The sequence below is a fragment of the Sphingomonas phyllosphaerae genome, from assembly GCF_029623345.1.
Lineage (GTDB): Bacteria > Pseudomonadota > Alphaproteobacteria > Sphingomonadales > Sphingomonadaceae > Sphingomonas > Sphingomonas phyllosphaerae_C.
In genome coordinates this window covers 115067-172133 of sequence record NZ_JAPYKH010000007.1, presented here as the reverse complement: position 1 = coordinate 172133, position 57067 = coordinate 115067, and the positions used below count along the sequence as shown (strand labels likewise).

47 protein-coding genes (1 of these 47 only partly in view) are annotated in these 57067 nt (G+C 68.3%); 28 read left to right on the top strand and 19 right to left on the bottom strand.

Annotated features, from left to right (window positions below; translation table 11 throughout):
* Positions 1–257: the beginning of an NAD(P)/FAD-dependent oxidoreductase gene (locus tag QBJ89_RS09405; protein WP_277980256.1), read on the bottom strand. The gene continues 943 nt to the left of window position 1, outside the view; only the first 257 of its 1200 coding nucleotides appear in the window; it begins with the start codon at positions 255–257; the stop codon falls past the left edge of the window.
* Positions 258–262: 5 nt separating this feature from the next.
* Positions 263–1192 carry a dihydrodipicolinate synthase family protein gene (locus tag QBJ89_RS09400; protein ID WP_277980255.1) on the bottom strand — a complete coding sequence of 310 codons (930 nt, stop codon included), beginning with the start codon at positions 1190–1192 and terminating at the stop codon, positions 263–265.
* 129 nt (positions 1193–1321) lie between these two features.
* Between QBJ89_RS09400 and QBJ89_RS09395 the strand changes: the two genes are divergently transcribed.
* The 4 genes from QBJ89_RS09395 (at position 1322) to QBJ89_RS09380 (ending at position 5520) form a co-directional block, all read left to right on the top strand.
* On the top strand, positions 1322–2260 hold the full coding sequence (locus tag QBJ89_RS09395; RefSeq protein ID WP_277980254.1) for a LysR family transcriptional regulator: 939 nt from the start codon (positions 1322–1324) through the stop codon (positions 2258–2260).
* A 64-nt stretch (positions 2261–2324) separates the two neighbouring features.
* Positions 2325–2549: a DUF3311 domain-containing protein gene (locus QBJ89_RS09390; protein ID WP_277980253.1), complete on the top strand. Its 225-nt coding sequence runs from the start codon at positions 2325–2327 to the stop codon at positions 2547–2549.
* Positions 2546–3994, top strand: coding sequence for a sodium:solute symporter family protein (locus QBJ89_RS09385; protein ID WP_277980252.1), 1449 nt, complete (start codon positions 2546–2548; stop codon positions 3992–3994). Before QBJ89_RS09390 ends, QBJ89_RS09385 begins: the two co-directional genes overlap by 4 nt.
* Entirely contained in the window at positions 3991–5520 is a 1530-nt protein-coding gene (locus QBJ89_RS09380; RefSeq protein ID WP_277980251.1) for a carboxylesterase/lipase family protein, read from the top strand. The genes QBJ89_RS09385 and QBJ89_RS09380 overlap by 4 nt, the downstream gene beginning before the upstream one ends.
* A 9-nt stretch (positions 5521–5529) precedes the next feature.
* On the opposite strand, the gene QBJ89_RS09375 is transcribed toward QBJ89_RS09380, so the two are convergent.
* From QBJ89_RS09375 to QBJ89_RS09365, 3 genes are read right to left on the bottom strand one after another with little or no spacing between them, the layout of a single operon-like run.
* Positions 5530–5916: an acyl-CoA thioesterase gene (locus tag QBJ89_RS09375; RefSeq protein ID WP_277980250.1), complete on the bottom strand. Its 387-nt coding sequence runs from the start codon at positions 5914–5916 to the stop codon at positions 5530–5532.
* Entirely contained in the window at positions 5913–6407 is a 495-nt protein-coding gene (locus QBJ89_RS09370; RefSeq protein WP_277980249.1) for a MarR family winged helix-turn-helix transcriptional regulator, read from the bottom strand. The genes QBJ89_RS09375 and QBJ89_RS09370 overlap by 4 nt, the downstream gene beginning before the upstream one ends.
* Positions 6404–6871, bottom strand: a complete 468-nt coding sequence (locus QBJ89_RS09365) for a MarR family winged helix-turn-helix transcriptional regulator (RefSeq protein WP_277980248.1) — start codon at positions 6869–6871, stop codon at positions 6404–6406. The genes QBJ89_RS09370 and QBJ89_RS09365 overlap by 4 nt, the downstream gene beginning before the upstream one ends.
* 135 nt (positions 6872–7006) lie before the next feature.
* Between QBJ89_RS09365 and QBJ89_RS09360 the strand changes: the two genes are divergently transcribed.
* The 10 genes from QBJ89_RS09360 to QBJ89_RS09315 all read left to right on the top strand — a co-directional run bounded on the left by QBJ89_RS09360 (position 7007) and on the right by QBJ89_RS09315 (position 20021).
* On the top strand, positions 7007–7786 hold the full coding sequence (locus QBJ89_RS09360) for a cyclase family protein (protein ID WP_277980247.1): 780 nt from the start codon (positions 7007–7009) through the stop codon (positions 7784–7786).
* A 4-nt stretch (positions 7787–7790) separates the two neighbouring features.
* Positions 7791–9932, top strand: coding sequence for an indolepyruvate ferredoxin oxidoreductase subunit alpha (locus QBJ89_RS09355; protein WP_277980246.1), 2142 nt, complete (start codon positions 7791–7793; stop codon positions 9930–9932).
* Positions 9932–11425, top strand: coding sequence for an indolepyruvate oxidoreductase subunit beta family protein (locus QBJ89_RS09350; RefSeq protein ID WP_277980245.1), 1494 nt, complete (start codon positions 9932–9934; stop codon positions 11423–11425). The genes QBJ89_RS09355 and QBJ89_RS09350 overlap by 1 nt, the downstream gene beginning before the upstream one ends.
* 75 nt (positions 11426–11500) lie before the next feature.
* Positions 11501–13819 (top strand): bifunctional salicylyl-CoA 5-hydroxylase/oxidoreductase, encoded by a 2319-nt coding sequence (locus tag QBJ89_RS09345; RefSeq protein WP_277980244.1) that lies wholly within the window; start codon positions 11501–11503, stop codon positions 13817–13819.
* Positions 13816–14574, top strand: coding sequence for an SDR family NAD(P)-dependent oxidoreductase (locus tag QBJ89_RS09340; protein ID WP_277980243.1), 759 nt, complete (start codon positions 13816–13818; stop codon positions 14572–14574). The genes QBJ89_RS09345 and QBJ89_RS09340 overlap by 4 nt, the downstream gene beginning before the upstream one ends.
* A gap of 10 nt (positions 14575–14584) precedes the next feature.
* Positions 14585–15403, top strand: coding sequence for an enoyl-CoA hydratase family protein (locus QBJ89_RS09335; protein WP_277980242.1), 819 nt, complete (start codon positions 14585–14587; stop codon positions 15401–15403).
* 1 nt (position 15404) lies between these two features.
* A complete protein-coding gene (locus tag QBJ89_RS09330; RefSeq protein ID WP_277980241.1) occupies positions 15405–16589 on the top strand; it encodes an acyl-CoA dehydrogenase family protein in 1185 nt (394 codons plus the stop codon).
* Positions 16586–16984: a RidA family protein gene (locus QBJ89_RS09325; protein ID WP_277980240.1), complete on the top strand. Its 399-nt coding sequence runs from the start codon at positions 16586–16588 to the stop codon at positions 16982–16984. Before QBJ89_RS09330 ends, QBJ89_RS09325 begins: the two co-directional genes overlap by 4 nt.
* Before the next feature lie 27 nt (positions 16985–17011).
* Positions 17012–18196, top strand: a complete 1185-nt coding sequence (locus QBJ89_RS09320; RefSeq protein ID WP_277980239.1) for an acyl-CoA dehydrogenase — start codon at positions 17012–17014, stop codon at positions 18194–18196.
* A gap of 55 nt (positions 18197–18251) precedes the next feature.
* Positions 18252–20021 carry a M14 family metallopeptidase gene (locus QBJ89_RS09315; RefSeq protein ID WP_277980238.1) on the top strand — a complete coding sequence of 590 codons (1770 nt, stop codon included), beginning with the start codon at positions 18252–18254 and terminating at the stop codon, positions 20019–20021.
* Between the two features lie 110 nt (positions 20022–20131).
* Here the strand turns inward: QBJ89_RS09315 and QBJ89_RS09310 are convergent, their stop codons facing one another.
* On the bottom strand, positions 20132–21847 hold the full coding sequence (locus QBJ89_RS09310; protein ID WP_277980237.1) for a hydantoinase B/oxoprolinase family protein: 1716 nt from the start codon (positions 21845–21847) through the stop codon (positions 20132–20134).
* Positions 21844–23883, bottom strand: a complete 2040-nt coding sequence (locus QBJ89_RS09305; RefSeq protein WP_277980236.1) for a hydantoinase/oxoprolinase family protein — start codon at positions 23881–23883, stop codon at positions 21844–21846. Before QBJ89_RS09305 ends, QBJ89_RS09310 begins: the two co-directional genes overlap by 4 nt.
* 140 nt (positions 23884–24023) lie before the next feature.
* Between QBJ89_RS09305 and QBJ89_RS09300 the strand changes: the two genes are divergently transcribed.
* From QBJ89_RS09300 to QBJ89_RS09290, 3 genes are read left to right on the top strand one after another with little or no spacing between them, the layout of a single operon-like run.
* On the top strand, positions 24024–24866 hold the full coding sequence (locus QBJ89_RS09300; RefSeq protein WP_277980235.1) for an alpha/beta hydrolase: 843 nt from the start codon (positions 24024–24026) through the stop codon (positions 24864–24866).
* 19 nt (positions 24867–24885) lie between these two features.
* On the top strand, positions 24886–26226 hold the full coding sequence (locus QBJ89_RS09295) for a cytosine permease (RefSeq protein ID WP_277980234.1): 1341 nt from the start codon (positions 24886–24888) through the stop codon (positions 26224–26226).
* Entirely contained in the window at positions 26223–26588 is a 366-nt protein-coding gene (locus QBJ89_RS09290; protein ID WP_277980233.1) for a nuclear transport factor 2 family protein, read from the top strand. The genes QBJ89_RS09295 and QBJ89_RS09290 overlap by 4 nt, the downstream gene beginning before the upstream one ends.
* Before the next feature lie 37 nt (positions 26589–26625).
* Here QBJ89_RS09290 and QBJ89_RS09285 read toward each other — a convergent pair whose 3' ends face one another.
* The 5 genes from QBJ89_RS09285 to QBJ89_RS09265 all read right to left on the bottom strand — a co-directional run bounded on the left by QBJ89_RS09285 (position 26626) and on the right by QBJ89_RS09265 (position 35589).
* Positions 26626–27537 (bottom strand): sugar phosphate isomerase/epimerase family protein, encoded by a 912-nt coding sequence (locus QBJ89_RS09285; RefSeq protein ID WP_277980232.1) that lies wholly within the window; start codon positions 27535–27537, stop codon positions 26626–26628.
* Between the two features lie 82 nt (positions 27538–27619).
* Positions 27620–29722: a TonB-dependent receptor gene (locus QBJ89_RS09280; RefSeq protein ID WP_277980231.1), complete on the bottom strand. Its 2103-nt coding sequence runs from the start codon at positions 29720–29722 to the stop codon at positions 27620–27622.
* A gap of 538 nt (positions 29723–30260) precedes the next feature.
* On the bottom strand, positions 30261–31565 hold the full coding sequence (locus QBJ89_RS09275) for a M20/M25/M40 family metallo-hydrolase (protein ID WP_277980230.1): 1305 nt from the start codon (positions 31563–31565) through the stop codon (positions 30261–30263).
* Between the two features lie 47 nt (positions 31566–31612).
* Positions 31613–33148, bottom strand: coding sequence for a M81 family metallopeptidase (locus tag QBJ89_RS09270; RefSeq protein WP_277980229.1), 1536 nt, complete (start codon positions 33146–33148; stop codon positions 31613–31615).
* Between the two features lie 41 nt (positions 33149–33189).
* On the bottom strand, positions 33190–35589 hold the full coding sequence (locus tag QBJ89_RS09265) for a TonB-dependent receptor (RefSeq protein ID WP_277980228.1): 2400 nt from the start codon (positions 35587–35589) through the stop codon (positions 33190–33192).
* Between the two features lie 769 nt (positions 35590–36358).
* Here QBJ89_RS09265 and QBJ89_RS09260 point away from each other — a divergent pair.
* The gene (locus QBJ89_RS09260) at positions 36359–37942 is read left to right on the top strand and encodes a Na+/H+ antiporter (RefSeq protein WP_277980227.1); all 1584 of its coding nucleotides are present in this window, start codon (positions 36359–36361) and stop codon (positions 37940–37942) included.
* A gap of 118 nt (positions 37943–38060) precedes the next feature.
* On the opposite strand, the gene QBJ89_RS09255 is transcribed toward QBJ89_RS09260, so the two are convergent.
* Together QBJ89_RS09255 and QBJ89_RS09250 are read right to left on the bottom strand one after the other, a co-directional pair.
* The gene (locus QBJ89_RS09255) at positions 38061–38414 is read right to left on the bottom strand and encodes an ArsR/SmtB family transcription factor (RefSeq protein WP_277980226.1); all 354 of its coding nucleotides are present in this window, start codon (positions 38412–38414) and stop codon (positions 38061–38063) included.
* 1 nt (position 38415) lies between these two features.
* A complete protein-coding gene (locus QBJ89_RS09250; RefSeq protein WP_277980225.1) occupies positions 38416–38889 on the bottom strand; it encodes an SRPBCC domain-containing protein in 474 nt (157 codons plus the stop codon).
* Between the two features lie 212 nt (positions 38890–39101).
* On the opposite strand from QBJ89_RS09250, the gene QBJ89_RS09245 reads away from it, so the two are divergent.
* Together QBJ89_RS09245 and QBJ89_RS09240 are read left to right on the top strand one after the other, a co-directional pair.
* On the top strand, positions 39102–39677 hold the full coding sequence (locus tag QBJ89_RS09245) for a YdeI/OmpD-associated family protein (protein ID WP_277980224.1): 576 nt from the start codon (positions 39102–39104) through the stop codon (positions 39675–39677).
* 381 nt (positions 39678–40058) lie between these two features.
* Positions 40059–42161: a putative bifunctional diguanylate cyclase/phosphodiesterase gene (locus QBJ89_RS09240; RefSeq protein WP_277980223.1), complete on the top strand. Its 2103-nt coding sequence runs from the start codon at positions 40059–40061 to the stop codon at positions 42159–42161.
* A gap of 9 nt (positions 42162–42170) precedes the next feature.
* On the opposite strand, the gene QBJ89_RS09235 is transcribed toward QBJ89_RS09240, so the two are convergent.
* From QBJ89_RS09235 to QBJ89_RS09220, 4 genes are all read right to left on the bottom strand, one after another.
* Positions 42171–42308 (bottom strand): hypothetical protein, encoded by a 138-nt coding sequence (locus tag QBJ89_RS09235; RefSeq protein WP_277980222.1) that lies wholly within the window; start codon positions 42306–42308, stop codon positions 42171–42173.
* 400 nt (positions 42309–42708) lie between these two features.
* Positions 42709–43251: a phosphatase PAP2 family protein gene (locus QBJ89_RS09230; protein WP_277980221.1), complete on the bottom strand. Its 543-nt coding sequence runs from the start codon at positions 43249–43251 to the stop codon at positions 42709–42711.
* Positions 43248–46418, bottom strand: coding sequence for an efflux RND transporter permease subunit (locus tag QBJ89_RS09225; RefSeq protein WP_277980220.1), 3171 nt, complete (start codon positions 46416–46418; stop codon positions 43248–43250). The genes QBJ89_RS09230 and QBJ89_RS09225 overlap by 4 nt, the downstream gene beginning before the upstream one ends.
* Positions 46415–47599 (bottom strand): TolC family protein, encoded by a 1185-nt coding sequence (locus QBJ89_RS09220; protein ID WP_277980219.1) that lies wholly within the window; start codon positions 47597–47599, stop codon positions 46415–46417. The genes QBJ89_RS09225 and QBJ89_RS09220 overlap by 4 nt, the downstream gene beginning before the upstream one ends.
* Before the next feature lie 196 nt (positions 47600–47795).
* Here QBJ89_RS09220 and QBJ89_RS09215 point away from each other — a divergent pair, with 196 nt between their 5' ends.
* The 8 genes from QBJ89_RS09215 to QBJ89_RS09180 all read left to right on the top strand — a co-directional run bounded on the left by QBJ89_RS09215 (position 47796) and on the right by QBJ89_RS09180 (position 55459).
* Complete coding sequence (locus tag QBJ89_RS09215) at positions 47796–48473, top strand: response regulator transcription factor (protein ID WP_277980218.1); 678 nt, start codon at positions 47796–47798, stop codon at positions 48471–48473.
* Positions 48474–48489: 16 nt separating this feature from the next.
* On the top strand, positions 48490–49812 hold the full coding sequence (locus QBJ89_RS09210) for a sensor histidine kinase (RefSeq protein ID WP_277980217.1): 1323 nt from the start codon (positions 48490–48492) through the stop codon (positions 49810–49812).
* A gap of 95 nt (positions 49813–49907) precedes the next feature.
* Positions 49908–50564 carry a Dps family protein gene (locus tag QBJ89_RS09205; protein ID WP_277980216.1) on the top strand — a complete coding sequence of 219 codons (657 nt, stop codon included), beginning with the start codon at positions 49908–49910 and terminating at the stop codon, positions 50562–50564.
* A 40-nt stretch (positions 50565–50604) separates the two neighbouring features.
* Entirely contained in the window at positions 50605–51093 is a 489-nt protein-coding gene (locus tag QBJ89_RS09200; protein WP_277980215.1) for a DUF3833 family protein, read from the top strand.
* Between the two features lie 740 nt (positions 51094–51833).
* The gene (locus tag QBJ89_RS09195) at positions 51834–52202 is read left to right on the top strand and encodes a phosphonate transporter (protein WP_277980214.1); all 369 of its coding nucleotides are present in this window, start codon (positions 51834–51836) and stop codon (positions 52200–52202) included.
* A gap of 10 nt (positions 52203–52212) precedes the next feature.
* On the top strand, positions 52213–53502 hold the full coding sequence (locus QBJ89_RS09190) for a sensor domain-containing diguanylate cyclase (RefSeq protein WP_277980213.1): 1290 nt from the start codon (positions 52213–52215) through the stop codon (positions 53500–53502).
* Between the two features lie 23 nt (positions 53503–53525).
* Complete coding sequence (locus QBJ89_RS09185; protein ID WP_277980212.1) at positions 53526–54659, top strand: AMP-binding protein; 1134 nt, start codon at positions 53526–53528, stop codon at positions 54657–54659.
* A 107-nt stretch (positions 54660–54766) separates the two neighbouring features.
* Positions 54767–55459 carry an EAL domain-containing protein gene (locus QBJ89_RS09180; protein WP_277980311.1) on the top strand — a complete coding sequence of 231 codons (693 nt, stop codon included), beginning with the start codon at positions 54767–54769 and terminating at the stop codon, positions 55457–55459.
* Between the two features lie 84 nt (positions 55460–55543).
* Here the strand turns inward: QBJ89_RS09180 and QBJ89_RS09175 are convergent, their stop codons facing one another.
* Positions 55544–56770, bottom strand: a complete 1227-nt coding sequence (locus tag QBJ89_RS09175; RefSeq protein ID WP_277980211.1) for a histidine-type phosphatase — start codon at positions 56768–56770, stop codon at positions 55544–55546.
* Between the last annotated feature and the right edge of the window lie 297 nt (positions 56771–57067).

Genomic DNA, 57067 nt, shown 5'->3' with positions numbered 1-57067 from the left:
GGCAGGTCGCGCCACTCGGCGATGGCGAGGCGGCTCAGCGCGACGGTGCGCGCCGCCTGATCCGCCAGCGCTTCGCCGTGTTCCAGGAAGCGCCGCTCGATCTGGAAGTGCAGCGACCCGGCGTTCTGCCCCGACGCGCCGGCATTCAGCTCGCCACGCTCGACCAGCAGCACGTCGGTGCCCGCGCGTGCGAGGTGCCACGCCGCCGCGCACCCGATCAGCCCGCCACCGATGATCAGCACGTCGGCGGCATCCATGCGCGTCAGGCCTTGCCGAGCGCCGCCAGCGTCGCGCCGATGCGCTCGCGCGCCTCCGCCGATACGTCGAGCAACGGCGGGCGGACTCCGCCCAGGGGCATGCCGCGCGCGGCGAACGCCGCTTTGAGGATGGCCGGCCCCGAGCCGAAGCGCCCGACCAGCTCGGGCGTGTACCAGTCGGTCAGCACGCGGCGGTCGTTGCGCCCGCACGCGCGCGCGCCCTCCACGTCCCCCGCCCACAAAAGGTTGTAGAAATCCGGGTGGTCGCGGCCGAGCACCGCGCCGGCGCCCATCGTGCCGTCGCCGCCGCGCGCCTGGAGCAGCGCCAGGCCATGCTCGTCCATGGAAAAGCCGAACACGCGCACCTTCTCCGACAGCGCGAAGAAGGTCTCCACGAAGCGCGCCAGGTTGCTCGTCGACTGTTTGATCGCCACCACTCCGTCGAGGTCTGCGAGTCGCTCCAGCAGCGCGACCGACATATCGATACCGGTGCCCGGCGGCCAGTTGTAGACGCAGATCGGCAGCGGCGAGGCATCGCTCACCGCCTTGTAGAAGCCGAGGATCTCATCCTCGCGCGGGCGGATGTACGGCGGCGGCGTTACCAGGATGCCGTCGAAGCCGGCGGCGTGTGCGTGGCGGGCGAACTCCACTACCTCGTTGGGGGTGAACCAGGTGCAGCCCGCGATCAGCGGCAGCTTGCCGCGCATCTGCGCGCCCGCCGCGTCGAACAAGGCCTTGCGCTCCTGCGGCGACAGGCTGGTCCACTCGCCCGTCGTACCCGCGAGCACCAGCCCGTGCATGCCTTCGGCGTGGAGCCACTCGAGATAGCCGCCGAGCGCGCGCGTATCGAGCGCCAGCTCGGCGTCGAAAGGGGTGACGATCGCGGGGATATAGCCTCGCCAGCCGACCCGCGCCCGCTTCCCGGTGTCTGCCATCACGCATCGCTCCCCTGTGACTGGGAGCCAGATGTCATCGTGCCGCCCGCTCGTGCAATCGCCGCGACGCGGTGTTTTCATTGCGTCTCGCGCAACAAGGCGCCAGCATCATGTCGAAAGGAGCGTGGCATGGCAGACCTGGGCCTGCGGTATCTGTTCGAGGCGGCGCAGGCCGGAACGATGCGCGCCGCGAGCGACAAGCTCGACATCGCGGTCTCGTCGATCAGCCGGCAGATCGCGCAGCTCGAGGAGGAATATGCGCTGCCGCTGATCGAGCGCGGGCGCCGCGCGATCCGGCTGACCGAGGCGGGGCGCGTCGCGGTGGAACATTATCACGCGCAGCTCGCGCAGGAGGAGACGTTCCGCACGCGTCTGGGCGACCTGCGCGGCGTCCGCTCCGGGCACGTGCAGATCGCGGTGGGCGAGGGTTTCCTCGGCCAGTCGCTCACCAGCCTGTTCGACGAGTTCCAGCAGCGCTTCCCCGCGGTGCGCCTGACGATCCTGACCCCCTCGACGGCCGAGATCGTCAGCATGGTGCTTGAGGACGAGGCGCACGTCGGCCTGATCTTCCAGCCGCCGATGGAAGCGAAGATCCGCCTGCGCGGCTCGGCGCGGCAGCCGCTCAAGGTGATCGTCGCGCCGGACCACCCGCTGGCGGAGCGGCGCGGCGTCGAGCTGCGCGACCTGCAGGGCCATGCGCTGTGCCTCGCCCCGAAGCAGTTCCGATTGCGCCAGATCCTCAGTCTTGCCGAGGCGTCGCAGCGGCTCTTCCTGGAACCGGTCATGACGAGCAGCTCGATCCAGATGATGCGCGCCGCGGCGCTGTCGGGCCATTACGCCACCGTGCTGCCGTCGATCTCGGTGCTGGCCGAGCTGCGCGAGGGATCGCTGCGCGCGGTGCCGCTGCACGACGAGGGGGTGGAGGAGACCGCGATCGGCCTGATCACGCGCAGCGGCCGCCAGCTCGAGGGGGCGCCGCTCAAGATGCTCGGCGTGCTCGAGCGGCAGCTGCGGCAGTGGACCGACGACGAGGCGGACGCGACCGACGTTGCGTCCAGCACGACATGAGCGCGCACCCATCGCAATGGCGGTGTGGCTAGCCTGGCGGCTCCCCGGAACGGAGCGTAGCGCCATGGACGAAACCGACAGCCCGCCCGCGGGAGGCCTGCACCGCCGCCACCTGCCGCTCCTGCTACCCTTCCTGTGGCAGGTCGGCGGCGTGCCCTGGGCCAACGGCGTGGCGTGGCGGCCGTGGCACATGCCGTTCCTGCTGCTGTGGGAGCTAGCCGGCGTGGTCATCGCCAGCCTCGCCATCGCCCTGGTCTACCGGCTCGACGCCGCGGCGGCGCCGCGATGATCGCCGCGGCGGTGACGGTGGGCGTGGTGACGGCGACGATGCTGGGCACCGTCGCTTATGGCCGGATGCAGGCGCGCGCGCGCACGATCAGCGAGTGGGCGATCGGCGGGCGCAGTCTCGGATTGCTCGTCTTCTGGTTCCTCAACGCGGGCGAGATCTACACCACCTTTGCGGTGCTCGGCATTTCGGGCTATGCCTGGGCGCACGGCGCGCCGGCGACGCTGGCGCTGTGCTCGGTCTCGCTCGCCGCCGCGATCGGCTATTGGCTGACGCCGCGGATCTGGCGCAGCGGGCGCGCCAGCGGGCTGATGACCCAGGCCGACTTCTTCGCGCACCATTATCGCTCGCGCTGGCTCGGCATCCTTGTCGCGCTGGTCGGGATCGCCGCGCTGGTGATCTACGTCCAGATCCAGATCACCGCGCTGGGGCTGGTGCTGCGCGTGACGCTGGGCGACGTCGACGGCGCCACCGCCGCCGCGCTCGCCGCGGCGGCGATGCTGCTGTTCGTCTTCTTCGCCGGTCTGCGCTCGGCCGCCTTCGCCGCGGGGGTCAAGGACGTGCTGATGGTGCTGCTGGTCGGTGGCCTCGCGCTCACCGTCGCGCGCGAAGTCGGCGCGAGCTCGATCGCGGACCTGTTCCGCCGCGCCGAGGCACTGGCACCCGCCGCCGCGACGCTGCCCGGGCGCGACCCCGCCGCCGGGCTCGGCGTCACCTGGCTGATGACCACCGCGATCAGCGTCGCGGTCGGCACCTATATCTTCCCCCACATGTTCCAGCTCTGCTACGCCGCCGATGCCGCCAAGACGCTGCGCCGCAACGCCATCTTCCAGCCGCTCTACTCGCTGTCGTACCTGTTCATCATCCTGCTCGGCGTGGCCGCGCTGGTCGCGGGGACGCGCCCGCCCGGCGGCGACGCCAATGCGGTGCTGCTGCAGCTTGTCACCGATCGCTATCCCGCCTGGGTGACCGGCCTGTTCGGAGGCACCGCGGCGCTGCTCGCGCTGGTACCGGGTTCGGTGCTGCTGCTGACGATCGGGACGATCTTCACGCGCAACGTGGTCTTGCCGCTGCGCCCCGCGCTCGACGAGCGCGCGCAACTGCTCGCCTCGCGCGCCGCGATGGTCGCCTTCGCCGCGCTCGCGGCCTGGCTCTCGGTCGGGCCGAACCAGTCGCTGGTGACGATCGGGCTGACCGCTTACGCCACGATCGGCATGCTCGCACCCGGCGTCTATCTCGCCTTCCTGCGCCCGGGCGTACCGGCGGTGGCGCTCGGCGCGGGACTGGCGGTGGGCTATGCCGCGATGCTGCTTCCCAGCCCGTTGGCGGCCTGGGCGGCGGCGAGTGGCTTCGATCTGGGGCTCGCCGCGCTGCTTCTCAACGGCGCGACGGTGCTCATCGTCGATGCCGCGCTGCGCCGCGGCCGCGCGCCGCTGGCGGTCGCGTGAACCGGCGCGAGCTGCTGCGGCGCGGCGGTGCCGGCCTCGTCGCGCTCGGCGCCTATCCCGGCGGTGCGGCGGGCGCGGCGGCGCCGGTGCTGCGCGAGCCGCGATGCGGGCCGATCCGCGGCACGAGCGACGGCACGGTGGCGCGCTTCTTCGGCATCCCGTTCGCCCGCCCGCCACTCGACGCACTGCGCTTCCGCGCACCCGAGCCGGCGGCGCGCTGGCGCGAGCCGCTCGCGGCGCGGGCCTATGCACCCTCGCCGGTCCAGCCCGGTTCGCCGCCCGAGGACCCGAGCGCGCCGCTGCCGACCTCGGAGGACTGCCTCTATCTCAACGTCTGGGCGCCCGAGCGGCCCGGGCCGCATCCCGTCCAGGTCTGGGTGCACGGCGGCGGCAACGTCACCGGCTCGACGCGCTTCCCGGTGTTCGACGGCAGCGGCTTCGCGCGCGCCGGCGTCGTCTGCGTCACGATCACCTATCGCACCGGCTGCTGGGGCTTCCTCGACCTCGAGGAGGCGCTTGGCGGGTCCTACGCAGACAGCGGCAACAACGGCCTGCGCGACCAGATCATGGCGTTGCGCTGGGTGCACGACAATATCGCGGCGTTCGGCGGTGACCCCGCGCGCGTGACGCTGGCGGGGCAGAGTGCAGGCGCGAAGGACGTCGTGTCGCTGCTCGCCGCGCCCGCGGCACGCGGCCTGTTCGCCCGCGCAATCGTCGAGAGCGGCGGCGGTCAGACGATCGCGGATCGCACTCGTGCCGCCGAGCTGACGCGCCGCGTCGCGGCCGCCGCCGGCGTCGCCCCCGCCGCGCTGCGCGACCTGCCTGCGCGCGCGCTGCTCGCCGCGCAGACCGCCGTGGTGGCGGCGTACCCGCGCAAATATCCCTTCCGGGCGGTGGTCGGCGGCGCGCTGCTCCCGCAGGCGCCGCTCGCCGCGATCGCCGCCGGCGCGGCGCGCGATGTGCCGCTGCTGCTCGGCTGGAACCGCGACGAGGTGGCGTTCTGGGGACCGCCGGAGCCTGGCGCGGAAGCGGTGCGTGCGGGCGAACTCGCCAACCTCGATCTCGCCACCTTCGCGCCGGTCTATGCGCGCTACGCCGCGCTGGTGCCCGACCCGCTCGCGCGCCGCTACGCCGCGGTGAGCGCGGAGGAATATGGCATACCGACGATCCGGCTGGCGGCGGCGCAGGCGCGCGCGGGTGGCGTGGCCCATCTCTACCGCTTCGACCTGCCGCTCACGACCGGAGCACGCCGCGGCTACGCCATCCACGGCGCCGAGCTGCCGCTCACCTGGGCGCGGCTCGACGATCCCGCCTCGACGGTCTACGGCCCGGTCGGGACGTCGGCGGAGCGGCTGTCGGCGGCGATGCACGGGATGTGGTTGCGCTTCCTGCGCGGGGGCGCGCCCGCCGCGAACTGGCCGAGCTATGACCTGCGTCGGCGCGCGACGATGCGGCTCGACGCCCTGCCCCGCGTCGTCGACGATCTCGCCGGCGCCGAGCGGCTGCTCTGGGACGGCGTGCTGTGACGCCCCCGCTCAGCGCGGGCGCATGTCCTCGGGCCAGGGCACCGCGCGGGCGTGGTCGAGATCCATGCAGACCAGCACCACCTCGCCGCGGAACCGCTGCTCTCCGCCGCAGCTGACCGCCACCCCGATCGTCGCGGACGAGCTGCCGACGCGCCGCACCGTCAGCGCGAGATCGAGCTCGTCGCCGAGGCGGCTCACGGCGACGAACTCGGCGCTGAGCGACACCGTCGGCACCCCGAGGCGTCGCGTCGCGTGCATCTGCGCGAAGCTCGCGCCGAGCGCGGCGAAATAATCCTCGACCGCCGCGTTGAGCATCTCGAAGTAGCGCGGATAGAAGACGATGCCGGCGGCATCGACGTGCGCGAAACGGACGATCTGTCGCGACACGAAGCTCATCGATCCCCCTCCCCCGGCGCGCGCTCGGCGGCGATCGAGCTCTTCACCAGCGCGAGCAGCCGATAGAGCGTCGCCAACTCGTCGCGCGGCACGCCCGCGAGCATCGCCTGAACCCAGCGGTGATGCGACTCGGCCAGCGTGCGGAAGTGCGCGCGCCCCTCCTCGGTCAGCGCGACGATGCTGGAGCGCGCGTCGCCGCTCGCCACGCGGCTCGCCACCATCCCGTCCTGCTCGAGCTGCCGCACCAGCAGGGTGACGTTGCCGTTGGAGACCAGCAAAGCGCGCGACAGCTCGCTCATCGTCATGCCCGCGGACTGACGGTCGAGCGCGGCGAGGACGTCGAAGCGCGGCAGCGTGGTGGCGTGGTGCTCGACGAGGCGGCGCCGGAGCCGCTTCTCCATGACCGTGGAGCAGCTCAGCAGCCGCAGCCACACGCGCACGTCCATCTGCTCGGAGAAGGCGCCGTCATGCTTCTCGCGCAGCTCGCTCACGCGACCTCGTCCAGATTGGCGTGGACGCGGCCGAGCAGCTCGAGCAGCTGGTCGAAGTCGCGTTCGCTGAGGCCGCGGATCACCTGCTCGTACACCGGCGCGCTCGCCGCGCGCGCGGCCGCCAGGCGGCGCTCTCCCTCGGCGCTGAGCGACACCTCGGTGACTCGCGCGTCGTCGGCGCTGTCGCTCACCGCGACCAGGCCGGCGCCGGTCATGCGCTGGATGATGCGGGTCATGGTCGAGAGCGGGATGACGGCAGCGTCCGCGATGTCACGCACGCCGCGCGGCGCGCGCTCGCCCAGGATCATCAGGACGCGCCATGAAGGAATATCGAGGTCGATCGCGCGCAGACGCTCGCCGATCACGCCATTGTAGCGCGAGACCAAGCGGTTGAGCAGGTAGAAGGGATATTTCTCCACCCGGAAGGCAGCGGTGCCAGGATTGCCAAGCTGTCGATCGTCCACGTGCGCCCTCCCCGGAGCGGGCTCTATCGGGGCCGAACGCACGCCGCAACGCACGATCCGAATTTAATTGCACATGCACGTTTCTCATGACAGGCTGCGTGTCACGTCGTCTTCCAGACCCTCGGAGAAGATCGCATGTCGCACGCCGTGCTCGCCGACCTTGCCGCCGCGCTCCAGCGCGGTTCGATCCGCACGATCGACCTGACCCAGCCGCTGTCGGAGGACACGCCGGTGCTGATCCTGCCCGAGCCGTTCGGTCAGACCGCACCGTTCAGCCGGCAGGAGATCTCGCGCTACGACGATCGCGGCGTCGCCTGGCACTGGAACAACTTCACGGTGGGCGAGCACACCGGCACGCACTTCGACGCGCCGGTCCACTGGGTGACCGGCAAGGACCTGCCGCGCAACACGGTCGACACGATCGCGCCCGAGGACTTCGTCGCGCCCGCGGTGGTGATCGACGTCTCCGCCGCCGCGGCGGCCGACCCCGATTATCTCCTCACCGTCGCGGACATCACCGACTGGGAGGCGACGCACGGCCGCATTCCTCCGCGCAGCTGGGTGCTGCTGCGCACCGACTGGTCGACGCGCGACAGCGACGCCTACACCAACCGCCGCGACGACGGCGCACACACGCCCGGGCCCTCCGCGGAAGCAGTGCGCTTCCTCATCGACGAGCGCGACGCGCACGGCCTGGGCGTGGAGACGATCGGTACCGATGCCGGGCAAGCGCACCTGCTCGATCCCGCCTATCCAGCGCACACGCTGTTCCACGGCGCCGGCCGCTACGGGCTGCAATGCCTCGCCAACCTCGATCAGCTGCCGCCGACCGGCGCGGTGGTGATCGCGGCGCCACTCAAGATCGCGGGCGGATCGGGTAGCCCATTGCGGGTGCTCGCGCTGGTGGCGGGCTGAGACGATGGCGGAGCGCTCCTTCAAGCGAGAGGTGGAGCAGCTCCGCCTCGGCGCCGGCGAGACCTTCGCCGGCGAAGGGATCCTCGCGGTCACCAAGGCGCTGCTCCAGGCCGGGGTCGCCTATGTCGGCGGCTACCAGGGCTCGCCGATCAGCCATTTGATGGACGTGTTCGCCGACGCCGACCCGTTGCTGCGCGAGCTGGGCGTGCATTTCGAGTCGAACGCGAGCGAAGCCGCCGCCGCGGCGATGCTGGCCGCCTCGGTCAACTATCCGCTGCGCGGTGCGGTCGCATGGAAGTCGGTGGTGGGCACCAACGTCGCCTCCGACGCGCTGTCGAACATCGCCAGCGGCGGGGTCAAGGGCGGCACGCTCATCATCGTCGGCGAGGATTACGGCGAGGGCTCGTCGATCATGCAGGAGCGCACCCACGCCTTCGCCATGAAGTCGCAGATGTGGCTGCTCGACCCGCGCCCCAACCTGCCCAGCATCGTCGACATGGTCGAGGCCGGCTTCGAGCTGTCCGAGGCGTCGAACACGCCGGTGATGATCGAGCTGCGCGTGCGCGCCTGCCACGTCACCGGCAGCTTCGTCGCGCGCGACAATCGCCGGCCGCCGCTCACCGTCGGCGAGGCCGCGGCCAACCCGGTGCGCGACGTCGACCGGATCGTGCTGCCGCCCGCCAACTTCCTGCACGAGCGCGAGAAGATCGAGCGGCGCTGGCCCGCGGCGCAGCGCTTCATCGCCGAGCGGCGGCTCAACGAATGGTTCGGGCCGGCGCAGGACGAGATCGGCATCATCGTCCAGGGCGGGCTCTACAACACGCTCAATCGCGCGCTCGAGCTGGTCGGCCTGTCGGACGCGCACGGCGCGGCGCGCGTGCCGGTCTACTGCCTCAACGTCACCTACCCGCTGCTGCCCGACGAGGTCGCCGCCTTCTGCGCGGGCAAGCGCGCGGTGCTGATCGTCGAGGAAGGCCAGCCCGAATTTATCGAGCACGAGCTCAACACCTTGCTGCGCCGCGCCGACCTGTCGACGCGCCTGGTCGGCAAGGACCTGCTGCCGCGCGCCGGCGAATATTCGGGCGAGGTGCTGCGCGACGCGCTGCTCGCCTTCTTCGCGGCGCACGCGCCGGGGCGGGTCGCCGCCGCGCCGCCCGCCCCGCCGCCCCCCGAGCCCGAGCTGGCACGCACGGTGCCGCCCCGCCCCGCCGGCTTCTGCACCGGCTGCCCGGAGCGGCCGATCTTCTCGGCGATGAAGCTCGTCCAGCGCGAGCTCGGCGCGCTGCACGTCTCCGCCGACATCGGCTGCCACCTCTTCTCGATCCTGCCGCCGTTCCACATCGGCAACACGACGATGGGCTATGGCCTGGGCACCGCCGGCGCCTCGGCGTTCAAGCCGAGCGAGGGCGCGGGAGCGCGGCGCGCGGTGGCGATGATGGGGGACGGCGGCTTCTGGCACAACGGCCTCACCTCGGGGATCGGCAACGCCGTCTTCAACCAGGACGACACCGTCACGATCGTGGTCGACAACGGTTATTCGGCCGCGACCGGCGGGCAGGACATCCTCTCCTCGCGCGCGGCGAGCGCGACGCGGCGCACCAACAACCCGATCGAGCGCGCGCTCCGCGGCATGGGCGTCGGCTGGGCGCGCACGCTGACGCGCACCTACGACGTGGCGCGGATGCGCGACACGCTCAAGGAAGCGCTGACGACCCCCGAGAAGGGTCCGAAGGTGATCGTCGCCCAGTCGGAGTGCATGCTCAACAAGCAGCGCCGCGTGCGGCCGCTGCTGGCGCAGGCGGCGCGCGAGGGAAAGCGCGTGGTGCGCGAGCGGTTCGGGGTCGATCCCGACACCTGCACCGGGGATCACGCCTGTATCCGCCTGTCGGGCTGTCCGTCGCTGAGCGTGAAGGCCAATCCCGACCCGCTGCGCCACCACCCCGTCACCGCGATCGACGACAGCTGCGTCGGCTGCGGCAATTGCGGCGAGGTGGCGCATGCCGCGGTGCTGTGCCCGTCCTTCTACAAGGCCGAGATCGTGACCAACCCGGGGCGGCTCGAGCGGCTGCTGGCGCGCTGGCGCGCCGCGCTGATCGGCTGGATCCAGGCGCGCGACGCGCGCGCGCTCGCGGCGAGGGCGTTTTGATGGCCGCGTCGACCGCGGGCGAGCGCGATCGGCTCACCGTCGCGATCCTGGCGCTGGGCGGCCAGGGCGGGGGCGTGCTCGCCGACTGGATCCTCGCTCTGGCCGAGGCCGAGGGCTATGTCGCGCAGGGCACCTCCGTCCCCGGCGTGGCGCAGCGCACCGGCTCGACGATCTATTACATCGAGATGGTGCGGCGAGGCGCGCCCGGCGCCAATCACCCCGCGCCGGTCCTGGCGATGACTCCGACGCCCGGCGACGTCGACGTCGTGATCGCATCCGAGCTGATGGAGACCGGGCGCGCGATCCTGCGCGGCTTCGTCAGCGCGGACCGCACCACGCTGATCGGATCGACCCACCGCATCTACGCCATCTCGGAGAAGTCGGCGCTGGGAGACGGCACCGGCGCGGGCGAGCGCATCCTCGACGCCGCGGCGCGGCGATCGAGGCGCTTCGTCGGCTTCGACATGGAGGCGGCCGCGGCTGAGGCTGGCAGCGTGATCAGCTCGGTGATGTTCGGCGCGCTCGCCGGCGCGGGTGCGCTGCCCTTCGCGCGCGAGTCGTTCGAGGCGGCGATCCGCCGCGGCGGGAAAGCGGTCTCCGCCAATCTCGCCGGCTTCGCCGCGGGCATGGCCGCGGCGGGCGAGCGCCGCACCGCGATCGAGGCCGCCGCCGCGCCGCCGGCGGCCACCACGCCCGCCGGTGCCGAGCGCCAGGCGCGCGTGCTCTCCACCCTGCCGGCCGCCGCGCACGCCTCCGCGCTGGAGGGCGTGCGCCGGCTGATGGACTATCAGGACGCGGCCTACGCCGACCTCTACCTCGACCGCCTGGCACCGATCGCCGCGCGCGGCGAACCGGTGCTGTCCGAGGCGGTGGCGCGGCATCTCGCCTTGTGGATGAGCTACGAGGACACGATCCGTGTCGCCGACCTGAAGGTGCGCGCGGCGCGCTCGGCACGCGTCGCGAGCGAGGTCCGGGTCGGCGCGACCCAGCTCCTCACCGTCACCGAATATATGCACCCGCGGCTGCGTGAGGTCTGCGAGACGCTGCCGGCCCGGCTCGGCGCGGCGATCTGGCATCGCCCCGCGCTGCGGCGGCGGCTCGAGCCCTTCTTCTCGCGCGGGCGTCACGTGCGGGTCACCCGCTTGCGCTGGTTCCTGCTGCTGCGGACGGTCGCGGCGATGCGGCGGATCCGCCGGTCGACCTGGCGCTTCGCCGAGGAGCAGGCCCGTATCGAAGAGTGGCTCGCGCTCGTCGCTGCCACGGCGGCGACCGATGTCGCGCTCGCGACCGAGATCGCCGCCACGCAGGAGTTGATCAAGGGCTATAGCGACACGTTCGAGCGCGGCCTGCGCCACTTCACGCTCGTCAGCGAGGCCGCTCGGCGGCTGACGGGTCGCACCGATGCGGCGGCGCAGGTCCGCGCGCTGCGCGCCGCCGCGCTGGCGGATGAGGACGGTGACGCGCTCGCAGCGGCGCTCGCCACGGCGGCGTGACCGCAGAGATATTTTAAGCTTGAAGTATCAGCGCGGTCCGATAGTCTGGCCCGCGTCCCCGTCGAGGAGAGTGCGATGAAGGTGGCATGCGTCGGCGGCGGCCCCGCCGGGCTCTATTTCGCGATCTCGATGAAGCTGCGCGATCCGTCGCACGACGTCACCGTCTACGAGCGCAACCGCGCCGGCGACACGTTCGGCTGGGGCGTGGTCTTCTCCGACCAGACGATGGATCGGCTCGGCGAGAACGACCCGGTCAGCGCGCGCGTGATGATCGACGAGCTGGCGCACTGGGACGATATCGCGGTCCATATCGACGACGGGGTGCGACGCGCCGACGACCGCTCGACCGGCCATGGCTTCATCGGCATCGGCCGCAAGCGCCTGCTCGACATCCTCCAGGCACGCGCACGCGAGCTCGGCGTGACGCTCGCCTTTGAGACCGAGGTAGAGCCGGACAGCGCCTTCCTCGCCGACAACGACCTTGTCGTCGCGGCGGACGGGCTCAACAGCAAGTTGCGCCGCCGCTACGAGGCGAGCTTCCAGCCCGACATCGACACGCGTCGCAACCATTTCGTCTGGCTCGGCACGCACCAGCGCTTCGACGCTTTTACCTTCCTGTTCAAGAAGACCGAGTTCGGCTGGATCTGGGCGCACGCCTACCAATTCGACGAGGACACCGCGACCTTCATCGTCGAATGCTCGCCCGACACCTATGAGCGCGCCGGCTTCGCGACAATGAGCCAGGCGGAGAGCTGCCGTCTGTGCGAGGCGATCTTCGCCGATCACCTCGGCGGCCATACGCTGATGTCCAACGCCGGCCACGTCCGCGGCTCGGCCTGGATCCGCTTCCCGCGCGTGATCTGCCACGGCTGGAGCCACGAGAACGTCGTGCTGCTCGGCGACGCCGCGCATACCGCGCATTTCTCGATTGGCTCGGGCACCAAGCTGGCGTTGGAAGACGCGATCAAGCTCGCCGAGGTGATGAGCCGCCCCGGCATCGACACGCGCGACGGCATGGCGGCGGCACTGCGCGACTATCAGGAGGAGCGCCAGCTCGAGGTCGTCAAACTCCAGAACGCGGCGCGCAACTCGACCGAATGGTTCGAGAACCTCGACCGCTACCTGACGATGGATGCCAAGCAGTTCACCTACACGCTGCTGACGCGCAGCCAGCGCGTCAGCCACGAGAACCTGCGGCTGCGCGACCCCGCCTGGCTGGCCGCACTGGAGCGCTCGCTGGTGACGGGCGCGCTGGGGCGGGAGACGGACGAGCCGATCCCGCCGATGTTCCTGCCGTTCCAGCTGCGCGGCATGAGCTTGCGCAACCGCGTCGTGATGTCGCCGATGGCGATGTACTCGGCGGTGGAGGGCGTGCCCGATGACTTCCACCTCGTCCACTATGGCGCGCGCGCGCTCGGCGGCGCGGCGCTGATCGTGACCGAGATGACCTGCGTCTCGCCCGAGGGCCGGATCACGCCGGGCTGCACGGGGTTATGGAACGAGGCGCAGACGGCGGGCTGGCGCCGCATCACCGACTTCGTCCATCGCACGCCCGGCGCGCGGATCGCGGTGCAGCTCGGCCACAGCGGCGCCAAGGGCTCGACGCGGCTCGCCTGGGAGGGGATCGACCGACCGCTCGAAGTCGGCAACTGGCCGGTGGTCGGGCCGTCCGACGTCGCCTGGACGGCGGACAACCAGGTGCCGGTGGCGCTCGAGCGCGCGGCGATGGACGACATTCGCGACCAGTTCGTGCGCGCGACCGAGCTGGCGGAGGCGGCCGGCTTCGACATGATCGAGCTCCACTGCGGCCATGGCTACCTCCTCTCCGCCTTCCTCAGCCCGACGCAAAACCGCCGCACCGACGACTATGGCGGCACGCTCGCCAACCGCTTGCGGTGGCCGCTCGAGATCTTCGCGGCGATGCGCGCGGTGTGGCCCGCGGAGAAGCCGATGTCGGTGCGCATCTCCGCGCACGACTGGGTCGGCGCCGACGGCAACACGCCCGACGACGCGGTGACGATCAGCCGCGCCTTCGCCGCCGCCGGAGTCGACCTGATCGACGTGTCCTCGGGCCAGGTCACCAAGCGCGAGACGCCGGTCTACGGCCGCATGTTTCAGACGCCGTTCTCCGACCGCATCCGCAACGAGGTCGGCATCGCCACCATGGCGGTGGGGAACATCTGGGAGACCGACCACGTCAACTCGATCGTCGCGGCCGGGCGCGCCGACCTGTGCGCGATGGGCCGTCCGCACCAGATGGACCCGAACTGGACGATCCGTGCCGCCGCGCAGCAGCAGCTCGACGACGCCCCCGTGCCGCCGCAGTACAAAAGCGGCTATTTCCAGCTGAAGCGCAACGCGGCGCGCGCCGGCCAGCTGACCGCGCTCAAGTGAGCGACGGCGCGCACGCTCTGGTCACCGGGGGTGGCAGCGGCATCGGGCTGGCGATCGCCGCCGCGCTGGCCGCGACCGGATACCGCGTCACCGTCACGGGGCGCGACGCGCGGCGGCTCGAGCGCGCCTGCGCCGAGCTGCCCGGCGCGCTGCCGGTCACCTGCGACGTCACCGACGTCAGCTCGGTCGCGGCCGCGCTGACCACCGCGCGCGAGCGCTCGGGGCCGGTTGCGGTGCTGGTCAACAACGCGGGCGTAGCGCGCACCGCCACCTTCGAGAAGACGGACGACACGGTCTGGGACGAGGCCTGGCGCACCAACGTGCTCGGCGCGGTCCACCTGACCCGCGCCGTCCTGCCGGGCATGCGGACGCTGCCGCACGGACGCATCGTCAACGTCGCGAGCACCGCCGCGCTCAAGGGCTATGCCTATGTCAGCGCTTATGCCGCGAGCAAGCACGCGCTGCTGGGGCTCACCCGCTCGCTGGCGCTGGAACTCGCCGCGACCGCGATCACCGTCAACGCGGTGTGCCCGGGCTATACCGACACCGCGATCGTGCGCGACGCGGTCGACACGATCGTCGCGCGCACGGGGCGCGACCGCTCGGCGGCCGAGGCCGTCTTCACCGCCACCAACCCGCAGCGCCGACTGATCACGCCCGACGAGGTCGCCGCGGCGGTGCTGTGGCTCGTCGCCGACGCGGCGCGCTCGATCACCGGCCAGGCGATCGCGGTCGCCGGCGGCGAAGTCATGTGAGGCCGACACGATGACCGTCTTAGATCCCGCCAGCTATCGCCCCGCGCATTTCGTGTTCGACGTCGCCGATACGGTCGCGACCGTGACGCTGCACCGGCCCGAGCGGAAGAATCCGCTCACCTTCGAATCCTATGCCGAGCTGCGCGACCTGTTCCGCGCTCTGTCCTCCGCACCCGCGGTGCGCGCGGTCGTGCTCACCGGCGCGGGCGGCAATTTCTGCTCGGGCGGCGACGTGCACGAGATCATCGGGCCGCTCACCGCAATGGCGATGCCCGAGCTGCTCGCCTTCACGCGCATGACCGGCGACCTGGTCAAGGCGATGCGGCACTGCCCGCAGCCGATCGTCGCCGCGGTCGACGGCGTGTGTGCGGGCGCGGGCGCGATCCTGGCGATGGCGTCGGACCTGCGCCTCGCCACGCCCGCGGCGCGGACCGCCTTCCTGTTCACTCGCGTCGGCCTCGCCGGCGCCGACATGGGCGCCTGCGCGGTCCTGCCGCGGATCATCGGCCAGGGCCGCGCCGCCGAGCTGCTGTTCACCGGGCGCGCCTTCGACGCAGCGGAGGGCGAGCGCTGGGGCTTCTTCAACCGGCTGTGCGCGGCCGAGGCGCTGCTCGGCGAGGCGCAGGCGCTCGCCGCCACGCTCGCGCGCGGCCCGACCTTCGCGCACGCGATGACCAAGAACCAGCTCAACATGGAATGGGCGATGCCGCTCGACAGCGCGATCGAGGCGGAGGCGCAGGCGCAGGCGATCTGCATGGCGACGCGCGACTTCGAGCGCGCCTACCACGCCTTCGCCGCCAAGCAGACGCCGGTGTTCGAGGGAGACTGAGATGGCGGATACGACCTTCCTCGACTGGCCCTTCCTCGACCAGCGCCACCGCGACCATGCGACGTGGCTCGATGACTGGTGCGGCGCGCAGGGCGACGCGCTGCACCGTGAGAGCGGCGACGTGGGTGCCGACTGCCGCGCGCTCGCTCGCCTGCTCGGCGACGCCGGCGTGCTGCGCCATGCCGTGCCCGCGGCCTATGGCGGTGCGGGAGAGCGCGTCGAGGTGCGGACGCTGTGCCTGACGCGCCAGACGCTGGCCTATTATCACGCGCTCGCCGACTTCGTCTTCGCGATGCAGGCGCTCGGCACCGGCGCGATCGCGCTGTTCGGGCAGGAATCGGTGCGACGTGCCTATCTGCCGCGGGTCGCCGCAGGCGAGTGGGTGGCGGGTTTCGCGCTGTCGGAGAAGGAGGCCGGCTCCGACGTCGCGGCGATGGCCACCACCGCGACGCGAGTGCCGGGCGGGTGGCGGATCGACGGCGAGAAGACGTGGATCTCGAACGGCCCGATCGCCGACGTGCTGACGCTGTTCGCCCGCACCGGCGAGGGCGAGGGCGCGCGCGGTCTCTCCGCCTTCGTCGTACCGACCGCCACCGCCGGCTTCGCCGTGACCGAGACGATCGACGTGATCGCGCCGCACCCGCTCGCCACGATCCGCCTCGACGGCTGCGTCGTTCCGGATGATCACCTGATCGGCACCGCGGGCGGCGGCTTCAAGATCGCGATGGCGGTGCTCGACATGCTGCGCTCGACCGTGGGCGCGGCGGCGCTCGGCCTGGCGCGGCGTGCCACCGACGAGGCGATCGCGCGCGCCACGTCCCGGCGGCTGTTCGGCGCGCCGCTCGCCGATCTGCAGCTGACCCAGGCCGCGATCGCGGACATGGCACTCGGCAACGACGCGAGCGCGCTGCTGATCTACCGCGCCGCCTGGGCGAAGGACCGCGGCCAGCCGCGCGTCACCCGCGAGGCGGCGATGGCCAAGCTCCACGCCACCGAGGCGGCACAGCGCACGATCGACGCCGCGGTACAGCTGTTCGGCGGCGCGGGCGTGGTCAGCGGCAACGTGGTGGAGCGGCTGTATCGCGAGGTCCGCGCCTTGCGCATCTACGAGGGAGCGAGCGAGGTGCAGAAAGTGGTGATCGCGCGCGCCGCCATCGCGGCCGCGCGGGAAGGCGGCGCCGCATGAGGATCGTGCAGCCGCCCGGCTGGCCGCGCCCGCGCGGCTACAGCAACGCCGTCACCGCGAGCGGGCGCCAGCTGTTCGTCGCGGGGTTGATCGGCTGGACCGCCGAGGAGCGGTTCGAGGCGACCGACCTGCCCGGCCAGTTCGAGCAGATCCTGCGCAACCTGCTCGCGATCCTCGCCGAGGCGGGCGCGGCGCCCGAGCATGTCGCGCGCATGACGTGGTACATCACCGACAAACAGGCCTATCTGCGCGACGCCCGGCGGATCGGCGAGATCTACCGCGCGCTGATGGGGCGCCACTATCCCGTGATGGCGGTCGTGCAGGTGGTCGCGCTGATGGAGGACGCCGCGCTGATCGAGATCGAGACGACGGCGGTCATCCCCGATGACCTGTGACATGAACCCGACGCGAGGCGGTAGACGATGACCCAGATGGGCCGGTTCGACTGGGCAGACCCGTTCCTGCTCGACGATCAGCTGAGCGAGGACGAGCGGATGGTGCGCGACACCGCGCGCGCTTATGCCGAGGACAAGCTCGCGCCGCGCATCGTCGAGGCGTTCGCCAACGAGCACACCGACCCCGCGATCTTCCGCGAGATGGGCGCGCTGGGGCTGCTCGGCCCGACCATCCCGGAGGAATATGGCGGCGTCGGCGCCTCCTACGTCGCCTACGGGCTGGTGGCGCGCGAGGTGGAGCGGATCGACTCAGGCTATCGCTCGATGATGAGCGTGCAGTCGAGCCTCGTGATGTACCCGATCTACGCGTACGGCTCGGAGGAGCAGCGCCACCGCTGGCTGCCGGGGCTGGCGCGCGGCGAGCTGATCGGCTGTTTCGGGCTGACCGAGCCCGACGCCGGCTCCGACCCGGGCGGCATGACGACGCGCGCGCGCAAGAGCGACGGCGGCTACGTCCTCTCGGGCGCCAAGACCTGGATCTCGAACAGCCCGATCGCGGACGTGTTCGTGATCTGGGCCAAGAGCGACGCGCATGACGGCGCGATCCGCGGCTTCGTGCTGGAGAAGGGTGCCAAGGGGCTCGCCACGCCCAAGATCGAGGGCAAGCTCTCGTTGCGCGCCTCGATCACCGGCATGGTGATGATGGACGAGGTCGAGGTCGGCGAGGACGCGTTGCTGAACAACGTGGCGGGGCTGAAGGGGCCGTTCGGCTGCCTCAACCGCGCGCGCTACGGCATCAGCTGGGGTGCGCTGGGGGCGGCGGAATATTGCTTCCACGCGGCGCGGCAATACGGGCTCGATCGCAAGCAGTTCGGCACGCCGCTCGCCGGGCGGCAGCTGTTCCAGAAGAAGCTGGCCGACATGGAGACCGAGATCGCGCTCGGGCTGCAGGCGTCGTTGCGCGTGGGGCGGCTGATGGACGAGGGCCGGTTCGCGCCCGAGATGGTCTCGCTGGTCAAGCGCAACAACGTCGGCAAGGCGCTCGACGTCGCGCGCGCGGCGCGCGACATGCACGGCGGCAACGGCATCTCGGGCGAGTATCAGGTGATGCGCCACCTGATGAACCTCGAGACGGTCAACACCTACGAGGGCGCGCACGACGTCCACGCGCTGATCCTCGGCCGCGCGATCACGGGGATTGCGGCGTTCTGAAACCGCCCTCCCTCCCGTGTCGCGCGCTGTCTCTGCGCCCTTTCCGGAGTGCCTCATGACCCTCGCACCATGGCCCGACGATCGCCGCGCCCCACTGCCGCCCGTGCCCGCCTGGTCGGGCGCGAGCGAGGCGTTGGTCGCGCCCGTCGGCGCCAATTGGCGCACCCCCGCCGAGGCGGACGACTTTGCCACGACGCCGACCTACGCCGAGACGCTCGCCTTCCTCGACGACCTCGCCGCCGCCACCCCGCTGGTGACGCTCGGCACCTTCGGCCGGTCGGTCGAGGGCCGGCCGCTCACCATGGTCACGGCGTCGCGCGATACAGCGGCGGCGCGCTCGCCCGCGTCGGCCTCGAGTCGGGCGCGCGTGCTGGTCCAGTGCGGCATCCACCCCGGCGAGATCGACGGCAAGGACGCCGGCCTCATGCTGCTGCGCGACATCGCCTTCAACGGCCGCGACGACCTGCTCGACGGTGCCGACTGGTATTTCGTCCCGGTGCTCAACCCCGATGGCCATGAACGGCGCTCGGCGTTCAGCCGTCCCAATCAGCGCGGACCGGCAGTACAGGGCTGGCGCGCCTCGGCGCAGGGGCTCAACCTGAACCGCGATTTCATCAAGGCGGAGTCACCCGAGATCCAGTCGCTGATCCGGCTGATCGACGCGATCGAACCGGATTTGTTCGTCGACCTGCACGTCACCGACGGGCTCGATTATCAGTACGACATCTGCTTCGGCTTCCAGGACGAGCCCTACGCCACGTCGCCCGCGATCAGCGCCTGGCTTCATCGCCAGTATCGACCCGCCGTGACGGCGTCGATGGAGGCGATGGGGCACCTTCCCGGCCCCTTGATCCTGGCGCTGGACGACCGCCGCCCCGAACTGGGGCTGGTGCTGCCCGCCTTCCCGCCGCGCTTCTCGCACAGCTACGGCGACATGCGCCATCTCGCCACGGTGCTGGTCGAGAACCACTCGCTCAAGCCCGTCAGGCAGCGCGTGCTCGGCACCTACGCCCTGCTGGAGGCGACGTTGACGATCGCCGCCGAGCAGGTCGAGGCACTGCGCGCCGCGACCGCGCGCGATCGCGCTGACCGAGCCCCGAACCCGGTACTGACATGGGAGATGGCGGCCGAGCCGGCGCGGGACATACCCTTCCGGCCGATCGCCTCCGACTTCTACGACTCGCCCGCGTCCGGCGCGCGCGAGGTACGCTGGCTGGGCGTGCCGCTGCCGGAGGTCGAGGTGCCGCTGCTAGGATCAACACCCGGTCTCACCATCTCTCGCCCGCGTGGCTATTGGGTGCCCGTGTCCGAGCCCGACGTGATCGAGCGGCTGGGGCGTCACGGCATTGCAATGGAGATCGCCGCCGAGGCGATGGAGGCAGAGGTCGAGATGATCCGCCTGCGCGACGTCGCGGTGGCACCGACGATCTCCGAGCGGCGGCCTGCGGTGGTCGCCGCCTGCGCGCTGGTCGAGCGACAGCGGCGGACCTTCGCCGCCGGCTCGGCCTTCGTCACGACGGATCAGCCGCTCGGCGAGCTGGCCATCCATATGCTCGAGCCGGCCTGCGCCGACTCCCTCTTCGCCAAGGGCTTCGTCGCCGGCTGCCTCGACGCGGTGGAATATATGGAAGCCTATGTCGTCGCGCCGATGGCGGACGAGATGCTGGCCGCCGATCCAGCGCTCGCCGACTCGTTCGCCGCCGCGCTGGCGGCCGACCCCGCCTTCGCGGCCGACCCGCTCGCCCGGTTGAGGTGGTTCTACAGCCGCTCGCCCTACCAGGATCGCGACCACCTCCTTTATCCGATCGGGCGAGTCACGGCCTGAGAGGAAGCCGCATCGCCGCCCGCCGCGGCGGCAGCGACGTCAACGAACTGGCCGCCGGCTCCGACGCGAGAAGGATAGCGGCGTCGACGACCCGGCGAGCGCGGTCGCCATCACGCCGTCGGCGCGCGCAGCCGCGCGGTGCCGTCCTCGTCTACCCGCGAGCCGGCGATCACCACCTTATACTCGCGCTCGGCCGCCGCGACCGTGACATAGCCGTCCAGCACGTCTTCCAGGACGGCGCCGGGATCACGCTCGAAGGCTATTCCATAGCCCGCGCCGCCCGCGGCGCGCGCGACGGCGCGGTCGCCGGTGCGGACCGGCAGGCGATACGTCCCCACGCGCTTCTGCTCGGGTGTGCCGGCGCGGACCAGCAGTTCGTTGGTCTCGGGTCGCGCCCCGCCGAGCAGCGACCAGGGCCGCTCCTTGCTGCGCTTGGTGATCGACAGGAACTCTCCGTCCTCGACGAAGCGGATCGAGCGCTCGGTACCCACGCCGCCGCGCGTGCGCCCGGCGCCGCCGGAATCGGGCCGGATGCCGAACGTCTCCATCCGCATGCCCGTCTTCATCTCGATGACCTCGATCGGCGTGTTGCGGACGAGGCTGCCGGAAATGTGGTTGGTGGCGTTGATCCCGTCGTGCGTGGCACTCCCGCCCCAGCCGACCGGCTCGTTGTTCGACACCGCATACATCTCGCCGGTTGCCTTGCTACGGCCGATCATCATGAACCCCAGCGTATCGCCGCCCGAGCAGGCCGCCACCCGCTCCGGCATGCCCTGCGCCAGGGCCTTGTAGACCAGCTCGAGCGCGAGGTGCGCCGGCCATTGGGTGTAGGTCGCGGAGGGGTAAGCGGCGTGGAACAGGTTGCCCTCGGGCGCGATCACCGTGAGCGCGCGGAACGAGCCCGCATTGTTGCGCTGCATCGGCGTGGTGAGCGACTTGAGCGCGAACTTGCAGATCGTCTCGGTCAGGCCGATCGGGATGTTGATCGGTCCGCGCACCGCCGGCGACGATCCCGAGAAGTCGCAGGTCATGCCGTCGTCGTCGATCGTGACGCGGACGTGGATCGGCACGGGATCGTCGCTGACGCCGTCGTCGTCGACCAGGTCGTCCGCCTCCCAGCTGCCGCGCGGCAGCTCGGCGAGTGCCTTGCGGACGAGCGCGTCGCTGTGGTCCTTGATCCGCGTCACGGCTTCGCCGAACGCGTCGGCGCCGAACTTCGCCAGGATCGCGTTCAGCCGCACGATGCCGGTCCGGGTCGCGGCGACCTGCGCCTCCATATCGCCCAGCACCGGGCCGGGCATGCGCGAGTTGAAGCGGATGATGTCGATGATGTCGCTCACCGGCGCGCCGTCGCGGTAGATGCGCGTGCCGGGGAAGATCAGCCCTTCCTGGTGCATGTCGGTCGAATCGAGCACATAGCCCGGGTCCTTGGCGCCCAGGTCCATCCAGTGCGCGCGGATGCAGGTGAACGCGAAAGGCCGATCCGCGCCCGGCGCGAACACCGGCGCGAACAGCGTCGCGTCCGCCGCATGCGCGGAATTCCAATAGGGATAGTTCATGATCAGGATGTCGCCGGGCCTCAGCGTCTCCAACCCGGCATGCGCCACGCCCTTGCGGATCGCATAGTCGTTCGCGCCCAGGAAGAAGGCGAGGCCCGGCGCGTCCGCGATCAGCTCCAACTCGGCGTCGAAGATCGAGATGCCGAAGTCGAGCACCTCGTAGATTACCGGGTTGAAGGCGGTGCGGATCAGCGTACGCCGCATCTCCTCCGCGGCGGAGACGAGATAGCTGCGGATGACCTCGACCGTGGCGCCGTCCAGCATCATGCAACCCTCCTGCGGATGATAAGATGGCCGTAGTCGTCGACCGTGACGGTCTGATCGGTGTGGATCACCGTGGTGGCGGTGCCTTCCTCGACGATGGCGGGTCCGTCGAAGGCATGGCCCGCCGCGAGGGCCGCGCGATCATAGACGGCGAAGGCAATTCTCTCGCGCCGCGCGAAGCAGAACGCCTCGCGCTGCCCGCGCATGGCGTCCGATACAGGCCCCGTCGCCGCCGCCGCGCGCGGCAGGGCCGGCTTGGGCAGCACCGCGCTGGCGCGCACGCGCAGCGTCACCACCTGGATCGCGGTGTCGATGGCATGGCCGTAGCGCTGCTTGTGCAGCGCGTGGAAGCGCGCGCGGATCGTGTCGAACGGCTGCTCGTCCGACAGCTCGACCTCGAGCGCATGCTCCTGCCCGGCATAGCGGCATTCCACCAGCCGCACGATGCGCTCGCCGACGCTGCCGCTCGCCTGATCGGCGAGTGCCGCGCGCGCCTGCGCGACCAGCTCGTCGAATGCCGCCATCACGGGCGCCTCGGCCGGGTCATCCAGCGGCCGCAGCTCGGTGCGGGCGACATCGGTGACGACGTCGGACATCAGCATGCCCCAGGCGGAGAAGACCGCCGGCGACTGGGGCACGATCAGCTCGGCGTTCTCGACCTCGCGCGCGATCAGCGGCGCGATCATCGGGCCGGCGCCACCGAAGGCGAGCATCGAGAAATCGCGCGGGTCGCGCCCCCGCTCGACCGTGATCTCGCGGATCGCGCCGGCGGTGCGCGCCACCAGCACGTCGAAGATGCCGGCGGCCGCGCGCGTCGGGTCGATCCCGAGCGGCCCCGCCACCTTCGCCGCCATGCCCGCCCGCGCCGCCGCCACGTCCAGCTCCACGCTGCCACCAAGGAAATTGGCGGCATCCAGGAAACCGAGAATGAAAGCGGCGTCGGTGGTCGTCGGCTCGGTGCCGCCGCGGCCATAAGCGATCGGCCCGGGCTGCGATCCGGCGCTGTGCGGACCGACCTGGAGCAGACCTTCCTGCACCCAGGCGATCGAGCCGCCACCGGCACCGATGCAGCGGATATCGAAGATCGGGATCAGCGCCGGCAGATCGGCCAGCGGAGCCTCGTGCATCACCAGCGGCTCGCCGTCCTCGATCACCGCGGCGTCGAGGCTGGTGCCACCGTAATCGAGCGTCAGCACCCGGTCGCGCTTGATCTCGCGGGCGAGATAGCTCGCCCCGATCAGGCCGCCGGCCGGCCCCGACAGCACCGTGTAGATCGGCGCCTTCCGCGCCGTCTGCGCCGTCATCGCGCCACCGGCCGAACGCATGATGAGCAACTTGCCGTCGAACCCGGCATCGACCAGTCCGCTCTCGAGCCGACCGACGTAATCGTTGAAGATCGGGTTGATGTAGGCGTCCACCACCGCCGTGGCGGTGCGCTCATACTCGCGATACTCGCGCGTGATCGCGCTCGACGCGGACACGGCGACCGACGGGAAGGCGGCGCGGATGAGCGCCGCGGCACGCTCCTCGTGCGACGGGTTGCGATAGCTGTGGAGGAAGCACAAGGCGATCGAGCGCAGACCCGCCGCGACCAGCTCGCCCGCCGCCGCGACCACGCCCGCCTCATCGAGCGGCTCGAGCTCGCTGCCGTCCGCCGCGATCCGTCCGACGACACCCTTACGATAGCGCCGCGGCACGATCGCGGGCGGCCGCTGGTAGCGGAAGTCGTACATCGAGGCGGCCGGGACGTCGCCCCGGCCGATCTCGAAGATGTCGCGGAAGCCAGCGTTGGTGATGATGCCGGTGGCCACGCCGCGCCGCTGAATCACCGCGTTCAGACCGAGGGTGGTGCCATGAACGAACAGCTCGGTGTCGGCCAGGTCGATCCCCAGCCGCGTCAGCGCCTCCAGCACCCCGCGCGCGGGCTCGTCCGGGGTGGTCGACGCTTTGGCGAGACGCGTCCGTCCGGTCTCTGCGTCGAACAGGATCGAGTCAACGAACGTACCGCCGATGTCCACCGCGACACGATACCGCTTCATTCAGAACAATCCTCAATTCGCCTCACGCCGCATTGATATTCCATTCTTGACCCAAATCTTCGCGAGTTTGTTGCGTGGGGCGCAAAGGAGCGGATCGCTGCTGGTGGGAAGAAAGCGCCGGTGACAGGATCGGGCTTCCCATGCTGAGACCGCAATCCTCGATCAACGCGACGTGCGACAGCTATCATGGCGTGGCGATGGCGCTGTGGCGACAGGCCGTGGCCGCGCTGCCCCATCGCCTCGACGTGCCATATGGCGCGGCCGAGGAACAGCGCCTCGATCTCTTCTTCCCGGCGCAGGCCACCGCCGCTGGGCCGCTGCCGATCTTCCTCGACATTCACGGCGGTGGCTGGACGCATGGCTACAAGGAGTGGATGGCGCTGGCGGCGCCGGCGGTCACCTCCTGCCCCGCGATCTTCGCATCGTTGGGTTATCGGCTCGCGCCCATGGCGCGGCATCCGGCGCAGGTGCAGGACTGTCTCGCCGCGATCGCTTGGCTGGTTCACCACGCCGGGGAGATCGGCGGCGACGCGAGCCGCATCCACGTCGGCGGCCATTCGGCAGGAGCGCATCTTGCCGCGATGGCGAGCCTGCGCACCGATCTTCACGCCGCACATGACCTGCCGCCGGGCGTGATCCGCAGCTGTTTCTGCTACAGCGGGCTGTACGACCTGCGCGGCGCACACGCGCGCGCGGAGATGCCAGGGGTCTCGCCCGTGCCCATGCTGGCCGACGCGAGCGCGGAAGGCGACGCCTCACCGCTACTGGCAGTGAGAAAGGTCGACACCGTCTTCCACGTGTCGTGGGGCGAGCAGGAGCTCGCCGGCTTCCGGGAACAGGGCCGCGGCTTCGCCGACGCGCTCGCCGCCGCCGGCAACCAGGTGGCCGTGGAGACACCCGACCTCGACCATTTCTGGATCCATCTCGATCACGCGCGCGGCGACAGCGACTGGGTCCGCGCGCTTTACGCGCAGATGCGCTGAAGCAAGGGGACGTCGTACCGTGACCATCGTCAAGCGCATCGCCGGCATGATCGAGCGCCATCCCGAGCGTCCACCCGGCGAGCAGGACATGCGCAGCTGGCCGTTTCTCACGATGGTGCTGGTCGGCGTGTCGATCTCGGTGCCGTTCTTCGCCTTTGGTGGGCAACTCGGCCAGCGCGCCGATCTCACCACGGTCACGATCGGGATCCTCCTGGGCAGTCTGCTGCTCGGCTTCTGGGGCATTGCCACCGGCTATGTCGGTGTGGCCGCGCGGCTGCCCACCGCGATGGTGATACGACGCACCTTCGGCACGCGCGGCTCGCTGGCGATCGTCGCGCTGATGGTGGTCACGTCGTTCTGCTGGTTCGGCCTCCAGACCCAGATCCTGGTGAAGAGCGTTGCCGCGATCCTCGACACCCAGCTCGGCTACACGCTGGACCAGCGCGTCGGCATCGCGCTGGTCGGCGCGCTGATCGCCTCCACCGCGGTGATCGGCGTCAAGGCGATGGGCAAGGTGGCGGTGGTCAGCGTGCCGCTGCTGCTGCTGGCGACGCTGGTGCCGCTCGCCATCGGGCTCGATCGCCACGGCACCGCGGGCCTGTTCGCGCCGCGCGCGCTGACCGAGCCGCTGGGGCTCGGCATGATCGTCTCGATCGTCGTCGGCGCGGAAGTGTTCGGCTGCTCGATCAACCCCGATCTCAGCCGCTTCCTGCGGACGCCACGCGACAATGCCACGGCGATGTACATCAATTACGGAGTCGCCTTCCCGCTGCTGCTGATCCTCGCCGCCGCGCTGGGCATCCTGTACGGCAACGCCGATCTGGTCGCGACCATGCTGGCGGCCGGGATCGCGCTGCCCGGTCTGCTCGTCATCATCCTCGCCACCTGGACCAGCAACGACAAGAATCTGTACGCCTCGGCACTGTCGCTGTCGGCGCTGTTCCCGAAGGTGGAACGCTGGCTGCTCGCCGCCATCGCCGGGGTGCTGGGGACGTGCCTCGCCGCCGCCGACATTCTCGGCCATTTCATCGTCTGGCTGACCTTCATGGGGCTGCTGATCGCGCCGATGTCGGGCGTGTACGTCGCCGACTTCTTCCTCGACCGCGAGCGCTACGCGGCGGCCGCGCCCGCGCCGGCTGCCTTCCGGCTCGCGCCATTGTCCGCCTGGGGGTTCGGGATCGTCGTCGGGCTCGCCACGCTGCCGCGCGCCAATCTCGGGCTCGGCCTGTTCGAGCTGACCCGCGCGCCGACCGTCGACGCGCTGCTCGCCGCCATGGCCTTTCTGTTCGTCGCCCAGCGGTTCTCGCGTCCCGCGGCGCGCCCCCTCCCCGCCCTCTCGCCGTCGACGGAGCTGCCATGATCGACAATCCCATCACCCGCTTCTTCTCCTGGTGGAACCAGGCCTATCGCGAGCACGACTTCACCCCGGCCGGCTTCGCGCGCTTCTTCACCGCGGACGCGCCATTCATCGTGGACGGTGCCGTTCGCGGCACCGGCCCCGAGGCGATCTGCGCACATTTTCAGCGGATCCGCGCCAAGACCGACGCGGTGGAGCTGGAGACCCCGGTACAGGCGACACTGGCCGACGACCGGCTCGCCTTCGCCCGCTACGCGGCCACCTTCGAGGGTGTTGAGGGTGCCGGCGCGGAGGAGTGTCTCGCGGTCGCGACGATCAGCGACGGGCGGCTCGCCTCCTTCGAGGTGATCAGCCGCCAGCGGTGACCGAGCCGGGCCGCGCCGATGCCGACCCGCGCTGTCGCTACATCAAGGGAGCGAGATAGCGGCGCGCTGCCGCGGACGTCGCCAGCGGATCGGTAGGCACGTCGTATTCGACGTAGAAATGCTCGACCCCTGCCGCCTCGGCCGCGGGAATGATCGTCTTGAACGGCACGATGCCCGCGCCCGGATCGCGGACCGAGCCGTCGCGCGCGATATCCTTCATGTGCAGCATGCGGAACCGGCCCGGGAAGCGGCGGAAATACGCAATGGGATCGACCCGCGCGTTCACCGCCCAGGCAAGATCCATCTCGAACTTCAGCTTCGCCGGATCGGTGCCGTGCAGGATCAGATCGTAGGGCACGTCGTTGCCGACCCTGGCGAACTCCTGGCTGTGGTTGTGATAGGCCAGCGTGAACCCGGCCGCATGCGCGACATCGGCGGCGCGGTTCAACGCCTTGATCAGCTGATCGATCTGGGCGCGCGTGCGCAGCTGGGACGGCCAGCTGATCTGCCACACGATATACTTCTGCCCGAGCGGTCGCGCCTGTGCGACGCACGCCTCGATCAGGCCCTCGACACGATCGAACGAGAAGGCCTCGATGAACTTGCGCTCGAACGTCGGCATGTCGATCCGTTTGGCGACCCCGTCGTCGAAGACCTTGTAGAGGCCGGGCGGCATGATGTGCTGCGACGGCGAGACCAGCCCGTGCTTGTCGAGGATCGCGCGCACCTCGGCGGGATCGCGGCCGAAGCTGCCGAGCGTCTCCACCTCGCGATAGCCCATCGCCGCGACCTTGCCGATCGTGCCGTCGAAGTCGGCGTCCAGCGCCGCCATCAGCGTGTAGAGCTGGATGCCGAGTGCGCGGCGGCGCGGTCGCGCGACCACCTGTGATGACAGCGCCAGCGCCGCTGCGCCGCCCAATATGGCGCGGCGATCGATCGCGTTCGGCATCGTTCTTCTCCTCACTGCAGCTGACCGGGCGCGCCCGTGACGGCGCGGGCGGGCAAGCCTCACCCGTCGGCCGCGCCGCCGCTCAGAACTGGACCCCCAGCTGCGCGCCATATTGCGCGGGTTCGTTGTAGCTGACCAGGCTGGTGGTGCCGAGCGCGTGCGGGCCGACCGCGGCGGGCGTCCGCTCGTCCGTGATGTTGCGGCCGACGAACGATAGCGTCCAATTGTCGCGGCGGATGCCGATCTTGGCGTTGAGGAAGGTGCGCGGCGACGTGCGCAGGCTATTCTCGACATCCCAGTAGACATCGCCGCGATGGGTGAGGTCCCCGTGCGCGACGAGGCTGAAGCCGCCGCCGAGCGGCTTGTCGACATCCAGCGAGCTCTGCAGCGTCAGGCCGTAGATCTGCGGCGTGCGATTGTCGCGGAAGGCGTCGCGATCCTCCGGGAGGAACTGCTTGATCTTGACGTCGGAGTAACCGACCGAGCCGCTGATGCTGAAGCCGTCGAGCGGCCGTATCGTGGTCTCCGCCTCGAAGCCGAACACCTTGGTCTTTTCGATGTTCGAGATGGCGATGTAGATGCCTTGCCCCGGCAGCACGCGCGAGGTCTGGAGCAGCTGGCCGTTGAAATCGGTGTAGAAGACCGCGCCGTTGAACGTGACACGTCGATCGGCGAAGTCGCTCTTGAAGCCCAGCTCGTAATTGTCCGCGGTCTCGGGATCGTAGCTCAGCAGTGCCGCGATGCTGCGCGGATTGAAGCCACCCTTGCGATAGCCGCGCGAGTAGCTCGCATAGGTGAACAGACTGGGCGAGACCTTGTAGGACAGCGACGCCTTGCCCTGCGGCTCGCTGAAGGTCTGGCGAAAGGTCTGGTTCGCGAGCTGGTCGGTCAGCCGCTGCCGCTCCCAGTCGTAGCGGAACCCGCCGGTGAATTCGAGCCGATCGGTGAAGGCGTAGGAGGCCTGGCCGAACAGCGCGAAGGTGCGATATTCGCGCTCGTCGTCATTCTGCGAAAAGAAATCCGGCGGATTGCCGACGCTGCCGTAATTGCTGACCTGGTTGCGCGTCTCGTCCTGGTAGAAGGCGCCGACGTTCCACTTGAACGGCCCCGTCCCGTCGGAGGTCAGCCGGACCTCCTGTGACCACGCCTTGTCGATGAAGCGGACGTTCTGGGTGTAGGTATCGGCCGCCGAGAAGTCGCCATCGGCGGTCGTATAATCGCGACCATAGGAGTTGGCGGTGATCGACGTCAGCGTGGCGAAGTCGCTGATCGTGTAATCCATCTTGAGCGACAGCGCGCGCAGCTTGGTACGGACGATGCCGAGCTGGTTCTCGCTGACCGGCGCGACGATCTTGTCGAACAGCTCGTCGGCGACGGGCGCGAGCCACAGCCCGCCCACCTTGCTGTCGGTCGTCGAGAGGGTCAGCGCGGCCCGGAAGTCAGGCGTTCCCGCCCATACCAACGACGAGCGGCTGGTGAGCGCGCGCGCGAAGTCAGCTTTCTGGTTGATCGCGACATTGTCGATCAGACCGTCGAAGTCATAGGCGGTCGCACCCGCCTGAAAGTACAGCTTGTCCGCGATGAGCGGGCCGGACAGGTTGAGGTTGACGCGCTTCTCGTTGCCGCTCAGCCACGCCGCGGTGGCACTGCCCTCGAACTCGTTGGTTGGCTGCTTGGTGACGATGTTGATCGCCCCCGCGATCGCCCCGCCGCCATAGAGCGTGCCCTGCGGGCCGCGCAGCACCTCGATCTGCTGGACGTTGACGAGTTCCTGCTGGAAGAACATCTGGCCGGGCTGCACGACGCCGTCGACGATCGTCGCGAACGGGAACTCACCGTCACGGCCCAGCGTGGTGAAGCCGCGAAACGACACCGTTTTATAACCCGGGTACAAGCCATCGAGCACCACCAGGTTCGGTGTCAGGCGCACCGCGTCCTGGAGCGTGCGCAGGTCCGCATTCTGGATCGCTGCCTCGGAAATGACGCTGACCGGATCGGCCATCGTCTGCACCGTCTCGCTGCGCTTGCGCGCGGTCACGACGACGTCGTTGTCAACGCCTGCCGCGGTCGGTGCGGCGAGCGGCTGCGGGTCGCTTCCCCCCGCTTCCTGCGCCTGCGCCGCTCCGGCGGCGAGTGCAATCGTTATCGCGGCCAGGCCGCTTGCCCCGAAGTAGCGCTTTTTCATACCAACCCCCTTCTGATGCCAGCGGGAGGACACGGCGCGGTCGCGCCTGCGCCTCCCACTCGTTGACCGTGCGACCAGCGGCGATACAGACAGTGCCGCATCCATCCGCCCAGGCTCGGGTCGCCGCGGTATGTTGGACGATCGTGGATCGATCGCCGGCTTCCGGGTCGACTCGAGGAGGTCGCGCGGCGACCATGTCCCCGCGGCCACTTCTCCGAGGTGATGAGGTTGCAGCGGCCGACCCCGCGGTTCAATGGACCGGATGCTGCGCAATCGTTGCGTTTTGAGCAAACTAGCGTCGGCTCACGACGATCCTGCGCACGAAGATTGCGGCGACGTCCGTTTCGCTGCGTCCTCGCGGCCGCCTCAGAAGCATGAGCGAGACATGCCGAGCCGGTCCGATCGCTTCTCGAACAGAACGCCCGCTATCCGGCAGAGCGCTCGAAAGCGCCGTCGTTGCTGCTGCTCGTGCCGCGCCCCTCTTCGAACGCGGGCAAGCAGGCGCGGTACCGTGTGCCGCGCCGAACCGAGCCCCTCCTCACCGCAGCCCCGCGGCGGCGAGCAGCAGCAGCAGGTCGAGGCGCTTGACCCGTTGAGACGGGACCTTCGCCGTCTCGATCCATTCGTCGGGCGAGTGGCCGCGATCGCCGCTCGCGGCGCGTGACAGCGTCACGGCGGGGATGCCCAGGCTCATCGGTACGTTGGCGTCGGTCGAGCTGCTGGTCAGCCGCGGCGCGATCTTCTCCGCGCGGTAGGCGGCGACGCCGAGGCGAACGAGCGGGTCGGTCACCGGAGTGGCGCCCGCCGGCCGGTCGCCGACCGGCACCTTCTCGACCGTCACCGCGCCCTGCTTTACCGAGCGCGCCGCATTTTCCGCGGCCACCGAGCGATCGACCACCCCGAGGAAGTCGCGCTCGAGCCGCGCGAGCTCGGCGGCACTCTCCGAGCGCATGTCGACCTCCAGCGTGACCTCGCGCGGGATCGCGTTCACCGAGGTCCCTCCGCCCACCACGCTCGCGCTGTACGTCGTCTTCGGGTCGGTCGGCGTCGGCAGCGCGTACAGGCCCGTGACCGTGGCCGCCATCGCCGCCATCGGGTTGACCAGCCCGAACGCGCCGTAGCTGTGACCGCCGGGCCCCTTGTAGACGAGGCGATAGCGTTTGGAGCCGACGCCGCCGACGGTGAAGCCGTCCTCCGCGGCGCCGTCGATCGAGAAGAAGGCGGCGGCACGGTCGCGGTAGGCGGGTTGGGCGAAGAGGTGACGCACGCCGCGCAGATCGCCCAACCCCTCCTCGCCGACGTTGCCGACGAAGAGAATGTCGAGCGGAGTTGCGATCTTCGCCGCCGCCATCGCGCGGATCAGGCTGAGCTGGGTGGCCAGTCCGGTCGAGTCGTCGCCCACGCCCGGGGCGTGCAGCTGCGTGCCGTTGCGCCGCACCGTGACCGGCGTTCCGGCGGGGAAGACCGTGTCGAGATGCGCTGCCATGATTACCATCTTGCCCCCGGGCGCGCCGGTGCCGCGGCGCAGCCCGAGGACGTTGCCCACCTCGTCGATCCGGACGTCGCTGAGCCCCGCTTCCTTGAACAGGGCGGCATAGGCGCGCGCGCGTGCCGCCTCCTTGAACGGCGCCGCCGGTATTTCGGTGAGCTGCACGATCGTCGCGACCCACCGGTCATGCTCTTGTTCCAAGGCTCGTACGGCGGCGCGATAGTCGTCGCGCTCGCGCAGCGCGTGCACGATCGCGGAGTCCGCTGCCTGCGTCGGCGGCGCCGCAACCTGCGCGCGCACGGCTGTGGCGCAGAGCGTCACCGCGATCAGCATCACGCGTCGGATCTGCCGCATCCTGGTCTCGCCGCGTCGCATCGCTCTCTTCTCCTCGCTAGCCCGCGTCATACCCGGCCGATCCGTGCCGAGCGATATGGCCGCGGGGCATAACGAAGGTCCGCCACCCAGGGGAAGGTGGGCACGCGGTGCCGGTTGGCGATATGCGGAATGTCCTGATCGATCGCGCCCGGCGACAGCGCCATCAGATGCGGGTTGGCGAGCGGCTTCATCGTCGGGTTGAGATAGCCGCATTTGAGCACCACGATCTTGAACGCCGCCGGCTCGAGGCCGAGCGCGCGGAACGCCTCGGCGGCGTGATAGGCGCGCCGCTTGGAGGAAAGCGTCATGGTGATGCCGTCGAACGCGATCACCGCCTCGCGCTCGGCCGGGTCGCTGACCGTCGCCAGATACTTGACCGTGGCAGTCACCGGTACTGGGCTGCTCGCTACAGGGTCGAGCGATCCGCCGACGCGGAGCGGGATCGTCTTGCCGACGCCTGCGGCATAGCAGGCGTCGGTCGCGGGCCGGTCTGTCATCCCGCCTAGCAGCACCTCGCGCGCGCCAGCCTTCAGCAGCGCCTGGAGGAACAGCGACTGATCGGCGTTGCCGCCCCCACCTGGATTGTCACCGGAGTCGGAGATCACCACCGGCCTGGTGGTCGCCGCCATCGCGGTCGCGATCGTCTCCTCGATCGAGCCGGTCGGACTGCCGAATTTGAAGTCGCGACGCGCGTCCCAGTAGCGCGAGGCAAGCTCGGCCGCGATCCGAGCCTGCATCGCCGGGTCAGTGCCGGTGACGCACACCGACGCCGCCGAGCGCGGCTCGTCGGCCCAGACGTAGCCGACCAGCTGCGAGACATCGAGCACGCCGGCCTGGCGATTGTACTCGCTCAGGTCGGACCAGAGGCGGCGGCCGGGGTCCCACTCGGTGCTGCTCTGCTCGCCCGCCAGCCCGACCGGGATCGTCGCCCAGACGATCCCCGGGCGGAGCCCGTAGCGGAGGCAGTGCGTCAGCATGTCGGTCGCGCGCATCGTGTTCTCGACCCGGTCGACGTGCGGCGCGGTGCGATAGGCGGTGATCGCGTCGAGATTGTCGACGATCCGCTGGCTGACGTTGCCGTGCAGGTCGTAGCTGGCGGACAGCAGGCAGTCCGGTCCGACGACCTGGCGCGTCGCCTCGTACCAGTCGCCCTCCGCGTCCTGCATGCCCTCGACGAACATCGCGCCGTGCATCGCCAGATAGACGCCGTCCAGCGGCAGCAACGCGCGCAGGCGCTGGAGATACTCCGCCTTGAGCGCGTCATAGGCGTCGCGCGCGATCGGTCCGCCTGAACCGGCATTGGCGACCAGCGTCGGGAGGAAGGGCACGTCGTAGCGCCGCAGGAAGGTGAAACGTTCGTTCTCGAAAATGGCGTCGCCGCGCAGCACGGTGAAATTCTCCATCCTGGCGCGGATGCGGCTGTACGTGCTGCACTCGGACGCGATGCCGCCGATCGCGATGCGCGGCACGCGGCGGTAGCGCGGCACGATCTGCGCTTGCGCGGTGCTGCTCGCCGCGAGCGCACCCGCGGTGGTGGCGGCCAGAAAGGTTCGACGTCGCATGATGAGGGTCTCCTCGGTCGCGTACAGAAAGGGAGGCGGGGTCAGAAGGCGGCGCTGATCGAGCCGGTGATGCCGAAGCCGCCGCCGATCAGATACGTGGGTGCCGATCCGGCGATCACGTTGCCCTGCCGGCTCGCGGTCGCCTGGGCGTTCGAGGTGACGCCCTGGATGCCGGACAGATACTTCTTGTCGGTGATGTTGGTGAGGTTGAGCTGCAGCTGCGGCTTCTTGACGAAGCCGATCGACCGGAAGCGATAACCGATGCTCGCGTTGGCGGTCGCGAAGCCCGGCAGCATCTCGTCGTTCATAAAAGTCGAGTATTGGTCGCTGATATAGGTGCCCTCGACCGAGGCGAAGAAGGACCCGTCGTCGTAGTTCAGCCCGGCCGAGGTGACCCATTCGGGGCTGAGCACCGCGCGCTTGCCGGCGGTCGGGAGGAAGACGCCACGCACGGGGTAGTCGTCCTTCGTCGTCGCGTCGAGATACTGGCCCGAGACATAGGGGCTGAGCCCGTGCCACGGCACCAGCCCGATCTCGGCCTCGACGCCGCGCGCGGACTGGTCGCCGACGTTGACCGCGAAGCCGACACTGGTGCCGTTGACGATCTGGCTGCCCTGCACCAGCCGGTCGGTGAGATCGTAGTTGAACGCCGCCACGGTGAAATGGACGAGGTCGCCGTGGTGGCGGAAGCCGATCTCCTGGCCGAGCGAATATTCCGGCGTGTAATTGCCCGACGGGGTGCTGGACGGCACGCCGGTCGCGGCATTGTAGATGTTGACGTAGGACGACACCGCCGAGGGCGCGCGGAACGCGGTGGTGATGTCGGCGAAGAGCTGGTTCTTGTCGTCGAGGCTGTAGCGGATCGACGCCTGCGGCAGCGGGCGCTGGCTCAGGCTCTCGGTCCGCATCGCGCTGCCGGGCAGCGGGCTGCGCGAGACGCGGTCGACCCAGACGTATTTGAAGCCCGTGTTCACGAGCAAACGATCGTCGTCGAGCTTTACCGTCATGTCGGCGTACACGCCGTGGACGTTCTGCTCGATCCGCGCGGCGAAGTTGCGGAACGTGTCGCCGCTGGCGGTCAGCACCGAGCCGCGGTCGCCATAAGGATCTTGCACGCCACCGTCCGCGTCGGCGACCTGGAAGGCGGCTTTCTCGTCGTGGACGAAATGCGAGTACCAATAACCTAGCCGCAGCTGCGCCAGCCCCACGTTCCAGCGCAGATAGCTGTTCTGGCCGTAGGTCTTCTGATCGTAGCGGTCGACGTTCATCACCGTCGCGATCGCCTGGCCGGCGGCGGCACCGGGCGCCTGCAACGGCCCCGCCGGCTGCGTGCCATAGAAAGCGGTGCGCAGGTTGAGGTTGCTCGCGCCGTTGATGATGCCGTGCGTGTAGAGGAGATAGGGCGTGGCGACGATATCGAGCCGGTCGGTCAGCTTGAAGCTGGACGGCGCGCTGACATAGAGACTCTGGCGATCGGCGACGCGCAGCCGATAGTAATTGGGATTGCCGACACCGGTCGCAGGATCGACGCTGTAGCTGGCATCGAAGTTGAAGTCGCGACCGAACTGCCGGTATTGCGCCAGCGTCGGGTTGCGCGAGCGGTCGGACTTCTCCTCATTGTAGGTGGCCACCAGCGAGATCGTGTCGCCGGACGCGAACTCCTTGACGATCTTGCTGTCGATATGGTGACGCTCGGTCCGCCCCGGTCCGCGCCAGCTGCGGTTGTACGTGCGCGAGCCCGACACGAAGGCGCGCACACCGGATGTGCCGATCTCGCCGGTCTGCAAGCGGAGGAACTGCCGATTCAGGTCGTAATTGCCGAGGCTCGCCGAGGCGAAGGCGCCGGCCGAGCGCGACGGTGCGATCAGTTCCTCCTGGAGGAGCGCGCCCACCGAATTGTAGACCGGCGCGGTGATGTCGGTCGAGCCGCGGGTCAGATTGATCAGGCCGATGTTCTCGCTGTCCGCCCATTCGCTGGGGAAGGCGCTGTACGAGAGCTGGTCACCGATCGGCATACCCTCGAAGTTGAAGCCCAGCGACGTCTGGCTGAGCCCGCGGATGGTCAGGTTGGGCGCGCTGCCGAAGGGGTCGCCGCTGCCCAACACGACGCCGGGCAGATTGCGGATCAGCGTGAACACGTTGGTGGTCGCCGCCTGACGATCAATATAGTCGCGCGTGACCGTGCTGCGCAGCTTCGTGCCGGTCTGTACCGACATCAGGCCGCCACCCGGCGTCGTGTTGCTCACGCCGTTGGCCGAGCTGCCGCGACCGGTGACGACGATATCCGGCGCGGCGGCGTCGGCGGTGCCGTCGAACCGCTCGCGCGACGTCTGTGGATCGCCCTCCGGCTGATCGACGGTCTGCGCCCAGGCCGGCACGCCGGTGAGCGCCGCGAGGGTCGCGCTGGCGAGCAGCAGCTTGGTGTGGCGTCGGGTTGTCATGCGTCTTCCCCTTGTTGAGCTTTATGGTCCTTTCGTTCGTCCTGCGGTGGGTGCGGGCGCTTTGGTCGCCTCGCGTCGCGCGGCCGCTCTAACGGCGGCCGTCGCGGGATCGGTGGGGTCGCCCGAGAGCGCCTCGTTCAGAAGTTGACGCGCACGCCAAGCCGGAAGGTGCGGCCGATCACGTCGTACAGCAGCGAGTTGACGCCCGGGCTTACCCCGGTGGACGCGCCGCGACAGCGGTCTTTGTCAAATCCACCCTGCGAAGGATTATTTTTGTAATTTGGTTATCTGATCGGGGTGCTTGGTTGTAATGTCAATATAGCCGACGTGTGACGTTTGCTTGCTGGCGCTGTTCAACACGGTGGCTATGCGCGTGTCAGCACATGCGAGTGTCGGGCAGCCAGCCGCTGGGCTCCCCCCCCCCACATCGATGCGCTCGAAACCGTAAAAGCCTTTGGCAACAAAGTGCCGAGGACCATAACCCGCCGCCCGCAGCGGAAAGGAAGCTTCCCCGGAGCCGCCGCTCGTTGAGACCGCGCCGATCGAGGCTGAGGCAAGGCGCCGGCAACCGCGCGGCGATCAAAGTTGAATGGCCGTGAGCAGCCAACCAAACCTTTCAGCAAGCAAGATGCTATCCCGGACCCGACGCCGCGCCGCTACGTCGCCCGTCCTTCCCGGTCAGCGACGCACGCCTAGATGGCCAATAGGTTCTTGTTGATCGGGTGAGCTTTTTCCGCTTTCGCTCGCTTGCCAGAAGGGGGAACAGAACATGCATGCAGCGGCGGAGTTCGAGCTGATCATCGCCATGTTCCTGGTGATCGTCGGGCTCCATTACATCGCGCGGCGCCTGTCGCTTCCGCCCGCGGCGGCGCTCATTGTCGGCGGCGGGGCGGTCGCCTTCATACCCGGCCTGCCCGCGGTCGCGATCGACCCCGAGCTGGTGCTCGTCCTGTTCCTGCCGCCGCTGCTGATGGACGGCGCGTGGTTCACCGCGATCGCGCCATTCCGCCGCCATATGGCCGGCATCCTGTCGCTGGCGATCGGCGCCGTGTTCTTCACCACTGCGGCCGTCGCGGTGGTCACCAAGCTGCTGCTGCCGGCGCTGCCCTGGGCAGCCTGCGTCGCGCTCGGCGCGATCCTGTCGCCACCCGATGCGGTGTCGGCGCGTGCCGTGCTTCAGCAGGTACGCTTGCCGCGCCGCCTTTCGACCCTGCTGGAGGGCGAGAGCCTGCTCAACGATGCCGCCGGGCTGGTGCTCTTCCGCTTCGCGGTGGCCGCGGTGCTGACCGGCACCTTCAGCCTTGGCGCGGCAACCGGCACCTTCTTCCTGCTCGTGGTGGGAGGCATCGCAGTCGGCGCAGGCATCGGCGCGCTCTGGGTGTTGATGTTGCGTCGGCTCGGCGACGACACGCTGATGATCGCCGCGACGATGCTGGTGTGCTGGAGCGCCTACATCGCCGGCGAACTGCTGCATGTGTCCGGGGTGATCGCCGTCGTGAGCGCCGGCCTGACCTGTGGCTGGTTCCAGCATGTCGTGTTCAGCGCCAGCGTGAGGATTCGTGCGCTCGCCTTCTGGCAGGTGCTCGTCTTCCTTCTCGAGGCGGCGGTGTTCACGCTGATCGGGTTCTCGCTGCGCGGCATTCTTGACCGTATCGGGGATCCCACCCGCAGCGTCGACACGATGGCGATCCCCGTTTTGGCCATTGTCGCGGCGGTGATTGTCGCCCGCTTCCTGTGGATCTTCGCAGCCGACGCGGTCGTGGCACTCCTGCGCGGCGTGGGTTGGGCGTCGGCGCGCCCGCTGGGTGGACGCGCTGCGCTCGTCATCAGCTGGGCGGGTATGCGCGGCGTGGTGACGCTGGCGGTCGCCTTGTCGTTGCCGGAGGCGATGCCGGAGCGCGACCTGATGCTGGTCATCGCCTTCGCCGTGATCCTGGTCACGGTCTTGGTCCAGGGCACTTCGCTGGGCTGGGTCATCGAACGCGCGAGTCCGAAGGAAGATCGGGCGGCGCTGCCGCCGCTCGACCTCCAGGCCGCCGAGCATGCTATGTTCCGGGCGCAACTCTCGGCGGTCGAACGCGAAGCCCATGACGCTGACGGACAGGTCATCCATCCTCAGCTGCTCCGTCGCTACCGCACGCGCGCCACCGCGGGCGAGGCGTTCGATGGCACCGCGGAAGAGCGCAACCAGGCAATCGCGAGCCATTTCGACGTCATCATCGCGGGGGTGGAAGCGGGCCGGGCCGAGCTGGTCCGGCTGCATCGCACGGGCCAGATCGACGACGAGACGCTCCACGATCTCGAGCACGACCTCGACCTGGAGGAATTGGGAGCCGTCGCCGCGAAGGGTTGAGGCGACGCAGCGTCTCGGCGACGCAGAGGAGGTCGTGCCGGACGCCGCGCCCGCACCTCGACCGCGGTCGCTCGCTCATATCCGCGCTCGAGGCATCCGAGCGTTCCGAAAACCCGTCTTACCGCTCGCCGTCCTGCTGGCTGGATAGGACCGCACCTAGCGCATCGAGCCGCCTGTCCCAGGCTGATCGCCGCGCGCTCAACCACTGCTCCACAATCTTCAAACCATCATGGTTGAGCTGGCAGGACCGGACACGGCCTAGCTTGCTACTGGTGACAAGCCCCGCTTCCTCAAGAAGCCGGATGTGCTGGCCGACGGCTGTGAGCGTGATCCCCGCCAGGTCAGCCAACGCCGAGACGGCCTGCGGGCGCTCGCCCAGCCGTTCGATCATGCGGCGCCGCGTCGGATCACCTAACGCCTGCAGCAGCAGATCGATCGGCTCGGCATCGGCCTTCCGGCGTGGCCGCGCCACGTCAGTCTGCCAGGCGACGGCCGAGCCGATCGAGCAAGTCGCTCCAGCCCTGCTCACGCATGACGGGACCGTCGGCGCCCTCGAAGAACACGCCCTGGAAGGTGCAGGTGAGGGCGGTGCCACCATCCGCCTCCGCGATCTCGATTGTCTCCAGGGCGACCGAGATCGGCCTGCCTGCGATTGCCATGCGAGACGATATGATGATGCGCTGTCCGTCCACGATGTCATGAAAGACGCCGTCGTTTGTCAGCTCGACGCCGGGAAAGGGTGTGTCGGGCCCGAACTGGTAGGCGAGCCGCTCGACGCCACCGACCCTGAAATCGCTCTCGAATGCCTTGATCTCGTGGGTGTGGCTTTCCGCATACCAGCTCTTCTTGATCGCGGGATCGGCGCACGCGGCGAACACCTTGGCAGGCGCTACCGGGTAGCGCCGCTCGATCGTGAAGTTGCCATGCACGGCGGCAGGGGTGGTCATATCCAGCTCCATTACTGCGGTAATGGCTTCACTATGCACAGCATGATCGCTTCAGTCAAGTTTTAACCTCAGTCTTGCGAGCGAAACGTTCGGTCACCCGCAGAGGTCCGGCTTGGGTGCGTGCGCCCCCTCTCCCTCGTGCCACGGGCGCATTAGCCGAAGGCGGAGACGCGCCGCTTCTCAGCGGGACCGTCCTTCGTTAGCTTCAAGTGATGCCGCTCCCTCAAACCGAGGCCATCGCATTCGAGACCCCTGAGGATCTCGCCGACTGGCTTGTCGAGCACCACGCCACCAACGCAGAACTATGGGTGCGCATCTACAAGGAGGGCACCGGACAGCGGTCCGTTACGTGGACCGACTGCGTCGTGGAGGCGATCCGCTTCGGCTGGATCGACGGCCTAAAGAGATCCGCGGACGAGCGCTCGTACCTTCAGCGCCTCACGCCACGCCGGCCAGGATCCAATTGGTCCGCCAGGAACCGTGATCATGCCGAGCGGCTGATAGCTGAAGGTCGCATAACGCCGGCCGGGTTCGCCCATGTCGAGGCCGCGCGTACAGAGGGACGTTGGGAGACTGCCTATGAGGGCTCGGCCACGATGGTCATCCCGCAGGATTTCCTGGACGCGCTAGCGGCCTTTCCGGAGGCGGAAGCGTTCTTCCGCACCCTCGACCGCAAGAACCTCTACCCAATCTACTACCGACTCCAGACAGCCGAGCGGCCGGGAACCCGGGCTCGCAGGATGCAGCAGATCCTCGCGCAGCTCGCGCGCGGTGAGCGCTTTCACTGACCTGACCCAACAGCGGTCGCTGCGGGTGCTTTGCCCGTTCCTTAACTTCGGTCGCCCGCTTATCTCAAGGCGGCCGGGCGCGTCGCGAGGCTGCCCATGCGGTCAAGCCCGGACACATGCCGCCCTCTCAGGCGCCGGTGCCCTTGATCGCCTCACAAGCGGGATCACGCTAGACCAATGTCTAACGGTTCGGGTGCATTTCATCACTCGCCTGGCTTGTGCTAACCAAGGCTAAAGGGTTGCTATCTATAGTTTTCTTCAGGGCTACTCAGCGATCGCTGGCGGGCTGGACAGGGTAAGGCGGGCTGGAAAGCTGGTTGGATGCGGCGGTCAGATGTGAAGCACGACCTCGCCTCGAGGCCTACCACAGCCTCCGCGTCTGTGCTGGACGCGCTTGCCGCCGCTCAGCAAGAGGCAGATCACTACCGCACCAGCGTCGAGATGGCCCGGCATATCAGCTGGAGCGCTGACGCGAGCGGCGCCATTCGGACCGCCAGCGCCCGATGGACAGAAGTCACCGGCATTGATCTCGCGGAGGCGCTGGGCAGCGGCTGGCTTGACGCGCTGCATCTAGACGACGTCGAACCGACGCTCCGCGAATGGCGTCTCGCGCTCGAATCTACCTCGTCGATCGACGTCGATTACCGATTGCGCACACCAAACGGCTATCGCTGGTTCCGCTCGTGTGCCTCACCACGCGTGGATCGTTCGGGCACGGTACTCGGCTGGTTCGGCACGCTCGAAGACATCAATGATCGGAAACAAGCCGAGACAGCCCTGCAAGCGAGCGAGGAACGCTTCCGCTTGGCAGCGGAGGCGGCAGGCATCGGCATCTGGGACTATGACGTCCTGCTCGGCAAGCGCCTGTGGTCAGACGTGTTCCGTGCCATGCTCGGGCTCGCTCCCGAGGTGCCGGCGGAGCCTGCCATCGCCCTCGCCCTGGTCGTTCCGGAGGATCGATCCATCCTGCAGCAGCTCGTCGACTCGATCAGCCATGGCGACGTGCACCCCCGCTTCGAGCTGACGGTCCGCATCCACCGGGCCAACGACGGCGCCCTTCGCTGGATGCAGACCAGTGGTTGGCGCGTGAAAGCAGCGAATGGTCGGATAGAGCGCGTCCTCGTCACCATCCGCGACGTCACCGAGCAGCTCACCACCGAGCAGCGTGTGCGATGGGCGGCCGAGCACGATCCCTTGACTGGGCTTATCAACCGAGCCGCTTTCAACAGCCTCCTTGAGCACGCCATTGAACGAGCCGATCGGTCGGCCGACGCGGTGCTCACGCTCGCGCTTGTCGACGTCGATCATCTGAAGGAGACCAACGACACGGCCGGGCATGACGCCGGCGACCTGCTTCTCAGGACCGTCGCCGAGCGGCTTCTTGAGGCCTTGGGTGACGACACCGTCGTGTCGCGCCTCGGCGGCGACGAATTTGCGGCGATCTTCGAGACGCCGTCACAAGAGGCTGCGGAGAACCGTCTTCGCGCCGCCCTGCGCGCGCTTCGTGCGCCCGTTGCGACCGACTCCCTCACCCTCGACTGCCAAGCGACGGCGGGAATGGCCTTCTGCCCGCAGGATGGGCGCGGCGCGCGTGATCTGCTGAAGGCGGCTGACCTCGCGCTCTACTCCGGCAAAGCGAGCGCCCGGGGCGAACTCTCGCGCTTCCGACCGGACATGCGCGCGAGCATGCAGCGTCGTACGTCGATGCTCTCAGTGGCGCGGATGATCGCTCGCGACGATCGCGTCATGCCGTTCTACCAACCCAAGGTCAGGTTGAGCGACGGCGCCTTGTCGGGTTTCGAGGCGCTGCTGCGTTGGCGGCACGACACCTTGGGCATCCAGGGGCCTGACACGATCGCGGCCGCCTTCGACGATCTCGCCGCGGCAATCTCGCTGGGCGAGCGGATGCTCGAGCGGGTCTGCGCCGATCTCGCACGCTGGCGCGACTCCGGACTGGTGCTCACCCGCGTGGCGGTCAACCTGTCCCCTGCCGAATTCCGCCGCGACGATCTGTTCGACCGCATCATGCGGCAGCTGGGTCGCTACGACTTGTCCGCCGAACTCCTCGAGCTCGAGGTCACCGAGACCGTGTTCCTCGGCCGAGGAGCGGACAGCGTCGGCGACACGCTGGCCGCTTTCCACGACGCCGGCGTGACGGTAGCGCTTGACGACTTCGGCACCGGATACGCCTCACTCAAGCACCTGCGGGAGTTCCCGGTCGACGTCATCAAGATCGATCGCAGCTTCGTCGCTGACCTCCTGACAGATCCAGGCGACGCCGCCATCGTCAACGCGGTTCTGGGTCTGGCGAACCAGCTCGGGATTGCCGTAGTCGCTGAGGGCGTGGAGACGCCCGAGCAGGCGGCCTACCTGCGCGAGCAGAACTGTGGTTACGCGCAAGGGTATCTATTCGGGAGGCCCATGCCTGCACATGAAGCTGAGGCGCTGCTCGCCGCGGCATCAGTGCGCCGCCGCGCCTGCTAGCAAGCTCGTTCAGGGCATCACCGTTCGGCGCCGCTCGAGGTCCGCGAAGGTGAACAGCATGCATCTGTCGTCGCCGATTTCGATTGGTTGCCCCGCGAGGATGACGAGCTTGGTGCGGCCGTCGGGGACAGGCAGCTCGGCTTCCATCTGATAATCGCAGGATGTTGAGCTTATACAGGCTATCGGCTCGACGAGCTGGCTGACGGCCTCAGCAAGAGCAGCGAGCAGTTCGCCGCAAGCAGGACTGGCTCGCGGGTGCCATCGCATGCGGCGGTGTTGGGCTGGGCACCCTCGCTTCGTTCCTGCGCGGCGCCGACCTGCGCGAACTCGCGGGACAGGTACATGCTGGCGCCCTCCGTTTCACGGAACTGCGCGATCGGCTTTGTTCCGGCGTAAGCGGACCGTCACAAGCTGACTGGAGGCAGGTGTCATCGTTGTGAGCTCCGCCGGTCGCAATTCGCGGAGGAGCTGGTCCATGCGGCACTGGCTCGTAAACTTAAGTTTAGTGGCAAGCGTCAATAGCGCGACATAAGATGAGAGCAGCTCTTCAGAAACGCAGTGCCACGTCTATCCCCCCGCCATCATGCGCCGACCACGGCGTCAGCCTAACGCGACCGTCATGACGGTTGGTCAGAAGAAGCCCGCTGATGCTGCCGATCGCAGCGCCAGCTAAGACATCGTGGACGTAATGCTTGTCCGCCTGAACCCGCGCCAGCCCAACAACGCTCGCCAACCCAAGCGCCGGGAGCCCAGCCTTCCACCCGTACCGCTTCTCCAGGGTGGCCGCCGCAGCAAACGACACCGACGTATGGCCCGATGGAAAGCTCTTGTTGTCGCTGCCATCCGGGCGGCGTTCATGGATCAGTTCCTTCAACACGAAGGTTGTGCCACCCGCGGCCAGCAAACTCGTCCCAGCCTGCAGATCACCGCCCCAATCACCCTGGACTGCGGGAACGCCCAATGCCGCTCCAACCAGCAGGTCGCGCCCTACGCTGCTCGCCTTAGACCAGTCGTGACTACCGGCGGCAGCCGGCGACGGAACGGCAACGGTCAGTCCCGCTATCAGTACCGCCTGCTGGTATCGCGTCATGCGCTTGCTTCCTTTTCCGCGAATGCATTTCGTCCAGCGATCAGGCGGTAAAGGCTGGGCAGTAGTAGCAGCGTCAGGATCGTCGAAGTGACGATCCCGCCGATCACGACGGTCGCAAGCGGGCGTTGCACCTCCGCCCCCGCCCCGCTTGCGATTGCCATCGGCACGAACCCGATGGCAGCGACGAGCGCGGTCGATAGAACCGGGCGCAGCCGATCGCGCGCGCCCTGCCGCACCGCTTCGTCAACCGGCAGCGCATCACCCTCGCGTCCGTCACGCAGCGAATTGATGTGATCGATCAGCACGAGGCCGTTAAGCATCGCGATGCCCGACAGCGCGATGAAACCGATCGCGGCGGTAATAGAGAACGGCATGCCGCGCAGCCACAACGCCAGCACGCCCCCGGTCACCGCGAAGGGGATACCTGTATAGACGATCGCCGCCTCCTTCACGCTGCCAAGCGCCGCATAGACGAGCAAGAAGATGAGCAGCAGTGCGGCGGGCACGACGATCGACAGGCGCTTCTGCGCCGCCTCGAGCTGGTGGAACTGGCCGCCGAATTCAATCCGGTAGCCCTGTGGCAGCTTGACCCCCCGGCTGACAGCAGCGCGCGCGTTTGCGACGTAACCGGCAAGATCGCTGGTCTTCAGGTTGACCATCAGTGCCGCGCGACGCTTGCCACTGTCATGCAGGATCGGCTCGACCTTGCGCGTTTCACGAAGTCGCGCAACGCGTGATAATGGGACCATGCCATGGTCGCCAACGCGCAAGGGAAGCGCGAGGATCGCGGCAGGGTTGGCGCGCAGCCCCTCGTTCATCCGAACGACGATGGCATGGCGCGCCTCGCCATGAGGAATGAAGCCGACTTCGGCGCCGGCGATCGCATCGGTGATCGCCCTGTTGACCTCCATCGTGCTGAGCCCAAGGCGCAGCAGAGCGGCGTGGTCGAGCTCTACGACGATGCTTTTCGGGCGGCCCGCGGTCTCGAACTCCACGCTTTCGGTGCCGTCCTGCTTCTCAAGGATCGCCTTGGCCTGTTGGGCGGCGCGTTCGAGAACGTCGTAGTCTTCGCCAAAGACTTTGACCGACACGTCAGCGCGGACGCCTTCCAACATTTCGTTAAACCGCATTTCGATAGGCTGCGCGAATTCGAACGTCTGACCGTGATAGACCTGCTCGCCGATCTTACGGATACCCTCGACCAGCTCGTCCTTGGTCTTCGGCTTACCGTCGCCGCTCGGCCAATCCTTCTCGGGTGCGTAGAAGATATAGAGGTCATTTTCGTTGGGCGGCATCGGATCGGTCGCGACCTCACTGGTGCCGATACGCGAGAAGGTGTGCGTCACCTGCGGGAAGTGTCGCCGGATTTGCCGCTCGGTCTCCTGTTCGATCGCCAGGCTGCGTTCGAGCGACATGCCGACCGGGCGATAGACCATTGCGGTTATCGCCCCCTCGTCGAGCTGCGGCGTGAACTGCGAGCCGAGCGTCTTGAAGACGCCGAACGTGACGGCGAGCAAGGCCAGCGCGCCGATTATCAGCAACCACGGATGCGCGACCGCGCGTTCCAGGACCGGCGCATACCCGCGCTCGGCATAGCCGATCAGGCCCTTTTGCCGGCCATCCTCCTTGTCGCTCGCCGGCGCCCGCAGAAGCCAGGCGGACAGCATCGGCACAAGGGTGAAGGTCCATACCAGTCCGGCTAGGATCGCGAGCATCACCGCCTGCGCCATCGGCTGGAACAGCTTGCCCTCCACCCCGCCCAGGCTGAGAACGGGGACGTAGACCAGCGCGATGATCGCGATGCCGAACATCGTCGGGCGTGCGACCATGCGCGCGGCATGCGCGACCGTCTCGCGGCGCTCCTCCGGCGTCAGGTCCTCTTCCTTGTCGCGCCGCCGGTTGGCGAGCAGCCGCAGGCTGTTCTCTACCACCACGATCGAGCCATCGACGATCAGCCCGAAATCGAGCGCACCCAAACTCATCAGGTTGCCCGACACGCCCGCTGCATTCATTCCTGAGACGGTAACGAGGAAGGCGAGCGGGATGACCAGCGTCACGATCAGCGCCGCGCGCCAGTTACCCATCACCCCCAGCAGCACGAGCGCGACGAGCAGCGCGCCTACGCCTAGATTGTGCTCGACCGTCGATATGGTCCGATCGACCAGGTCAGCGCGGCTGTATTGCTGGTCGATCACCATGCCCCTGGGGAGCGCCGCCTGCACGTCGGGCAGCGCATCGTGCACCCGGAGCGCGACCTCGCGGCTGTTCTGCCCAACGAGCATCATCACGGTGCCCAAGACGGTCTCGCGACCGCTCTGCGTGGCCGCCCCCTGTCGGGGTGCCGCACCGATGACGACCTTCGCCAGGTCGCGGACTTGAAGCGGCATCACGCCGCCCGCGAACTTGACCGGGATCGCGCCGATCTCGGTCGCGTTCGTCACGCGCCCGTTGGTCAGGACCGTGAACCGCTCAGCGCCACGCGCAATGATGCCGCCGCCAGCATTCTCGACGTTCTTGCCCACCGCTTCGGCCAGTTCCGCCGCGGTGACGCCGTGCATTGTCAGTCGGGCGGGATCAGGCTCGACGACGAACTGCTCCTCCAGCCCGCCGTTGGTGTTGACGTCCGCAACCCCAGTGACGGCGCGCATCATCGGTCGGACGGTATATTCCTGTGCTTCGTACAGCTCCATCAGCTGCCGCTGCGCCGTCATCCCCAGGGGCGGGCGCTTCCATTCGAGCGTGTAATAATAGATCTCGCCCAGCCCGGTTGTGATCGGTGCGAGCTGCGGCGAGGCGCCGGGCGGCAGCTGGTCGCGCACCGCATTCAGCCGCTCGGTCACGAGCTGGCGCGCACGCATCTGGTCGGTGCCGTCCTCGTAAATGAGCGTGACCTGGCTCAAGCCCGTCTTGGTCAGCGCCCGCGTTTCGGTCAGCCCCGGCTGTCCCGCCATCGCGCGTTCGATCGGCAGCGTCGCCAGCCGCTCGATCTCCTCAGGCGCCAGCGAAGGCACCATCGTGTTGACCTGCACCTGCACCCCGGTGATGTCGGGGATCGCATCGATCCTGAGCGTCGCATACGCCCAGATCCCGACCGCGGCGACGACCGCGGTGATCGCGGCCACCGCCAGCCGGCGGCGCGTGACGAGGTCGAGGAACCAGCCCATCATCGTGTGAGCGGATCGCCACCATTGAGCGCGCGCAACTGCAGCAGCGCCTCGAGCGCCTCCCGCCGAGTGTCGAGCACCGCGTTGGTGGCGTCAACGTAGGATTGCTGCATCTGCATGTACGTCGTCAGCGGAATCGCGCCGAGCCGATAGTTGCGATCCGCGTCTTCTGCTGCGCTGGCGAAGCTCTGCGGCGACGCGCCGTCCCATTTCGCCAGTGCCTGCCGCTTGGCTTCATATTGCGCAGCCTGATCGAAGACATCACGCGCGATCCGGCGCTCGGCCTCGATCAGCGTCGCATTCGCCTGCGCCTGCCTGCCCTGCTCGACTGCGACCTCGCCGGCCTGGCGGTTCCACAGCGGGATCGTCGTCGACAGTCGCGCACCATAATTGGTCTCGCGGATGTCGGAGCGCGCGCGATCGTAATAGGGGCCGACGCTCACCGTTGGAATTCGCGCCTTGCGTGCGAGATCGACGCGCAGGCCCTGCTGTTCGAACTGGGTGCGCAGCGCTTTCAGCTCGAAGTTGTTGGCGCTTGCTCGCTCGGCCAAGGCCTGCCCCGAAGCAAGTTCAGGCAGGCTCATGTCCGGCCGGATGATGCGGATGCGGGCTGTAAACGGCGCACCGCGCAACTGGTTGAGCTCGTAGAGCGCGGAATTGGCCTCAGCGTCCGCCATCGCTGCAGTGCGTTCGGCGCTGATCGCGCCTCCTTGGAGCGACGCTGCCTCCAGACGCGGTGCCGGTCCTGCCGGATCACGCGACACGATGACCCGCGCGAGCTCGCGCATCCGCTGTGCCACGGTCCGCGCCACGGCTGCCTTCTCGTCGGCGGCAAACAACGCGTAGCCAAGTGTCCGTGCGCGCGCCGCGAGCGTCGCGTCGAACTGCTGGAGGCCCGTCCGCGCGAGCTCGACCTGCCGTTCAGCGATCGCGCGCCGCAGGGCGATACGCCCACCAAACTCGATCGGCTGGACGACGGAAACGGCATAGGTCGTGCCTTCGCCGAGCGTGGCGCCAGTCATCCTGTCCGACGCCTGCCGCTGGCCGAACTCGACCACCGCCTCCGGGTCAGCCCAGCGGCCCGCTGCCGTGCGTTCGACGCCAGCGGTCTCGATCTGGCGCTGGTAGAACTGCCGCTCGGGATTGTTGGCAACGACATCCTGGGCCAGCCGATCGAGCGACATGCCCGTCGATTGTGCCGCTGCCCCGGTCGGGACGACCGCCAGCAATAGCGCGAGAAGGCAAATTCGCATGTGACTTTTCCCGGGATACAGCGACCATCGCTATGCACCCAATCGGGCTCACGTCGACTAAATCCCCGTTCACACTCTGAACTGCTATTCAGTTGACGGCGCCTGTTGCAAGTGGCGAAGCGGAAGGGTGACGCACATCCTGCTCATCGAAGACGACGCGGGGACCGCGAACGAGATCGCGCTCGAGCTGGCCGGCCATGGTTATGCCGTCACGCATCGGATCCTTGTTTCGGAAGGACTAGCGGTCGCCCGGGGTGACGCTGTCGACCTGCTGATTCTCGATCGCCAACTACCCGATGGCGAAGGCCTCGACGTTATCGAACGGCTGCGCGCAGAGGGCCGCCGAACGCCGGCGCTGGTATTGAGCGCGCTCGGCAGCCTGGACGACCGCGTCCGCGGCCTGCGTGCGGGCGGAGACGATTATCTGGCGAAGCCCTTTGCGCTCGTCGAACTCGTCGCGCGCGTCCAGGCACTGCTCCGCCGGCCAAATGAGACGCGCGACACGCGACTTATTGCCGGTCCGCTCGACCTCGATCTGCTGGCCGGCACCGCCACCCGGGCGGGGCGCGCGCTTGACCTGTTGCCGCGCGAGTTGAAGCTACTGGACTACCTCGTCCGCCGGCCGGGACGGATCGTCACGCGCTCGATGCTGCTTCAGGACGTGTGGGGCTATACGTTCGAGCCCAACAGCAATGTTGTCGACGTTCATCTGGGGCGCTTGCGCCGCAAGGTCGACGCGAATGGGGAGCCACAGCTGATCCGCAACGTCCGGGGCAGAGGCTATGTCTTCGATCCGTCTGTCTGATCCGCGGACGCGTGCGATGTGGCGCTGGGGCGGCGCGATCGCCGCGCTGCTCGTCATCCAGTCGATCGTTTTGGCGGGCTTGTTCTGGCTGCTGGCGACCGGCAGCCATCAGCGCGAGGCTGAGCGGGGGTTTGCGCAGGATTGCCGCGAGCTTGCCCACCTCGCCCCGGCGATGCGTAGCGCGGAACTGCGCGAGATGCTGGCACACGACATTCATCGCGACCGCTTCCTCGCCCTGTTCGCGCACGACGGCAGGTTGATCGACGGCAACGTCGCTCATCTACCTGAAGGAACTTCACTGACAGGCTCGTTCCTTGCGACGGTCGAACCGACCGAGCTTCCCGGCAAAGACAGTGACGTGGCACGCCTGCGCCTATGCGGCATGCCGGATGGCACGCTGTTGCTGACCGGGCTTGATCTCGACGATGCCGAGGAGGCGCTGCGTACCGTCGAACGGTCACTGATATTGGGCCTGATCCCGGGGCTGTTGCTTGCCATCGGGTTCGGCCTTGTGGCGGGGCGCCGGGCGGCGACGCAGGTCGATGCGGTGCGCGGGCTGACCGAGCGGATCGTGGCGGGCGACCTTGAAGGACGTTTGCCCGTTGGCGACCGGCCGGACAGTTTCGGGCTATTATGCGCGCATATGAACGCGATGCTCGATCGCATTCAGTCTCTCGTCGTGGACGTCCGCGGCGTCGGCGATGACATCGCGCATCAGCTCCGCACGCCGCTGACCCGGCTGCGCGCACGCCTCGAGCGCGGCCTGCGCGAGGCCGACGACATAGACTCGTTCCAGACGACCGCCGACGTCGCCCTGGAGGAGATCGACCAGTTGCTGGGCATCGTCGCCGCGCTCCTGCGCATCCGCGAACTCGGGGACCATGCTCGGCGCAGCCGCTTCGCACCGGTTGATCTCGCAAAGCTTGCCGAGGACGCCTGTGAGCTGCACCGCCCGACCGCCGAGGATCGCGGCATCGATCTTACATGCCTCATTGAGGCAGTGGAGCCGGTCGAGGGCGATGCGAGCCTGCTGGTCGAGGCAATGTCCAACCTGATCGACAATGCGATGAAATTCGGGCCGCCACGAGGCCGCGTCACACTATCGCTCGCGCGCGAAGGAGCCTCTGCCGTCGTGACCGTCGCCGACGACGGACCAGGGGTGCCGCGTGCCGAGCGCTCGCTCGTCACGCAGCGCTTCTATCGTGGTCGTCACGACTGTGAGGGCGCTGGACTCGGCCTAAGCCTGGTCAAGGCAATTGCCGATCTCCACGGTTTCACGCTGCGCTTCGCCGAGCAGGGTAGTGCGGTATCGTTGGTAGGCCCGAACAGCAAAGACTGAACCCGAATTTAGACAACCTCGACGGCGGCCAGACGTATCTGACGGGTAAAGCCGATGGGGTGGCCGGTCCCGCGCCGCCTTGGAGAGGAACTTCAATGCGCTATCTCTTGCTTGCTACCGTATCACTGCTCGCTGCCGCACCTGCTTCCGCGCAGACCCAGCCGCCGGCAGGCCCGTTTCCTCTCAACAGCGTGACCGATCGTGTTCACAATGGACCGCAGGGCAGTGATCTGCGCGCCTCTATCCAAGCGCTCCAGCAGACCCTGACCGAGCTGCAACAACTGCAGCTTCAAACCAAGCAGGCGCACTGGAACATCTCGGGCACATTGTTCTACCCGCTGCACGAGCTGTTGCAGGACCATTATGAGGGCGTCGCCAAATACGCCGACGAGGTTGCCGAGCGGCTACAGGGTATCGGCGTCTCCTCGGACGGTCGGGCGAACACGATCGTGCGCACCAGCCGCATTCCCGAATATCCAGGTGGATTCGTCGACGACGCCCAGGTGATCCAGTGGTTCGCGCAATATTACCGCGTGACCAGCGACGAGATCGCGGCCGGGATCAAGGCGACCGAGGACAAGGATCCAACGACGTCGAACCTACTGCAGGAAGTTCAGCACACAATCGACAAGTACCAGTGGCAGATGCGCGCGATGATCCAGTCAACCCCGACCGACCCCAACACGGGTTCCGACATCAACAATGGTCGCCCCATCGCACCCGCGGGTCGGCCCAGTGCCCCTGTCAATTAACGGCGTGCATGGGCGCGGCCGGCTGTGTTCGGCCATTGCGATGTCGCTGGCGCTCGGCGCCTGCGTGCCCTCGGGGCATCTGGTCCAGCAACGGGCGACATCCCCGACCTTCGATCCGGTCGCGTTCTTCGCGGGCGCTACCGAGGGTGATGGCATACTGAAGATCATGATGAAGCGCCGCCAGCGGGTGCTGGTCGACGGGCACGGGATCGTGACGCCGGATGGGGAAATCGCGCTGGACCAGGACGTCCGGCGCGGCAGCGCGCCGCCAAGCCACCGGACGTGGCACCTGCGCCGCGTTGGCGAAGGACGCTATGCGGGTACGCTCTCCGACGCTGCCGGACCGGTAACCGGCGAGGTGACGGGCAATCTGTTGCACCTCGCCTTCCCGATGAAGGGCGGGCTGCGCGCACAGCAATGGCTTTATCTTCAGCCCGGCGGACAAGTCTTGCGCAACCGCATGGTGGTCACCAAGTTCGGCCTGCCTATGGCAAGCCTCGATGAGACGATCAGGCGCAAGCGCGCCTGAAGGCAGGTCAATTGCAGCAACATGCAATATTGTTATCATCAGCGGGCTGGAAGACCGCTCGGCCACGGCGTCAGCGCGGCCGGTGGTCAGCCGACATGATACCGCTCCGTTCCTCGCGATATTGCGGCGCCTCCACTTGACCTATCTCTGGCGACATCGGGATTATTGTCGCTGAGTGACCCGCCGTTGAAAGGGTTGCCGGAGGGCTCCCCGCAGCGACTGGGACTCGAATCAAAGCTTGCAGAGCAATCGGCACAAGGTTTCAGTCTTGGCGCTGTGTCGGAGGCCGACCAAAGGATGTTCGGAACCGTACGCGGAGCGTCGCTACCGTCCTGACTGGGAAGGCCCATCGTACGGCCCCGGCAGGATTATTCTTCCGCTGCCTCTGGGCTGGGCTGTTTTCCCAAAACCTGTTCCCGATTGCATCTTCCCGGAACGGTCCATCGGACATGGAGAAACGGGACTGCTGCGAGTTGCCGGATAGGCCGGTCTCGGGATGCCACCGTTCAGAAAACGGTCGCTTTCTGGACAGAGGCGGTCGTTTGCCAATATCGGCCACTCACTGCCCGTGGCGCCCTCCCCACTTCGGACGCTTGTTCATTCCCGCGTTCGCATCATCTCAGGGGCACGCTGCGGACGCAAGCGCCCTGTCTGGAGCCCTCGAAAAGGCGAAATCGCCTGCTCTTAGCCGCTGTTTAACGCTCTATGAGGTACGATCGGATGTTCGAGGGAGGCCGTTCGTGACGATCGAAGAAGCATGTTTCGAGGCCATCAGCCTGCGCGATCTTGAAACGATGAGCGCCGCAGAGCAGGACGCCCTGCCTTTCGGCGTCGTCGGCTTTGGCGCTGATACGATCGTTCAACGCTACAACGCAACGGAAGCGCGGATGTCGGGGCTGGACCCTTCCACCGTCCTCGGCGTGCCCTTCTTTGACGCAGTCGCACAATGCATGAACAACTTCATGATCGCGCAGCGCTTCGAGGACGAGCCTAGGATTGACGACATCGTGCCCTATGTTCTGACCTTGCGGATGCGACCGACGAAGGTGAGGCTGAAGCTGCTCGCGGAGCCGGACATGCCACGTCGCTACGTTCTCATCGAGCGATGAGGCACCGGCGATGAGTGAAAAATCCAGCGAGGAGCAGCTCCTCGAGTTCCTCTATGCCTGTCCGGTTGGTTTGATCGAGTGCGATCTCACCGGCGACATCGTCATGATGAACCCGCATGCCATGCAGCACTTGCTGCCGCTTGCCGGGCAGCGCGACGCCGGTAATCTGTTCGCGGCGTTGGAACACCATGCGCCTGAACTACGAAGCTTGGTTGCAGCTTACCAGCCGACCATGGGCCGGATCTGCGACGGCCACCGGATTTTCGTCGATCTTGGGCCGGGCCGACGCACGCAGGCTCCGCGCGTGCTCGCGTGTACGATCGTGAAGCTCGGCGCTGATCGCCTGATGGTGACGCTATCGGAGATCAGCCAACAGGTCGTGCAGGAGGAGCGGCTGCGCCAGGCCGATACATGGTTCGCGACTCTGCTGGACGGCGTCAACGAATATGCCGCCCTCGCGGTCGATCGCGCAGGCGTCATCACCGCAGCAAACCCGTGCTTCACTCGTCAGACGGGCTTCGATCATGTAGCGGCATTGGGCCGCGACCTGGCGGAGGTGCTCCAGAGCGACAACACGGGCGGTGACCTGCGGCTCGGCGAGCAAATCGAGATCGCTGGCCGAGACGGATGGCACCTGCAGGAAGGATGGCAGGCGCGGGCGAATGGCGAGCGCTATTGGTGTCAGCGTCTCGTCGTGGCGCAGTCTGAGACGGATACATCGCCGTACACGGGCTTCTCCGTTATCTTGCGCGACGTGCCGCGCCGCGAGGCCGCGGCCGAGGACGTGCGGCGCCTGTTGACGCGCGATCATCTCACCGGGGCCGCTAATCGACGCCACTTCAGCCAAGCCATGGAGCGTGAACAAGCGCATTGGCGTGAACTGCGTCAGAGCCTGTCGCTGATCGTCCTCGATCTCGACCATTTCAAGTCGGTCAACGACACCTACGGCCACCCAATGGGAGACCTCCTCCTGTGCCGGGTCGCCGAGGTCTGTGCGACGCTCCTTCCCCCGCGTGGCATCTTCGCGCGCCTGGGCGGAGAGGAATTCGGCGCGCTGCTGCCGCGCTATGACCGTGAGCAGGCGCTTGGATTGGCGGAGCAGATGCGCGAGCGGATAGCGGGCATTTTGCTAGACACGCCGAACGGTGTGCTGACCGCGACGGCGAGCCTAGGCTGCGCGACGTTGGAGGAGGCGGGCGGATCGATCGACGCGTTGATCAAGCTGGCTGACGAGCGACTGTACGCCGCCAAGCAGGCTGGGCGGAACCAGGTCCATCGTCTCACCGCTGACGCCGCATGACTTCTTTACCCTCACGCGAGGCGATGCACCAGATCGCGTGCGCCCTTGTTGCGGCGGAGGTGCGCCGCTTGCGAGGTGGCGACCTGCCGCTGCCGCCTCCATGGGCCGACGGGACGGCCATCGCGGACGAAGGGCTTGGCCTAGACTCGCTTGAGCGGCTCGCCGCCATGGGAGCGCTCGCGGAGGCGTTTGAGCTGGACGATGCCATGCTCGGCGACGAACCGCCCGGCACCGTCGGCGCGTGGACAAACTGGATCATGCATCACCATGGCGCAGGCGGACGTCGGCTATCCGTCAAGTCATCGGGTTCAACGGGCGAACCCGTGCTGTGCTCGCATGCCGTCGCTGACCTCGTCATGGAAGCGCGGTTCATGGCCGAGCAATTGCCAAAGCGTCGTCGCGTGGTGGCGCTTGTACCGGCACATCACATGTACGGCCTCATCTGGACGGCATTGTTGCCGGACGCGCTGGGCGTTCCTGTTGTCACCCCGACGGTCGGCACCCCGCTTGACCTGACCCCCGGCGACCTGGTCGTTGGCGTACCCGACCAATGGCAGGCTCTATCGCGCCTGACGCGCCGCTTTCCTGCCGATGTGATCGGCATCAGTTCGGCAGGACCGCTCGACGCGGCCCTTGCGACCGATCTCTTAGCGTCCGGGCTGACCCGGCTCGTCGATGTTTATGGTTCGTCCGAGACTGGCGGGATCGCCTTCCGCGCCCTCCCGGCCACCATTTACGATCTGCTGCCCCGCTGGCACTTGCTGCCGCAAGGCGAGAGCGACTGGCAGCTGATTGATGCTCACGGCGCCCGCTACCCGCTGCCCGATCACATCGAGCGGATCGGGGAACGCGGTCTGCGCCTCATCGGTCGACGCGATGGCGCGGTCCAGGTCGGCGGTCACAACGTCTGGCCTGAGCGGGTCGCGGCCACGCTGCGCGAGCTTGACGGCATCGCCGATGCGGCAGTGCGTCTGGACGGCAATGGCCGGCTGAAGGCGTTCATCGTCCCCGCCGACGGCCGCGACGCCGCCCAACTATCCACCTTGATCGATCGCGCGATCTCCCAGAGGCTTTCGGTGGCGGAGCGCCCGCGCCGTCTGCGGTTTGGACCTACCCTGCCGCGCAACGCCATGGGCAAACTCGAAGACTGGTCATGATCCACACGTCCATCTCGGCCAAGGACGTCGCCCGGTCGTCCTCCTCACCGCTCACCAACGCCTGTCGCGCGTGCCGCAGCGGCGCCGCCTTACCGATCGACATCACGATGGCGTTCCAGCCCATCGTCGATGTCCGCACAGGCGGTGTCTTCGCCTATGAGGCGCTGGTACGTGGCGTCGACGGGCGCTCCGCGGGTGACATATTGTCCGTTGTCTCGCCCGAACTCATCTACCGGTTCGATCAGGCATGCCGGGTGAAGGCTATCGAACTGGCCGGCCGTTTGTTCGCGACAGACGACGGCGCGAAGCTGTCGATCAACTTCATGCCGAACGCCGTGTACGAGCCCAATGCGTGCATCCGCGCGTCGCTCTCCGCGGCGCGCCGTGTCGGCTTCGACCCTGGCCGCCTGATGTTCGAGTTCACCGAGGATGAACGGATGCGCGACGTGTCGCATGTCCGCCACATCATCGACGCGTACCGGACGCGCGGGTTCACGACAGCTATCGACGATTTCGGCGCGGGCTACGCGGGATTGGGACTGCTCGCCGATCTGCGCCCGGATATGTTGAAGTTGGACATGGCTTTGATCCGCGGCATCGATGCGTCGACCTCGCGCCAGATCATCGTCGCAGGTGTGGTGCAGATGGCGGACGCGCTGGGCGTCCGCTGCATCGCCGAGGGCATCGAGACTGCCGCGGAACTTCGTACGATCCGCGAGCTCGGGATCACTCTGTGCCAGGGATACGTGCTCGCCCGTCCATCGATTGAGGCACTGCCGCCCTTGTCCTTGCCCTCGTGAGGACCTAGAAACGGTCACTCAGAAGGCCGCGCCCGCTTCCCGAATCCGGCCGCTCGTTCATCTCGCGGCTCGAGCCTTGCGCGATCACCCGGGGGGATGGGCCAACCGCCAGCTCGTCAGCTTCTCGAACGTCGCTAAGTCGCACCCGTACCTTGCTGATCCGCAGCCCGGAACGGCGATATAGTCGCGGCTGGGCGGCGCGGCGCGGTCCAGCGTCGCCAGTTCGCGAAGCTGCTTCATCGTCTGTGCCTGCTGGAACGCTCGGACGTAACGACGACCGGCGGCGTCGCGCACCAGTTCGAAGCCGATCGCGCCCCCGGGTGCGATGTCGTCGCGGGGATAGTCGGCCATCGTCCAGTGCATGTCGTAAAAGCCACCCAGTGCGGCGATGTTGGTATCGTGCCCGAACAGCAATGTCAGGCGGCCGCCCTTGCCCGCGAGTGCGTCGACGATGCGCGTGACGATCGGCGCGGCCAGACGCTGTGCGACATAGGCCGGGCGAGTCTCGTACTGGAACTTGACCGGGTGGAAGCGCAGGATCGCGCGGATGTCGTCCGGGCTGGCGCGGCCCCAGCCGACCTGCGCCATCTTCATTCCTTCCAGATATTGCAAAAGGATCGTCTGCGCCGCCGTCGATCCGAAGGACAGGCCGCCCTTCAGATCGGGCTTGTCACCGATTTGCGCCTTCAGCGTCGATGCAGTTTCGACGGGCACGCCGACGATGCGCTGCAGGGTGACAAAGTCCGCCTGGCGCGCAGAGACCACGCCCGGTACCCCGCCGGAGGGCAATAGCGCCTGCGCCGCCGCCAGCGCCCGGTCGCCGTCTATTGCGGCCTCTGCGCGGGAGGGATGAAACTGGTCCTCGTCGTCTTGGCTCGCGGCGTGATCGAGCACCACCTTACAGCCCGGCTGCAGCGTGTCGACAAAGGCCAGCCCCGTCTTGATCGCGCGCGGACTGCCGCTGGACCAGGCGCTGATCGATCCCGGCGCGGCGCATCCGGAGGCTGGCAGCAGCCCCTGCGCGACCAACAGGTTCCGGTCATAGGCGGCGAGGCGCCGGATCCCTTCGGCGCCATGCGGGGTCAGGTCTCCGGCGGCGGTGGTCCAGACCGGCCATGGCTGCCGCGTCGTGCCCGGCGGCGTAGCCGGGAATTTGGTCGACGGGCGTACCCCATGCCGCATCAGCATGACCACACGCTCCACGGTCGGCGCTTTCGCCTCCGGCGCGCCTTGCGCGGACGCGCAAAGTGCCAGCGCAGGGGCGTTGGCACAGAACAGGCCTATCGGGCGAAAGAACGCCGAAAGGTTCATGACGGAGACCCCCTTCTCGCTACAGCAGGGGCGCTATGCGCGCTTCATGACGGTTCGGAGACAGCGTTGCGGCCGCCATGCCGCAAATGACAGCGGATACCACCGAGAGACGGTCGATTACCTGACCTTTAAATTTTCCTAATGCTCTCCGATGTCACGGAAGCGTAAATAGCCCTACCTAGTGCGCCATCTCATCGGCCCGCATCGACGTCACCTGGCGATCGTGGCGAGACGAGTGGAACGGACAAGATATCAATCGTGGCGCGAACCGATACTTCGGGCGACACTTTCGTGATC

What these genes read in the sequence shown, in the direction of transcription:
- QBJ89_RS09400 (WP_277980255.1), bottom strand. Translation starts at nt 1,192, where the DNA reads ATGGCAGACACCGGGAAGCGGGCGCGGGTCGGCTGGCGAGGCTATATC.
- QBJ89_RS09395 (WP_277980254.1), top strand. Translation starts at nt 1,322, where the DNA reads ATGGCAGACCTGGGCCTGCGGTATCTGTTCGAGGCGGCGCAGGCCGGA.
- QBJ89_RS09390 (WP_277980253.1), top strand. Translation starts at nt 2,325, where the DNA reads ATGGACGAAACCGACAGCCCGCCCGCGGGAGGCCTGCACCGCCGCCAC.
- QBJ89_RS09385 (WP_277980252.1), top strand. Translation starts at nt 2,546, where the DNA reads ATGATCGCCGCGGCGGTGACGGTGGGCGTGGTGACGGCGACGATGCTG.
- QBJ89_RS09375 (WP_277980250.1), bottom strand. Translation starts at nt 5,916, where the DNA reads ATGAGCTTCGTGTCGCGACAGATCGTCCGTTTCGCGCACGTCGATGCC.
- QBJ89_RS09360 (WP_277980247.1), top strand. Translation starts at nt 7,007, where the DNA reads ATGTCGCACGCCGTGCTCGCCGACCTTGCCGCCGCGCTCCAGCGCGGT.
- QBJ89_RS09355 (WP_277980246.1), top strand. Translation starts at nt 7,791, where the DNA reads ATGGCGGAGCGCTCCTTCAAGCGAGAGGTGGAGCAGCTCCGCCTCGGC.
- QBJ89_RS09350 (WP_277980245.1), top strand. Translation starts at nt 9,932, where the DNA reads ATGGCCGCGTCGACCGCGGGCGAGCGCGATCGGCTCACCGTCGCGATC.
- QBJ89_RS09345 (WP_277980244.1), top strand. Translation starts at nt 11,501, where the DNA reads ATGAAGGTGGCATGCGTCGGCGGCGGCCCCGCCGGGCTCTATTTCGCG.
- QBJ89_RS09335 (WP_277980242.1), top strand. Translation starts at nt 14,585, where the DNA reads ATGACCGTCTTAGATCCCGCCAGCTATCGCCCCGCGCATTTCGTGTTC.
- QBJ89_RS09330 (WP_277980241.1), top strand. Translation starts at nt 15,405, where the DNA reads ATGGCGGATACGACCTTCCTCGACTGGCCCTTCCTCGACCAGCGCCAC.
- QBJ89_RS09325 (WP_277980240.1), top strand. Translation starts at nt 16,586, where the DNA reads ATGAGGATCGTGCAGCCGCCCGGCTGGCCGCGCCCGCGCGGCTACAGC.
- QBJ89_RS09320 (WP_277980239.1), top strand. Translation starts at nt 17,012, where the DNA reads ATGACCCAGATGGGCCGGTTCGACTGGGCAGACCCGTTCCTGCTCGAC.
- QBJ89_RS09315 (WP_277980238.1), top strand. Translation starts at nt 18,252, where the DNA reads ATGACCCTCGCACCATGGCCCGACGATCGCCGCGCCCCACTGCCGCCC.
- QBJ89_RS09310 (WP_277980237.1), bottom strand. Translation starts at nt 21,847, where the DNA reads ATGATGCTGGACGGCGCCACGGTCGAGGTCATCCGCAGCTATCTCGTC.
- QBJ89_RS09305 (WP_277980236.1), bottom strand. Translation starts at nt 23,883, where the DNA reads ATGAAGCGGTATCGTGTCGCGGTGGACATCGGCGGTACGTTCGTTGAC.
- QBJ89_RS09300 (WP_277980235.1), top strand. Translation starts at nt 24,024, where the DNA reads ATGCTGAGACCGCAATCCTCGATCAACGCGACGTGCGACAGCTATCAT.
- QBJ89_RS09290 (WP_277980233.1), top strand. Translation starts at nt 26,223, where the DNA reads ATGATCGACAATCCCATCACCCGCTTCTTCTCCTGGTGGAACCAGGCC.
- QBJ89_RS09285 (WP_277980232.1), bottom strand. Translation starts at nt 27,537, where the DNA reads ATGCCGAACGCGATCGATCGCCGCGCCATATTGGGCGGCGCAGCGGCG.
- QBJ89_RS09280 (WP_277980231.1), bottom strand. Translation starts at nt 29,722, where the DNA reads ATGAAAAAGCGCTACTTCGGGGCAAGCGGCCTGGCCGCGATAACGATT.
- QBJ89_RS09275 (WP_277980230.1), bottom strand. Translation starts at nt 31,565, where the DNA reads ATGCGGCAGATCCGACGCGTGATGCTGATCGCGGTGACGCTCTGCGCC.
- QBJ89_RS09270 (WP_277980229.1), bottom strand. Translation starts at nt 33,148, where the DNA reads ATGCGACGTCGAACCTTTCTGGCCGCCACCACCGCGGGTGCGCTCGCG.
- QBJ89_RS09265 (WP_277980228.1), bottom strand. Translation starts at nt 35,589, where the DNA reads ATGACAACCCGACGCCACACCAAGCTGCTGCTCGCCAGCGCGACCCTC.
- QBJ89_RS09260 (WP_277980227.1), top strand. Translation starts at nt 36,359, where the DNA reads ATGCATGCAGCGGCGGAGTTCGAGCTGATCATCGCCATGTTCCTGGTG.
- QBJ89_RS09250 (WP_277980225.1), bottom strand. Translation starts at nt 38,889, where the DNA reads ATGACCACCCCTGCCGCCGTGCATGGCAACTTCACGATCGAGCGGCGC.
- QBJ89_RS09245 (WP_277980224.1), top strand. Translation starts at nt 39,102, where the DNA reads ATGCCGCTCCCTCAAACCGAGGCCATCGCATTCGAGACCCCTGAGGAT.
- QBJ89_RS09235 (WP_277980222.1), bottom strand. Translation starts at nt 42,308, where the DNA reads ATGGAAGCCGAGCTGCCTGTCCCCGACGGCCGCACCAAGCTCGTCATC.
- QBJ89_RS09230 (WP_277980221.1), bottom strand. Translation starts at nt 43,251, where the DNA reads ATGACGCGATACCAGCAGGCGGTACTGATAGCGGGACTGACCGTTGCC.
- QBJ89_RS09225 (WP_277980220.1), bottom strand. Translation starts at nt 46,418, where the DNA reads ATGATGGGCTGGTTCCTCGACCTCGTCACGCGCCGCCGGCTGGCGGTG.
- QBJ89_RS09220 (WP_277980219.1), bottom strand. Translation starts at nt 47,599, where the DNA reads ATGTCGCTCGATCGGCTGGCCCAGGATGTCGTTGCCAACAATCCCGAG.
- QBJ89_RS09210 (WP_277980217.1), top strand. Translation starts at nt 48,490, where the DNA reads ATGTGGCGCTGGGGCGGCGCGATCGCCGCGCTGCTCGTCATCCAGTCG.
- QBJ89_RS09205 (WP_277980216.1), top strand. Translation starts at nt 49,908, where the DNA reads ATGCGCTATCTCTTGCTTGCTACCGTATCACTGCTCGCTGCCGCACCT.
- QBJ89_RS09200 (WP_277980215.1), top strand. Translation starts at nt 50,605, where the DNA reads ATGTCGCTGGCGCTCGGCGCCTGCGTGCCCTCGGGGCATCTGGTCCAG.
- QBJ89_RS09190 (WP_277980213.1), top strand. Translation starts at nt 52,213, where the DNA reads ATGAGTGAAAAATCCAGCGAGGAGCAGCTCCTCGAGTTCCTCTATGCC.
- QBJ89_RS09185 (WP_277980212.1), top strand. Translation starts at nt 53,526, where the DNA reads ATGCACCAGATCGCGTGCGCCCTTGTTGCGGCGGAGGTGCGCCGCTTG.
- QBJ89_RS09180 (WP_277980311.1), top strand. Translation starts at nt 54,767, where the DNA reads ATGGCGTTCCAGCCCATCGTCGATGTCCGCACAGGCGGTGTCTTCGCC.
- QBJ89_RS09175 (WP_277980211.1), bottom strand. Translation starts at nt 56,770, where the DNA reads ATGAACCTTTCGGCGTTCTTTCGCCCGATAGGCCTGTTCTGTGCCAAC.